The 57435-nt window shown below is 72.8% G+C and carries 49 protein-coding genes (2 of these 49 only partly in view); 21 read left to right on the forward strand and 28 right to left on the reverse strand.

Annotated elements, in window-relative coordinates; all coding sequences use genetic code 11:
- On the forward strand, nucleotides 1-686 hold the end of the coding sequence (locus IDM40_RS13290; RefSeq protein WP_193122304.1) for a hypothetical protein. The gene continues 1561 nt to the left of window position 1, outside the view; only the last 686 of its 2247 coding nucleotides appear in the window; the start codon falls outside the window, past its left edge; the stop codon is at nucleotides 684-686.
- A gap of 72 nt (nucleotides 687-758) precedes the next feature.
- Here IDM40_RS13290 and IDM40_RS13295 read toward each other — a convergent pair whose 3' ends face one another.
- Nucleotides 759-1937, reverse strand: coding sequence for an IS30 family transposase (locus tag IDM40_RS13295; RefSeq protein ID WP_193122397.1), 1179 nt, complete (start codon nucleotides 1935-1937; stop codon nucleotides 759-761).
- Between the two features lie 474 nt (nucleotides 1938-2411).
- On the opposite strand from IDM40_RS13295, the gene IDM40_RS13300 reads away from it, so the two are divergent.
- The gene (locus IDM40_RS13300; RefSeq protein ID WP_193122305.1) at nucleotides 2412-3161 is read left to right on the forward strand and encodes a DUF2470 domain-containing protein; all 750 of its coding nucleotides are present in this window, start codon (nucleotides 2412-2414) and stop codon (nucleotides 3159-3161) included.
- Between the two features lie 67 nt (nucleotides 3162-3228).
- Here the strand turns inward: IDM40_RS13300 and IDM40_RS13305 are convergent, their stop codons facing one another.
- Genes IDM40_RS13305 through IDM40_RS13340 form a run of 8 tightly spaced genes read right to left on the reverse strand, consistent with a single transcriptional unit; the run spans nucleotide 3229 to nucleotide 9846 of the window.
- The gene (locus IDM40_RS13305; protein WP_193122306.1) at nucleotides 3229-3594 is read right to left on the reverse strand and encodes a metal-sulfur cluster assembly factor; all 366 of its coding nucleotides are present in this window, start codon (nucleotides 3592-3594) and stop codon (nucleotides 3229-3231) included.
- Nucleotides 3594-4067, reverse strand: a complete 474-nt coding sequence (sufU, locus tag IDM40_RS13310) for a Fe-S cluster assembly sulfur transfer protein SufU (RefSeq protein ID WP_193122307.1) — start codon at nucleotides 4065-4067, stop codon at nucleotides 3594-3596. Before sufU ends, IDM40_RS13305 begins: the two co-directional genes overlap by 1 nt.
- A gap of 20 nt (nucleotides 4068-4087) precedes the next feature.
- Nucleotides 4088-5371, reverse strand: coding sequence for a cysteine desulfurase (locus IDM40_RS13315; protein WP_193122308.1), 1284 nt, complete (start codon nucleotides 5369-5371; stop codon nucleotides 4088-4090).
- Between the two features lie 3 nt (nucleotides 5372-5374).
- The gene (gene sufC, locus IDM40_RS13320) at nucleotides 5375-6136 is read right to left on the reverse strand and encodes a Fe-S cluster assembly ATPase SufC (protein WP_193122309.1); all 762 of its coding nucleotides are present in this window, start codon (nucleotides 6134-6136) and stop codon (nucleotides 5375-5377) included.
- 8 nt (nucleotides 6137-6144) lie between these two features.
- Nucleotides 6145-6480, reverse strand: a complete 336-nt coding sequence (locus tag IDM40_RS13325; RefSeq protein ID WP_193122310.1) for a non-heme iron oxygenase ferredoxin subunit — start codon at nucleotides 6478-6480, stop codon at nucleotides 6145-6147.
- A complete protein-coding gene (sufD, locus tag IDM40_RS13330; RefSeq protein WP_193122311.1) occupies nucleotides 6473-7633 on the reverse strand; it encodes a Fe-S cluster assembly protein SufD in 1161 nt (386 codons plus the stop codon). The genes IDM40_RS13325 and sufD overlap by 8 nt, the downstream gene beginning before the upstream one ends.
- Nucleotide 7634: 1 nt before the next feature.
- Nucleotides 7635-9047, reverse strand: coding sequence for a Fe-S cluster assembly protein SufB (sufB, locus tag IDM40_RS13335; RefSeq protein WP_193122312.1), 1413 nt, complete (start codon nucleotides 9045-9047; stop codon nucleotides 7635-7637).
- A 19-nt stretch (nucleotides 9048-9066) separates the two neighbouring features.
- Nucleotides 9067-9846 (reverse strand): helix-turn-helix transcriptional regulator, encoded by a 780-nt coding sequence (locus IDM40_RS13340; protein WP_193122313.1) that lies wholly within the window; start codon nucleotides 9844-9846, stop codon nucleotides 9067-9069.
- A gap of 324 nt (nucleotides 9847-10170) precedes the next feature.
- Between IDM40_RS13340 and IDM40_RS13345 the strand changes: the two genes are divergently transcribed.
- Nucleotides 10171-11109: an ABC transporter ATP-binding protein gene (locus tag IDM40_RS13345; RefSeq protein ID WP_193122314.1), complete on the forward strand. Its 939-nt coding sequence runs from the start codon at nucleotides 10171-10173 to the stop codon at nucleotides 11107-11109.
- The gene (locus IDM40_RS13350; RefSeq protein ID WP_193122315.1) at nucleotides 11109-11942 is read left to right on the forward strand and encodes an ABC transporter permease; all 834 of its coding nucleotides are present in this window, start codon (nucleotides 11109-11111) and stop codon (nucleotides 11940-11942) included. Before IDM40_RS13345 ends, IDM40_RS13350 begins: the two co-directional genes overlap by 1 nt.
- Before the next feature lie 41 nt (nucleotides 11943-11983).
- Here the strand turns inward: IDM40_RS13350 and IDM40_RS13355 are convergent, their stop codons facing one another.
- Nucleotides 11984-12775 (reverse strand): RICIN domain-containing protein, encoded by a 792-nt coding sequence (locus IDM40_RS13355; RefSeq protein ID WP_193122316.1) that lies wholly within the window; start codon nucleotides 12773-12775, stop codon nucleotides 11984-11986.
- A gap of 127 nt (nucleotides 12776-12902) precedes the next feature.
- Between IDM40_RS13355 and IDM40_RS13360 the strand changes: the two genes are divergently transcribed.
- The 4 genes from IDM40_RS13360 to IDM40_RS13375 all read left to right on the forward strand — a co-directional run bounded on the left by IDM40_RS13360 (nucleotide 12903) and on the right by IDM40_RS13375 (nucleotide 15378).
- Nucleotides 12903-13271, forward strand: coding sequence for a hypothetical protein (locus IDM40_RS13360; RefSeq protein ID WP_193122317.1), 369 nt, complete (start codon nucleotides 12903-12905; stop codon nucleotides 13269-13271).
- A gap of 6 nt (nucleotides 13272-13277) precedes the next feature.
- Nucleotides 13278-14225 carry an EamA family transporter gene (locus IDM40_RS13365; protein ID WP_193122318.1) on the forward strand — a complete coding sequence of 316 codons (948 nt, stop codon included), beginning with the start codon at nucleotides 13278-13280 and terminating at the stop codon, nucleotides 14223-14225.
- A gap of 134 nt (nucleotides 14226-14359) precedes the next feature.
- Complete coding sequence (locus tag IDM40_RS13370) at nucleotides 14360-14566, forward strand: hypothetical protein (RefSeq protein WP_193122319.1); 207 nt, start codon at nucleotides 14360-14362, stop codon at nucleotides 14564-14566.
- Nucleotides 14567-14766: 200 nt separating this feature from the next.
- Nucleotides 14767-15378 (forward strand): DUF4352 domain-containing protein, encoded by a 612-nt coding sequence (locus IDM40_RS13375; RefSeq protein WP_193122320.1) that lies wholly within the window; start codon nucleotides 14767-14769, stop codon nucleotides 15376-15378.
- Between the two features lie 24 nt (nucleotides 15379-15402).
- On the opposite strand, the gene IDM40_RS13380 is transcribed toward IDM40_RS13375, so the two are convergent.
- A complete protein-coding gene (locus IDM40_RS13380; protein ID WP_193122321.1) occupies nucleotides 15403-15879 on the reverse strand; it encodes a GNAT family N-acetyltransferase in 477 nt (158 codons plus the stop codon).
- Between the two features lie 68 nt (nucleotides 15880-15947).
- Here IDM40_RS13380 and IDM40_RS13385 point away from each other — a divergent pair, with 68 nt between their 5' ends.
- Complete coding sequence (locus tag IDM40_RS13385) at nucleotides 15948-16754, forward strand: metal-dependent hydrolase (protein ID WP_268959332.1); 807 nt, start codon at nucleotides 15948-15950, stop codon at nucleotides 16752-16754.
- A 138-nt stretch (nucleotides 16755-16892) separates the two neighbouring features.
- Nucleotides 16893-18008: a COX15/CtaA family protein gene (locus tag IDM40_RS13390; protein ID WP_193122322.1), complete on the forward strand. Its 1116-nt coding sequence runs from the start codon at nucleotides 16893-16895 to the stop codon at nucleotides 18006-18008.
- Here the strand turns inward: IDM40_RS13390 and IDM40_RS13395 are convergent.
- Nucleotides 17944-19230 (reverse strand): PrsW family intramembrane metalloprotease, encoded by a 1287-nt coding sequence (locus tag IDM40_RS13395; protein ID WP_193122323.1) that lies wholly within the window; start codon nucleotides 19228-19230, stop codon nucleotides 17944-17946. The two genes, IDM40_RS13390 and IDM40_RS13395, sit on opposite strands and share 65 nt — an antisense overlap.
- 124 nt (nucleotides 19231-19354) lie before the next feature.
- Between IDM40_RS13395 and IDM40_RS13400 the strand changes: the two genes are divergently transcribed.
- The 3 genes from IDM40_RS13400 (at nucleotide 19355) to IDM40_RS13410 (ending at nucleotide 23355) form a co-directional block, all read left to right on the forward strand.
- Nucleotides 19355-19753: a hypothetical protein gene (locus IDM40_RS13400; RefSeq protein WP_193122324.1), complete on the forward strand. Its 399-nt coding sequence runs from the start codon at nucleotides 19355-19357 to the stop codon at nucleotides 19751-19753.
- Nucleotides 19754-19878: 125 nt separating this feature from the next.
- Nucleotides 19879-21489 (forward strand): OmpA family protein, encoded by a 1611-nt coding sequence (locus IDM40_RS28820; RefSeq protein ID WP_193122325.1) that lies wholly within the window; start codon nucleotides 19879-19881, stop codon nucleotides 21487-21489.
- A gap of 156 nt (nucleotides 21490-21645) precedes the next feature.
- Nucleotides 21646-23355, forward strand: a complete 1710-nt coding sequence (locus IDM40_RS13410; RefSeq protein WP_328807015.1) for an OmpA family protein — start codon at nucleotides 21646-21648, stop codon at nucleotides 23353-23355.
- A 73-nt stretch (nucleotides 23356-23428) separates the two neighbouring features.
- Here IDM40_RS13410 and IDM40_RS13415 read toward each other — a convergent pair whose 3' ends face one another.
- Nucleotides 23429-24403 carry a heme o synthase gene (locus IDM40_RS13415; RefSeq protein ID WP_193122326.1) on the reverse strand — a complete coding sequence of 325 codons (975 nt, stop codon included), beginning with the start codon at nucleotides 24401-24403 and terminating at the stop codon, nucleotides 23429-23431.
- 654 nt (nucleotides 24404-25057) lie between these two features.
- Between IDM40_RS13415 and tkt the strand changes: the two genes are divergently transcribed.
- The 5 genes from tkt (at nucleotide 25058) to pgl (ending at nucleotide 31740) form a co-directional block, all read left to right on the forward strand.
- Nucleotides 25058-27151, forward strand: a complete 2094-nt coding sequence (gene tkt / locus IDM40_RS13420) for a transketolase (RefSeq protein ID WP_193122327.1) — start codon at nucleotides 25058-25060, stop codon at nucleotides 27149-27151.
- 103 nt (nucleotides 27152-27254) lie between these two features.
- Nucleotides 27255-28364 (forward strand): transaldolase, encoded by a 1110-nt coding sequence (tal, locus tag IDM40_RS13425; RefSeq protein WP_193122328.1) that lies wholly within the window; start codon nucleotides 27255-27257, stop codon nucleotides 28362-28364.
- A 130-nt stretch (nucleotides 28365-28494) separates the two neighbouring features.
- Nucleotides 28495-30042 (forward strand): glucose-6-phosphate dehydrogenase, encoded by a 1548-nt coding sequence (zwf, locus tag IDM40_RS13430; RefSeq protein WP_193122329.1) that lies wholly within the window; start codon nucleotides 28495-28497, stop codon nucleotides 30040-30042.
- Nucleotides 30043-30070: 28 nt separating this feature from the next.
- Complete coding sequence (locus tag IDM40_RS13435) at nucleotides 30071-30997, forward strand: glucose-6-phosphate dehydrogenase assembly protein OpcA (protein WP_193122330.1); 927 nt, start codon at nucleotides 30071-30073, stop codon at nucleotides 30995-30997.
- Entirely contained in the window at nucleotides 30994-31740 is a 747-nt protein-coding gene (gene pgl, locus IDM40_RS13440; protein WP_193122331.1) for a 6-phosphogluconolactonase, read from the forward strand. Before IDM40_RS13435 ends, pgl begins: the two co-directional genes overlap by 4 nt.
- Nucleotides 31741-31881: 141 nt before the next feature.
- On the opposite strand, the gene IDM40_RS13445 is transcribed toward pgl, so the two are convergent.
- From IDM40_RS13445 to IDM40_RS13455, 3 genes are all read right to left on the reverse strand, one after another.
- On the reverse strand, nucleotides 31882-33453 hold the full coding sequence (locus IDM40_RS13445; RefSeq protein ID WP_193122332.1) for an alpha/beta hydrolase: 1572 nt from the start codon (nucleotides 33451-33453) through the stop codon (nucleotides 31882-31884).
- A gap of 81 nt (nucleotides 33454-33534) precedes the next feature.
- The gene (locus tag IDM40_RS13450; RefSeq protein ID WP_193122333.1) at nucleotides 33535-35697 is read right to left on the reverse strand and encodes a PDDEXK family nuclease; all 2163 of its coding nucleotides are present in this window, start codon (nucleotides 35695-35697) and stop codon (nucleotides 33535-33537) included.
- Between the two features lie 97 nt (nucleotides 35698-35794).
- Nucleotides 35795-36154 carry a hypothetical protein gene (locus IDM40_RS13455; protein ID WP_193122334.1) on the reverse strand — a complete coding sequence of 120 codons (360 nt, stop codon included), beginning with the start codon at nucleotides 36152-36154 and terminating at the stop codon, nucleotides 35795-35797.
- A 353-nt stretch (nucleotides 36155-36507) separates the two neighbouring features.
- On the opposite strand from IDM40_RS13455, the gene IDM40_RS13460 reads away from it, so the two are divergent.
- Complete coding sequence (locus tag IDM40_RS13460; protein ID WP_193122335.1) at nucleotides 36508-37755, forward strand: hypothetical protein; 1248 nt, start codon at nucleotides 36508-36510, stop codon at nucleotides 37753-37755.
- A gap of 727 nt (nucleotides 37756-38482) precedes the next feature.
- On the opposite strand, the gene IDM40_RS13465 is transcribed toward IDM40_RS13460, so the two are convergent.
- The 7 genes from IDM40_RS13465 to cas6 all read right to left on the reverse strand — a co-directional run bounded on the left by IDM40_RS13465 (nucleotide 38483) and on the right by cas6 (nucleotide 49974).
- Nucleotides 38483-40726 (reverse strand): TIGR03986 family type III CRISPR-associated RAMP protein, encoded by a 2244-nt coding sequence (locus IDM40_RS13465; RefSeq protein ID WP_193122336.1) that lies wholly within the window; start codon nucleotides 40724-40726, stop codon nucleotides 38483-38485.
- Nucleotides 40726-41484 carry a hypothetical protein gene (locus IDM40_RS13470; RefSeq protein WP_193122337.1) on the reverse strand — a complete coding sequence of 253 codons (759 nt, stop codon included), beginning with the start codon at nucleotides 41482-41484 and terminating at the stop codon, nucleotides 40726-40728. The genes IDM40_RS13465 and IDM40_RS13470 overlap by 1 nt, the downstream gene beginning before the upstream one ends.
- On the reverse strand, nucleotides 41481-43265 hold the full coding sequence (locus IDM40_RS13475) for an RAMP superfamily CRISPR-associated protein (protein ID WP_193122338.1): 1785 nt from the start codon (nucleotides 43263-43265) through the stop codon (nucleotides 41481-41483). Before IDM40_RS13475 ends, IDM40_RS13470 begins: the two co-directional genes overlap by 4 nt.
- Complete coding sequence (locus tag IDM40_RS13480) at nucleotides 43262-45184, reverse strand: hypothetical protein (RefSeq protein ID WP_193122339.1); 1923 nt, start codon at nucleotides 45182-45184, stop codon at nucleotides 43262-43264. The genes IDM40_RS13475 and IDM40_RS13480 overlap by 4 nt, the downstream gene beginning before the upstream one ends.
- A complete protein-coding gene (locus IDM40_RS13485; protein WP_193122340.1) occupies nucleotides 45181-45879 on the reverse strand; it encodes a hypothetical protein in 699 nt (232 codons plus the stop codon). The genes IDM40_RS13480 and IDM40_RS13485 overlap by 4 nt, the downstream gene beginning before the upstream one ends.
- A 400-nt stretch (nucleotides 45880-46279) precedes the next feature.
- Nucleotides 46280-48115, reverse strand: a complete 1836-nt coding sequence (locus IDM40_RS13490) for a hypothetical protein (RefSeq protein ID WP_193122341.1) — start codon at nucleotides 48113-48115, stop codon at nucleotides 46280-46282.
- Between the two features lie 905 nt (nucleotides 48116-49020).
- Nucleotides 49021-49974 (reverse strand): CRISPR system precrRNA processing endoribonuclease RAMP protein Cas6, encoded by a 954-nt coding sequence (gene cas6, locus IDM40_RS13495; RefSeq protein ID WP_193122342.1) that lies wholly within the window; start codon nucleotides 49972-49974, stop codon nucleotides 49021-49023.
- A gap of 152 nt (nucleotides 49975-50126) precedes the next feature.
- On the opposite strand from cas6, the gene IDM40_RS13500 reads away from it, so the two are divergent.
- Nucleotides 50127-51149 (forward strand): hypothetical protein, encoded by a 1023-nt coding sequence (locus IDM40_RS13500; protein WP_193122343.1) that lies wholly within the window; start codon nucleotides 50127-50129, stop codon nucleotides 51147-51149.
- A 7-nt stretch (nucleotides 51150-51156) separates the two neighbouring features.
- Here IDM40_RS13500 and IDM40_RS13505 read toward each other — a convergent pair whose 3' ends face one another.
- Nucleotides 51157-52881 carry a solute symporter family protein gene (locus IDM40_RS13505; RefSeq protein WP_193122344.1) on the reverse strand — a complete coding sequence of 575 codons (1725 nt, stop codon included), beginning with the start codon at nucleotides 52879-52881 and terminating at the stop codon, nucleotides 51157-51159.
- Entirely contained in the window at nucleotides 52878-53300 is a 423-nt protein-coding gene (locus IDM40_RS13510) for a DUF485 domain-containing protein (RefSeq protein ID WP_193122345.1), read from the reverse strand. Before IDM40_RS13510 ends, IDM40_RS13505 begins: the two co-directional genes overlap by 4 nt.
- A gap of 462 nt (nucleotides 53301-53762) precedes the next feature.
- Between IDM40_RS13510 and IDM40_RS13515 the strand changes: the two genes are divergently transcribed.
- Nucleotides 53763-54044, forward strand: a complete 282-nt coding sequence (locus IDM40_RS13515; RefSeq protein WP_193122346.1) for an Lsr2 family protein — start codon at nucleotides 53763-53765, stop codon at nucleotides 54042-54044.
- Nucleotides 54045-54131: 87 nt separating this feature from the next.
- Here the strand turns inward: IDM40_RS13515 and IDM40_RS13520 are convergent, their stop codons facing one another.
- The 3 genes from IDM40_RS13520 to IDM40_RS13530 all read right to left on the reverse strand — a co-directional run.
- Entirely contained in the window at nucleotides 54132-55223 is a 1092-nt protein-coding gene (locus IDM40_RS13520) for a GNAT family N-acetyltransferase (protein WP_193122347.1), read from the reverse strand.
- A 159-nt stretch (nucleotides 55224-55382) separates the two neighbouring features.
- Entirely contained in the window at nucleotides 55383-56597 is a 1215-nt protein-coding gene (gene hutI / locus IDM40_RS13525) for an imidazolonepropionase (protein ID WP_193122348.1), read from the reverse strand.
- Nucleotides 56594-57435, reverse strand: the 3' portion of a protein-coding gene (locus tag IDM40_RS13530) for a formimidoylglutamate deiminase (protein WP_193122349.1). Its footprint extends 505 nt past the window's final position; only the last 842 of its 1347 coding nucleotides appear in the window; its start codon lies off the right edge, out of view; it ends in the stop codon at nucleotides 56594-56596. Before IDM40_RS13530 ends, hutI begins: the two co-directional genes overlap by 4 nt.

Below are 57435 nucleotides of genomic sequence, written 5' to 3' on the forward strand. Positions count from 1 at the left end.
TCCGCCGCCGCCCCGACGCGCAGGAACAGCCGCCACAGCCCGAGCCCCGACCGGCCCAGCACAGACCCGAGCCGGCGCCGCACCCCGTGGCCGCGGCGCCGCCGTCACCGCCACCGGCCGCACCCGAGCCCGTCAGGTTCACCGATGCCGCGGACCCCTCCACCGCGGCACGCTGCTTCCGCGCCCCGGACGGACGCTGGTGGCACCGTGTGGACATCACCGCCGACCACCTCAACGGCGCCCCCGTGGCGGTGCCCACGGGGTACGCCACCCACCTGGGGCTGCAGCCCGGACGCCTGCTGTGCCTGACCGCTCCCGGCGCCGACCTGCTGGTCCTGGTCTGGCGCGACCAGCCCGCCTTCGACTCGCTGCGCCCGCTGCTGCGCCGCCAGGCCGCCCAGCCCGGCGACCGCATGTTCATCACCGTCTCCGGCGACCGCCTGGACGCACGCAAGCTCCCGGCCATGGACATGAGCGGGTTCTCCCCGGCCGCCCGTGCCCTGCACCTGAGCGGCTACACCGCGCCCGCCTCGACCGAGGAGGCGCTGCAGATCCTGTCCCGGCGCATCACCGACTCCGATTCGGGCGCACCACCGGACCCGCAGTCGCTGCTGGAGCAGCTCTCGCGGCGCGGTGACGAGGACATCGCCCAGGAGCTGCACGCGGGCCTGTTCGCCACGCACTGACCCTGACCGACACACGTAGAAGGCCCCTGGAACCGGGGGCGGATTCAAGGGGTCCTCGCAACACCGAGTGGACTAAACGAGTTGTAGCAGACGCTCGGCTGGAGTTTTCCAGCCGAGCGTTTTGCGTGGACGCCGGTTGAGCTTGCCTGCGACGTGTTCCAGGTCCAGTGGCCCGTGCACCGACAGATCGGTGCCCTTGGGAAAGTACTGCCGCAGCAGCCCGTTGGTGTTCTCGTTCGACCCGCGCTGCCAAGGGCTGGCCGGGTCGCAGAAGAACACCGGCACCCCCGTGGCCACCGAGAACGCCTGATGGTGGGCCATCTCCGCCCCCTGGTCCCAGGTCAACGACCCGCGCAGGTGCTCGGGCAGCGTCTGGACCAGAGCACTCAGCACACCTGCCACCGCCTCGGCGGTGTGCTGCCCGGGCAGGTGCCCCAGCATCACGTACCGGGTCGAACGCTCCACCAGGGTGACGATCGCAGACTCGTTGTGCGCCCCCAGGATGAGGTCGCCTTCCCAGTGCCCGGGCACCGCCCGGTCCTCGACCTCGGGCGGGCGTTCACTGATCATCACCATCGCATCGCTGAAGCGGCTCCGCCTGCGCTCGGGCGAGCGGCGCGGTGTGCGCCGGATGCGGCCGGTGCGCAGCGCGGCGGCGACCTCGCGCTTGAGCCCGCCACGGGCCTGGACATACAAGGCCTGGTAGATCGTCTCGTGGCTCACCCGCATCGCCTCGTCGTCGGGGAAGTGCTCGACCAGCGCGTTGCTGATCTGTTCCGGGGACCACTGTTCCATGAGCCGGCCGGCGACCCAATCGCGCAGCCGGCCCGGCTGGGCGAGCTTGGCGTGTTTGGGGCGCGAGCGCTGTTGGGTGGCCCGGCGCTGGGCGGTATAGGCGCCGTAGGAGCCGTCGGTGCTGCGGTGGTGGTCGAGCTCGCGTTTGATGGTCGAGGCGGGCCGGTCCAGGTCGCGGCCGATCGCTCGCAGGCCCCAGCCCGCCCGGTCCAGGTCCGCGATCCGTTCCCTCTCGGCCAGGGTCAAAAAGCGTGGATGCACCGGTTTGTCGAGCGCGGCCACGGTCGGCTCAGCACTGGTGGTCATGGGCTCCATGGTGGTCTGTCCGGTGGAGTAGTCCACGCGGCGCCCGTCGGGGTAGAGCCTGGTGTTGTTGGACTTGCGTACCCCGTGGTCCCAGTCGCGGGCGGTGCGCTCGTTGATGCCGGCCCGCCGGGCGGCCTCGCGGCGGGGCATGCCGCTGCTGCGCAGGCGCTGGTACTCCTGCCGACCGGGGTGGGGTCGTTGTCGGCGGTGTGAGCGTAGTCCGGCTTTGCGTGCCCACCCGAACGCGGTGTTGCGGTTGATGCCGAGCTCTCGGGCTGTCTCGGTGACGTTGGCGGACTGGGCCATCAGCTCCAGGAACCGCTCCCTGAGGCGGTCCCGTTCTTCCTTGGACAACGACACGGTGGTCGCAACCTCCTGAAAGTCAGGGTGTTGCGACCACCGCTAGAACCCAAGCCGGTTCGCGGGGGCCTTCTACGTGTGCACAGCGATGCCTACCCAGGGCCTGCTTGGCGGACACCGCCCACACCGTCGCCCGCCACCACCCTCAACGGACGCCTTCGGCGCAGTATTCGTTGAAGCGACGGAAGGCGCCCACCAAACAGACCCTGGGGCTTCCGATGCGAGCAGAAAGGATATAGGTTAGCCTTACCTAAGAGAATTGAGGTGATCCTGCTGCTTCCGTCCACGAACCTCTCGGTCCCCTCCCCCGCCGAACGGGCGCGCTCGGTCCTGGCCCGGCCCAACCCGGCCACCGTGACCAGCTCCGACCGGTCGCTGCACCTGACCGGACCCGTCTGCCACACCACACCTCAGGGCGAGGTCACGCTGCTGGTTCCCGACCGGCACATGGTCCTGGCCGAGATCGGCGCGGGAACCCTCGAGGCCACCCTCGAGTTCACCGACACCGCCCCGGTCGACCTGCGCGACAGCACCCGTTCCCTGCTGTGGATCAACGGGACCCTGCGCGTCCCCCCGAGGTCCGAGGCCCGCAACCTGGCACTGGCCGTCTCCGACCAGGACCCCGACGAACGCCTGCTGGACCTGGGCCACGGCCGCACCATGGTGACCCTGGCACCCGACCTGGTCGTGCACTCCGACCACGACGGCTGCCACCTGATCACCCCCGCGGAGTTCGCCGGCGCCCCCGCCGACCCCTTCGGCCGCTGGGAGGGCCCCTGGCTGCGCCACCTCGAGGACAGCCACCCCGACGTGCTCTGGGGCCTGGTCGCGCACTGCCCCGAACCGCTCCCCCAGGGCCGTCCGCGCCCGCTGGGCGTGGACCGCCACGGGCTGCGCCTGCGCCTGGAGGGCCCCGAGGGCGACCACGACGTGCGCATCTGCTTCCGGCGTCCCGCACGCACCCCCGACGACGTCGCCCACGAGGTCCAACAGATGGCCGGCCTCCTGCACTGAGCCCCCCGGAACACACACGAACGGGCCGGGACCCGAAGGTCCCGGCCCGTCGCACGCCGTACTCACCTCAGACGTTGAAGCCCAGCATCCTCAGCTGGTCACGGCCGTCGTCGGTGATCTTGTCCGGACCCCACGGCGGCATCCAGACCCAGTTGATCTTGACCTCGCGCTCGAACTCGTCGAGCGCGCTGTTGGCCTGGTCCTCGATGACGTCGGTCAGCGGGCAGGCCGCGCTGGTCAGCGTCATGTCCAACGTGATGGCGGCGTCGTCGGCATTGACGCCGTAGAGCAGGCCCAGGTCGACGATGTTGATCCCCAGCTCGGGGTCGATCACGTCCTTGAGCGCCTCGGCGATCTCCTCGGCGAGCTGCTCCTGCTCGGGGGAGGCCGCCTCCGCGGGGGCCTCGGTGGTGGTCGTCTCGTTCTCGCTCATCAGACGCCTTCCTTGTCCAACGACTTCGACACCGCGTCCTTCCAGGCCATCCAGCCCAGGAGCGCGCACTTGATGCGGGCGGGGTACTGCGAGACCCCGGCGAAGGCCACCGCGTCCTCCAGGACGTCCTCGTCGGGCTCGCCCTGGCCCTTGGACTGCATCAGCTCGGTGAACGCGTCCAGGGTCTGCATCCCCTCGGCGACCGTCCGGCCGATCAGCAGATCGGTCAGGACCGAGGTGCTCGCCTGGCTGATGGAGCACCCCATGCTGTCGTAGGAGACATCGGTGACGGTGGCCTTCTCGTCGAGCTCACCGCCGGGGGCGGGGGTCAACGAGACCCGGAGCGTCACCTCGTCCCCGCACGTGGGGTTGATGTGGTGCGCCTCGCCGTCGTGCGGATCCCGCAGCCCCTTGTTGTGCGGGTTCCGGTAGTGGTCCAGGATGATCTCCTGGTACATCGCGTCCAACTGCATGGTCAGGCTGAATCCTTGTCCTAGGGCCGGGTCCCGAAGAACTTCTGGGCATCCCGGATGGCCTCCGCGAGCGCGTCCACGTCCTCGAACGAGTTGTAGAGGTAGAACGACGCACGCGTGGTGGCGACGATACCCAGCTTGCGGTGCATCGGCCAGGCGCAGTGGTGCCCGACCCGGACCTCGACGCCCCGGTCGTCCAGGACCTGGCCCAGGTCGTGCGGGTGGATGTCGTCCACGACGAACGACACCGCCCCACCGCGGTCCACCGTCTCGGTGGGACCCACGATGCGCACGCCCTCGATGGAACCGACCTTGTCGAGCGCGTACCCGGTGAGCTGGTGCTCGTGCTCGGCCACCCGGTCCATGCCGATGGAGCTCAGGTAGTCGCAGGCCGCGGCCAGCCCGACCGCCTGGGGCGCCATCGGCACCCCGGCCTCGAACCGCTGCGGGGGCTCGGCCCACGTGGAGTGGTCCATGTACACGACGCCGATCATGGAGCCGCCGGTGATGAAGGGCGGCATGGCCTCCAGCAGCTCACGGCGCGACCAGAGCACACCGATGCCGTTGGGACCGAGCATCTTGTGCCCGGAGAAGGCCAGGAAGTCCACGTCCAGCTCGCCCACGTCCACCGGCATGTGCGGCACGGACTGGCAGGCGTCCAGCACCACCAGGGCACCGACCTCGCGGGCCCGGGCGGTGATGGTGTGCACCGGGTTGACCGTGCCCAGCACGTTCGACTGGTGGGCGAAGGCCACCACCCGGGTGCGCTCGTTGACGATCTCACCGATGTCGGTCAGGTCCAGGCGCCCGTCCCCGGTCACCGGGAACCACCGAAGCGTCGCACCGGTGCGCTGGCACAGCTGCTGCCAGGGCACCAGGTTGGCGTGGTGCTCCATCTCGGTGACGACGATCTCGTCGCCCGGACCGACCTGGAAACGGCCCAGCGCCGACTCGGCGGTGGCCGCGTTGCTCATCGCGTAGGCCACCAGGTTGATGGCCTCGGTGGCGTTCTTGGTGAAGACGATCTCACCACTGCTGCCACCGATGAAGTTCGCGATGGTCTCACGGGCCGCCTCGTAGGCGTCGGTCGCCTCCTCCGCGAGCTGGTGCGCTCCCCGGTGCACCGCCGCGTTGTGGCGTTCGTAGAACTCCCGTTCGGCGTCCAGTACCTGTCGGGGCTTCTGCGAGGTCGCCCCGGAGTCGAGGTAGACCAGGCGGCGTCCGTCGCGGACGGTCCGGGAGAGGATCGCAAAATCCTTCCGGACCGCCTCGACGTCGAGCCGCTCCAGCTCGCGCATGCTCATCGGTTACGCGCCCGCCTTCACGAAACGCTCGTAGCCCTCGGACTCCAGGGTGTCGGCCAGGTCCGGACCGCCGGACTCGGCGATACGGCCACCGGCGAAGACGTGCACGAAGTCCGGCTTCACGTGGTTGAGGATCCGGGTGTAGTGGGTGATGAGCATGGTGCCCATCTGGTGGGTCTCCTTGGCGCGGTTGATGCCCTCGGAGACGATCTTGAGCGCGTCCACGTCCAGACCGGAGTCGGTCTCGTCGAGGATGGCCACCTTCGGCTTGAGCAGCTCCAGCTGAAGGATCTCGTGGCGCTTCTTCTCACCGCCGGAGAAGCCCTCGTTCACGCCGCGGGCCGCGAAGCCCGAGTCGATCGAGAGGTCCTTCATGGCGCCCTGCAGCTCCTTGGAGAACTGGCGGAGCTTGGGGGCCTCGCCGCGCACCGCGGTGACCGAGCTGCGCAGGAAGTTGGACATGGACACACCCGGGACCTCGACCGGGTACTGCATGGCCAGGAACACACCGGCACGGGCGCGCTCGTCGACCTCCATGTCGAGGATGTTCTCGCCGTCGATCAGCACCTCGCCCTCGGTGATCTCGTAGCGCGGGTGGCCGGCGATGGCGTAGGCCAGGGTGGACTTGCCGGAGCCGTTGGGGCCCATGATGGCGTGCGTCTCGCCGGAGTTGATCGTCAGGTCAACGCCCTTGAGGATCTCCTGGCGCTCGTCCTCGCCGATGAGGACGTCGGCGCGCAGGCCGCGGATTTCGAACTTCGTCATGTCAAGCCTCAGGAATTCTCTTCGTCGAGGGAGACGAGCACGTCGTCGCCGTCGATCTTCACGTCGTAGGTGGGGACCGGCTGGGTCGCGGGCGGGTTGATCGGGGATCCGGAGCGGAGGTCGAAGCAGGACCCGTGCAGCCAGCACTCGATGGTGCCGTCCTCGACCTCGCCCTCGGAGAGGGCGACCTCGGCGTGGGAGCACACGTCCCGCACCGCAAAAACCTCGCCCTCGGTGCGCACCAGCGCGATCGGGGTCTCGTCGTCGGTCTCGATGCCGAGAGCCCCCTCCTCGGGGATCTCGTCGAGCTCGGCGACCTTGACCCAGCGACCGGACTCACTCATGGGAGGCCAGCTTCTGCTCGACCTTCTCCATGATCTCGTCGCGCAGCTCCTCGATCGGGATGCGGTTGATCAGCTCGAGGAAGTAACCGCGGATGACCAGACGACGGGCCTCCGCCTCCGGGATCCCGCGCGAACGCAGGTAGAAGAGGTGGATGTCGTCCAGGCGCCCGCTCGCGGACGCGTGCCCGGCGCCCTCGACCTCACCGGTGAAGATCTCCAGGTTCGGCACCGAGTCCACGCGGGTGTCGTCGGTGAGCTGGAGGTTGCGGTTGAGCTCGTAGGAGTCGGTCCCGGTGGTGCCCTCGCCGATGATCACGTCACCGATCCACACCGCGTGGGCGTCCTTGCCGCTGAGCGCGCCCTTGTACTCCACGCGCGAGCGGGTGTTGGACAGGTTGTGGTCGATGAGCGAACGGTGCTCGTGGTGCTGTCCGTCGCCGGTGAAGTACAGGCCGTGGAGCTCGGCGTTGGCGCCGCGGTCCTTGTAGGCCACCTTCGGGGACAGGCGCACCAGGTTCCCGCCGAGCGTGACGACGATCGACTTGAACGTGCCGTCCTTCTCGACCTGGGCGTTGTGCTGGGTGACGTCGACGGCGTCGTGGTCCCAGTCCTGCACGCTGATCAGGGTCAGGCGGGCGCCCTCCCCCACGTGCAGGTCGAGGTTGCCCGCGCGCACACCGGTACCGGTCTGTTTGAGGACCACGACGGCCTCGGCCATCGGCTCGAGCTCGATGAGGTACTGGTCGAAGCGCGTGCCGCCCTGGGCCTGGCGGTCGATGGTGACCGGACGCTCGAGGGCGGTGCCCTTGGCGACGGTCAGGACCGTGGCCTCCTGGAAGGCGCTGTGGGCCTGGGCGGTCACTCGGTCCGCGGGCAGGCCGGCGGTGCGCAGGCGCTCGTCGTCACGACCGACCTTCTCGACGGTGACACCCTCGGGGGCGTCCACGTCGAGGCGGTCGACGCCGTCGGCCTCGCCCTTGAAGTCGTGCAGGCCCTTGAGGCGGCGCAGCGGCGTGAAGCGCCACTCCTCCTCGCGGCCGTTGGGCACGGGGAAGTCGTCCACGTCGAACGACCCGTGGGTCGCAAGCTTGGAGAACGGGATCTCCCCCAGCCCGTGGCTGTGGGCCTTGGGTTCGGTGCTCGGGCTGGTCAACTTAACCAACCGCTCCTTCCATCTGAAGCTCGATCAGTCGGTTCAGTTCCAGCGCGTACTCCATGGGCAGCTCACGCGCGATGGGCTCGACGAACCCGCGCACGATCATGCCCATGGCCTCTTCCTCTTCCATCCCGCGGCTCATCAGGTAGAAGAGCTGGTCCTCGCTGACCTTCGAGACGGTCGCCTCGTGCGCGAGCTCGGTGTCGTCCTCGCGCATGTCGTTGTACGGGTATGTGTCCGAACGGCTGATCGTGTCGATCAGCAGTGCGTCGCACTCCACCGAGGACTTGGCCAGGTGTGCGCCCTCCTGGACCTGGATGAGTCCCCGGTAGGAGGAGCGGCCACCGCCGCGGGCCACCGACTTGGAGACCACCTTGGAGGAGGTGTTGGGCGCGCAGTGCACCATCTTGGAGCCGGTGTCCTGGTGCTGGCCCTCACTGGCGAAAGCGATCGACAGGGTCTCGCCCTTGGCGTGCTCGCCCATGAGGTAGACGGCCGGGTACTTCATCGTCACCTGGGAACCGATGTTGCCGTCGATCCACTCCATGGTCGCGCCCTCTTCGGCGACGGCGCGCTTGGTGACCAGGTTGAAGACGTTGTTCGACCAGTTCTGGATGGTCGTGTAACGGCAACGGGCGTTCTTCTTGACGATGATCTCGACGACGGCCGAGTGCAGCGAGTCCGACTTGTAGATCGGCGCGGTGCAGCCCTCGACGTAGTGGACGTAGGCGCCCTCGTCGACGATGATCAGGGTCCGCTCGAACTGGCCCATGTTCTCGGTGTTGATCCGGAAGTAGGCCTGCAGCGGGATCTCCACGTGCACGTTCTTGGGAACGTAGATGAAGGACCCGCCGCTCCACACTGCGGTGTTGAGCGCGGAGAACTTGTTGTCACCCGGAGGAATGACGGAGCCGAAGTACTCCTCGAAGATCTCCGGGTGCTCCTTGAGCGCGGTGTCGGTGTCCAGGAAGAGGACGCCCTGCTCCTCCAGGTCCTCGCGGATCTGGTGGTACACGACCTCGGACTCGTACTGCGCGGCGACACCGGCGACCAGGCGCTGCTTCTCCGCCTCGGGGATCCCCAGCTTGTCGTAGGTGTTCTTGATGTCCTCGGGCAGGTCCTCCCAGGAGGTGGCCTGCTGCTCCGTGGACCGCACGAAGTACTTGATGTTGTCGAAGTCGATGTTGGACAGGTCCGCGCCCCAGTTGGGCATCGGCTTCTTGTCGAAGAGCCGGAGGGACTTGAGGCGGAGCTTGGTCATCCACTCCGGCTCGTCCTTCTTGCCGGAGATGTCGCGGACGACCTCTTCGTTCAGACCGCGACGGGCCGTGGCACCGGCCTCGTCGGAGTCGGCCCAGCCGTACTCGTAAGTTCCGAGCCCTTCGAGCTCGGGGTGCGCGATAGACGTCATGCGCGGACTCCTCCTGGACTCAGACGTCCTTGTGATAGGGCGATCCTCCGTCCGCCGGACGGCGGACGCTGTTGGTCGCGGGGCTGTGGCCCTCCCCGCTCGAGGCGTCATCCCGTGGGGTGACGTGCGTGGTGCACACACCGTCGCCGTGGGCGATGGTGGCCAACCTGCGCACCGGGGTGCCCAGGAGCCGCGCGAAGGCCTCGATCTCGGCCTCGCAGAGCTGCGGGAACTCCGCGGCCACGTGCGCGACTGGGCAATGGTGTTGGCAGAGCTGGTCGCCGCCGCCGGGTGCGGGCGCCCGGCCCGCGGTGGCGGCGTAACCGTCGTTGGACAGCGCCTGGGCCAGCAGGTGGACCCGCTCCTCGGGCGGGACCGAGTCCAGCATGGGCTCGTAGCGCTTCTCCAGGTCGGCGACCTGACTGCGGGCGAACTCGCCGACGGCCTCGGGGCCGGCGGTCTGCGCGAGGAAGCGCAGTGCACTGGAGGCGAGGTCGTCGTAGGCATGGACGAAGGCGTCGCGTCCGGCCTCGGTGATGGCGAACACGCGCGCGGGTCGTCCCCTGCGGCGGCGGCCGCCGTGGGGCCGGGCGTCGCGGCCCTCGACCATGCCTTCGCTGGTCAGGTTGTCGAGGTGGCGGCGGATGGCCGCCGGGGTGAGCCCGAGGCGCTCGCCGAGGTCGGCGGCGGTGATCGGGCCCTTCTCCATGACGATCCGTGCCACCCGCGCGCGCGTGCCGGTCTCGGCACCGCGCTCGGACCCGCTCAGGGGACCGGGCATACTGGACGCGTCCGGCATACGGCTCCCCCTTCTCACGTCGCACGGCTCGTCGGAGTGTGTGAATTGATTAGACAACATCAGTGTGGCGTAAATCGACCCGGCTAGGCAAACCTGCTCCCATGGGTTTGGTCACGAAGGGCAGCCTTGCCTAAGTGGGAATTCACGGGGCGAACACACCTGAAGTTGAAAGACCGCACGGCCCCGGAACATTCCCGGCGCTCACATTCTGGGACACCGGTGCCAGGATCCGGACACCGGGGGCGTACCGCCGGAGCCTCCCCGAAGCTCCCCGACACGGTCCCGGTGATCGCATCCCCCGAGCCGCACGTAGACTCGGGCCCCATGGAAACAGCCGCGGTCGAGGTCGTCGACCTGGTCAAGCGCTACGGCGCCACCACAGCAGTCACCGGCCTCACGTTCACCGCGCGGCGGGGGGCGGTGACCGCACTGCTGGGCCCCAACGGCGCGGGCAAGACCAGCACCATCGAGATCTGTGAGGGGTTCCGCCACTCCGACGGCGGACAGGTACGCGTCCTGGGCCTGGACCCGCAGGGCGACGCCGGCGCCCTCAAACCCCGCGTCGGCGTCATGCCCCAGTCCGGCGGCGTGCCCACCGGCGCCCGCGCCGGCGAGTGGCTGCGCCTGATGGCCTCCTTCCACGCCCGCCCCATCGACCCCGACCTGCTCCTGACGCGCCTGGGTCTGACGTCGGTGGCGGGCACCCCCTTCCGGCGCCTGTCCGGCGGACAGCAGCAGCGCCTGTCCCTGGCCTGCGCCGTCATCGGCCGACCCGAACTGGTCTTCCTCGACGAGCCCACCGCCGGGCTGGACCCCCAGGCCCGTATGGCCACCTGGGACCTGGTCTCCACCCTGCGCGAGGCCGGCGTCGCCGTCATCCTGACCACCCACCACATGGAGGAGGCAGAACGCCTCTCCGACCACGTGGTCATCATCGACCGCGGCTCCGTCGTGGCCGAGGGCACCCCCGACTCGCTCACCGGCGACCACCGCGAGGTCTGCTTCTCCACCCACGACCCCCTGGACACCGACGCCCTGCGCGAGGCCCTTCCCCCCGGCTCCACCGTGACCAGCACCGCCGCGGGCGACCGCCACCACCACGTGGTGCGCCCCGACGACCCCGACGGCGCCGGACCCGAGTTCCTGGCCACCGTCACCGCCTGGTGCGCCTCCTCCGGTGTCATGGCCGAGGACCTGCGCGTCAGGCGCCGTACCCTCGAAGACGTCTTCCTCGAACTCACCGGCCGGGAACTGCGGGACTGATGACCGAGCACACCTCCACCACCTCCACCGCCGACCGGGCCGGAACGACCGGCACCGACGACGCCGCGCTCTTCCGGCCCGATCCCCAGGCCGCACCCCTGTGGCGCATGGTGCTCGCCCAGGCCGGCATGGAACTGCGCATCATGCTGCGCCACGGCGAGCAGCTGCTGCTGACCATGGTCATCCCCGTGCTGCTGCTCGTCGGCTTCACCGTCACCCCCGTCCTGGACGTGGGCGAGGGCGCGCGCGTGGACGTGCTCACCCCCGGTGTGCTGGCGCTGGCGGTCATGTCGACCTCCTTCACCGGCCTGGCCATCGGAACCGGGTTCGAGCGCCGCTACGGGGTGCTCAAGCGGCTGGGTGCCACGCCCCTGTCCCGGTTCGGCCTGCTGGCCGCCAAGACCCTCGCGGTCCTGGCGATCCAGGCGATCCAGGCCGTGGTGCTGTGCGCGGTGGCACTGGCCCTGGGCTGGTCACCCGCGCTCACCCCCGCGGCCGTGGCGGGGGTCCTGGTGCTGGTGCTGCTGGCCACCGCCGCGTTCAGCTCGCTCGCGCTGCTCATGGCCGGGACCCTGCGCGCCGAGGCGACACTGGCCGGCGCGAACCTGGTCTACGTACTCATGCTGGGCCTGGGCGGGGTGCTGTTCCCGACCAGCACCTTCCCCGGGCCGTTGGAGCAGGCGGTCGCCGCTCTGCCGATCACCGCGCTCAGCTCCGGGCTGCGCACCGCCCTCATCGACGGGACGCTGCCCTCCCTGGGCGCGTTCGCGGTCCTGGCGGTGTGGGCGGCCGTGTGCGGGCTGCTCGCCGCGCGGCTCTTCCGGTGGGAGTAGTCAGGACCGCGGCGCGGGGGTAGCGCCGCGCCTTCGGGGCATCACCGCGGAGTGCGGGTCTCGTCCCCGTTTCCGCCGTCGTCCTCCCCGTTGCCGTCCGCTTCTTCGTCACCGCCGCCCTCGTCGGGGCCGTCCTCCGGCGGCGCGTCCAGGGGCAGCAGGCGCCACTGCTGGTGCGGTTGCCCGGCGTCGGCGGCCTCCACGACCAGTGACCGGTTCTCCGGGTCGCCGCCCTCGGCCTCCAGCGCGTTGCGGGTCTCCCGGTTGACCAGGCGCACCGCCCCGTCCTGCATCTGCACCACGATCCAGTGCTGGCGGGGTTCGCCGTCGCGTTCCTTCAACACCGCGCCGGGGTTGTCCTCGGCCTCGGCGATCTCCAGGAGCAGGCCGCTCTCGACCCCCTCGATCTCCACGTGGGTGTCGTCGACCGGGTGCAGGCGCCACTGCTGGTTCTCCTCGTCGTGGCGGTCCCACAGGTGGATGTGTGCGCCGGAGTCGGTGGAGCCGCCCGCCACGTCCATCACCCGGTCGCCGTGCACGTTCTGCAGCACCTGGGTCGCGCCGGGTTCGACACCCTCGGGCAGGGGCCCGGGTTCGGGCTCCTCCTCGGCCTCCTCATCCTCCTCCGGGCCTCCGGGCGGGTCGACGAGGATGCCGGAGGAGACCTCCAGTTCCTCCTCCTCGACCGCTTCCAGCTCGTTGACGGCGGCCCCTGCCGTGTATCCGGCCACGGTCACACCCAGCAGCAGGGCCAGCGCGCCGGCCACCATGGGCCAGCGCGGGACCCGGCCTTCTTCGGCGTCGTCGTCGGGACGGGGGCGGGATGAGGACATCGGTGGGGACTCCAGCGGGGAAACGGACCGGCTCGGGCGCGCCGAGACCATCTCACTGTAATTGCGCCCGTTCGCGGCTTTTGCCGTGATCCGGGTGGGCCGTGCGTGCTCGGTAGTCTCGGGCCCCATGGAAGCCATCGGAGTCCCCTGGTTCGTGCTGGTCCGCTACCTGGGTCCGCCCCTGTTCCTGCTCGCCGCGGGCGGGGCCCTGCTGCTGTGGCGTCCCCCGCGGCGCCGGGGCCTGGCCTGGGCAGCGCTGGCCACCAACCTGCTGGCGGCGGCGCTGCCGTTCCTGTGGATCGCAGTGCAGGTGGCCTCGGGCGCGGGCGACCTGACCGCGATCGGGCTGGTCATGACGTTCCTGCAGCCGGGTCTGGTGGTGCTGGCCTGGCTGGTGCTGCTGTGGGCGTTGGTGGACCCGCGCTCGGGCGGGCGGGGAGCGGCCGGCGAGGACACGGGGCAGGAGGAGGAACGGGTCGCCGAAAACGTAGGATGACTCGTGATGCGCTCCTCCACCGGAACACCCCTGAGCCTGCGTTCGGCCGCCGAGGCCGTCCCCGCGACGTGGCTCGTCCTGATCGGCATCATCTCCGTGCAGACCGGCGCCGGTGTCGCGAAGGGCCTGTTCGAGCAGCTCCCGCCCACCGCGGTCGTGTGGCTGCGCCTGCTCACCTCGGCGGTGATCCTGGTGATCCTGGTGCGCCCGGCCCTGCGGGCGCGCACGCGCGGGGACTGGGCGGTGGTGATCGGCTACGGAACCGCGCTGGCGCTGATGAACGTCTTCATCTACCAGGCCTTCGCCCGCATCCCCCTGGGCCTCGCGGTCACCATCGAGTACTTGGGACCGCTCATGATCGCGATCCTGGGCTCACGCCGACGGGTGGACCTGCTGTGGGCGGGCCTGGCCGGGGCCGGGGTGGCCGCACTGGGCCTGGAACGCGCCGACCTGGACCCGGTGGGTGTGCTCTTCGCCGTCCTGGCAGCAGCGGCCTGGGCCGGATACATCCTGCTCAGCGCAGCCACCGGACAGCGCTTCAGCGGCGCGTCCGGACTGGCCATCGGCAGTGTCGTGGGCGTGGTACTGCTGGGCCCGCCCGGGATCGCCGAGGGCGGTGCCGCCCTGCTCGACTGGCGCCTGGCGCTGATCGGGCTCGCCGTGGGTGTACTGTCCTCGGTCGTGCCCTACACCCTGGAGCTGACCGCCCTGCGCCGTATGCCGCCGCGGGTGTTCGGGATCCTGATGAGCCTCCAGCCGGCCGCGGCCGCCCTGGTGGGACTGGTACTCCTCGGCGAGATGCTGACGGTGTGGCAGTGGCTCGCGGTGGCGTGTGTGATCGCGGCCAGCGCCGGCTCGACCCGGACCTCGTCACGGAACGACGACCGGGAACGGAAGGGGTCGACCGAAACCCCGCCATCCGAGGACGGGTCACCCCCTCCCGGGCCGACATAACGGGGCGCGAACGCACAAACTCTGACCCCGCGGACCTGCATTTTCTCACTGAGGGTTTCGAACCGTAACCGAACGGTTATCTGCAGTGGTGGGCATCGAGCCCACAACGCTGTAGCCACCCAGAGAGGGATGACATGCGCAAGGCCGCCAAGTTCGCGATCACCGGTCTCTTCGCTGCGGGCCTCGTCGGCGCCGGTATCGGCACCGCCTCCGCCTCCGCCCAGGACATCGAGTGGGACACCGACGTGGTCCAGTCCTGTGTGCAGGAGCAGCAGAACATCGGCCTGATCAACCTCGACCTGGACCTGCTCAACCAGTGCATCAGCAACGCTGACGCCTAAGAGCGTTCCCGGGGGACGGCGGGTCTGCGGTTCGCCCCGCCGTCCCCCTTCATGTGCACGGCCCCCGTTCGGCGACCGTGCCCGCGCCCCGCCGAACCCCCGCGCCCTCCCCCAACCCCACAGGCACCGTCGTTACTCTCTGTGCATACCCGGCCGAAGACGGAGCGTCAGGGGCGCTCCGACCAGGAGGGCCCACCACCGTGCCGAAGCCGCCACGCCGCACCGCCGCCTCCCTGGGCCGCACACTGGGCCTGACCGCGTTCGCCGGCGCCGTCGTGCTCGGCGCGGCCTCCCTGGGTTCGATCGGCACGGGCTCCTGGCCCCCGCCCTTGCCCGGTTCCCTCCCCGCCACCGAGCCGGCCGAGAGCAGCATCGGCGAGGAGGCCGTGCCGTCCGAGGACCCCGACGCCCCCGTCGGGCTGACCGTTGCACCGGCCGAGTTCGTCCCCGCCACCCCGGACCACCGCCCCAGCCCCGGCTACACCACCGTGGCCACACCCGGGGCCGACCGGGAGGGCGCACACGGGACCGTCGGCGAACACACCGCCGTGCACGTGACCGTCGCCAACCGCACCGACGGCGAGCTCGAGGTGAGCCCCTCCCACTTCGCGCTCGTCGACGCCTCCGGGGCCAGGCACGACTCCGCCGACGGGGCGGGTGCCGCCGAGGACCAGATCAGCACCCTCACCCTGCTGCCCCGCCAGGCCACGTCGGGCACCGTCAGCGCACCCGGCTCGTTCACCCCCGCCTCCGTCGAGATGCTCGAGGCACCCCACGGCGACACCGTGCACGAGGCGCCCGTCCAGCACTGACGCCCGTCCGCGAGCCGGTACCGGTCAGCGCCGGCCGGACGCCGTCGACGGTTCCAGGCTCCGCGACCACGCCACTTCCCCGTCCAACCGCCCCGTGCTCCGGAACAGCCGCACCTGGTGCGTGCCCCGCAGGACACGGGCCAGTTCGCGGCGGTCGGCCTCGGCGAAGCCCAGGCCCTGCCAGAACGGGCCGGAGCGGCGGCTGAACAGCCACGCCGTGCGTGCTCCCTCCTCGGCCGCCCGGTCGAACGCGAAACGTGCAAGGGCAGCGCCGCGTCCGGCCGAGCGGCGTTCCGGATCGACCGCGACACTTCGGATCAGCGTGTGCCTGCGGTCGGCGCTCATCTCGTAACCGGTGCAGCCGCGGACCGCGCCCGTGCCGTCCCGCTGGATCCACAGGCGCACGTCCGGGGAGTCCAGGCCGCTCAGGGTCAGGTCGACCCGGGCCAGGAAGGCCGTCAGCGCTTCGGTGTCGTCGGGTGTGGCTCTCCTGGGTTCCATGGGCGGGAGCCTGACCACCGTTGTCCTGCGGGCCCGCTGACGCCTCCCGTTTTTGTGCCGGACCGTGTTTGCGGGAGAATCTCCGGGTCGCCCCGCCCCTGCGTCCCTTCCTGGAGAGTGCTGCCGAGATGATGGGCACCAGCCACGCCGCCACCGGCCTGCTCACCGGAGGGGTCACCGGGCTCCTGGTCACCTCCGACCCGGCGCACGGACTCGTGTGCGGTGCCGTCGGTGCGGGCGCGGCCCTGTTGCCCGACCTGGACACCCCGGGCAGCGCCGTGGGCCGGTCGCTGGGCGCGGTGACCGAGCGGACCGCGATGGGGGTGGAGGCCCTCTCACGCACCGTGTACCGGGCGACCTCCACGCCCACCGAGAAGCGACGGCCCCAGGACGGGGGTCACCGGTTCCTGACGCACACGCTCCCGGGCTGCGCGGCCTTCGGTGCCCTCGCCGCGCTGGTCGCCCTCGTGCCGTGGGGTGCCGCGCTCGTGGTCCTGGCGATGTCCGCGCTGGGCCTGGCGACGGTTCTGGGGTCGTGGACCTTCGTCGCAACGGTGCGTCGGCGCAAGCGGGTGGCGGTGGTGATCGCCTTCGTGCTGGCCGCGGCGACCCTGCTGTTCGCGGGCGGTTCCGGCCCCGTCTACTGGTTGGTGGGCGTCGTGGTGTTCGTAGGGGCGCTGACCCACGTGCTCGGCGACTGGCTCACCCCGTCGGGTGTGCCGCTGGCGTGGCCGCTCGCGGTGCGAGGCAAGCGCTGGTGGATGTTCCACGCCCCGTTGACGTTCCACACCGGCCGAAGCCGGGTGGAGACCGGCATCGCCTGGGCCTCGACCGCCGGGCTCCCGGTCGTGCTCGCCCTCGCGGTCACCGCCTGACGCAGCCCGGACGAACGGGCTTGCCGGAGCATGTCCTTTACGTTGTAGATCGCATGCGGGTTTCCCTGCGTCCGTGCAGGTGGCGACTGCGGCGGGGCCGCGTCACGGACGCGCACACGGTGTACTACAGTCTGTCGTATGTCTGATTCCCCGGCCGCCGCGACGGCCCAGAGCACCCTTCCCCCGGCAGCGGTGGACCTGGACGACATCGTCGTCCTGGGCCTCCCCCTGTGGGGCTGGCAGATCGCCCTGGCGGCCGCCGGGGTCATCGCCCTGATCTTCCTCGCCCGCACCATCTGGACCCCCACCACTCGGTCGTTGCGAGCCTGGGCGCTGGGCAACATCGCGGTCAACGCGGGGATCGCCGTCACCGGCGCCACCGTGCGCGTCACCGAGTCGGGGCTGGGTTGCTCCGAGTGGCCCCGGTGCACGCCGGACAGCTTCGTGCCGGTCAACACCGGGCACGCGGCCTTCAACGCCGCCGTGGAGTTCGGCAACCGCACGCTGACCTTCCTGGTCATGGCGGTCGGCGTCATCACCCTCATCGCGGTCCTGCGCTCGATCCCGCGCCGCCGCGACCTCACGCTCCTCGCCGCGATCATCCCCGCAGGCGTGCTCGGCCAGGCCGTGCTCGGCGGCATCACCGTCTGGACCGACCTGCACCCGGCCGCGGTCTCCTCACACTTCCTGCTCTCGATGGTGATGGTGTTCATCACCGTCGCCCTGTACGTGCGTATCCGGGAACCGGAGGGCAAGCCGCGGGTGACGGTGAACCCGCTCCTGCACGCGCTCTCCGTCGGCCTGGTCGTCGTCGGGTTCCTGCTACTCATCGCCGGAACCGTCGTCACCGGCACCGGCCCGCACGGCGGCGACGCGATGGCGCCCCGCTGGGACCTGAACCTGGAGATCATCACCCCCGTGCACTCCGGCCTGGCCTGGCTCACGCTGGTCGCCGCCGCGGTCGCCGCGGTCCTGGCCTTCCGCACCGGCGCCGCCCGCCCGGTGCGCGTGGCCTCGGTGTCCCTGGTCGGACTGGTGATCATGCAGGGCGTGATCGGCTACACCCAGTACGCCCTGGCCCTGCCGGAGTCCCTGGTGGTCCTGCACGTGCTCGGCTCGGCCCTGACCTGGATCGCGATCGCGCGCCTGTACTTCTCCACCACCCGGCTGGAAGCGCCTGACGAGGCGGTCACGGACCTCCCCGCGGAGCATGACGGGGCTCGTACCCCTGCTGGGCCCGCGCCTGGGCAATGACCTGCGCGAAGTCGGAGCGGCGCAGGAACCCGGAGTCCGTGGGGCTCTCCGCCCACCCGGGTGTGACCGGCTGGTGCATACGGCCCAGGAACGTGTCCCGCGAGACGTGCATGAGCGCCAGGTAGGAATCGCGCCGCACCTTCCAGTCCCCGCGGGGGCGCCCGGCGTCGATCTTCTGGTGCAGCAGGGCCAGCTCCGTCGCGGCGAGCTGGTACTCCTTCATCGCCGCGCGCCCCTTCGGCCCGGCGTTGCGCGAGGCCCACTCCCTGGCCTCACGCCGCTCGGGCATGGAACTGAGCATGGTGATGTCGGACGGCGTGACCAGCCCGGTCGACACGTACGGGGGCAGGTGGCGCCCGATCGCGGCGACCTGGGCGCGCCGGTCACGCGCCGACAGGCTCACGATCCCGAGCGCGGCCACGAACACCACCGCGTAGGCCAGTCCCAGGCCGGTCCACCCGGTCTGGGCGGCGCCGTTCCACATGCCGTGCAGCACCACGGCCACGACCCAGCCGGCGACCGGGGCCAGCGCACGCGCGCGCCCGGTGTGCATCGCGGCGTAGGCCACGCCGATCCCGATCATGGCGGTGTAGACGGGGTGGCCGAAGGGGGCGACGATCCCGCGCAGCACGAAGGTCGCGGCGAGGTTGCCCTCGAAGAACGCGCCGAGGAAGTACAGGATGTTCTCGGTGAAGGCGAACCCGGTGGCGACCATGCCGCCGTAGACCACGCCGTCGGTGTAGGTGTCGATCTCGTGGCGCCGCCGCCAGAGCAGGATCAGCAGCACCAGGCCCTTGGCGCTCTCCTCCACGATCGGGGCGACGACCGAGGTGGCGACCACGCCCCCGGTGTCGGGGCCGAAGAGCGGAACCGCGACGCTGCGCAGCCCCCAGGCGTTGAGCACGAGGGAGGCCACCACGGCCACACCGGCGCCCCAGGCGAAGGCGAAGAAGAGCACGGAGCGGGGTTCGGGTTCCAGGCGGTCCAGCAGCAGGATGAGCGGGATCAGCACACTGACGGGCACGACCGCCGCCAGGAGGCTGACGACGAACCCGGTGGCCCCGTCGATGCCGGCGGCCGCTCCCCCGGCCATGGCGAGCATCCACAGATAGACGAACATTCCGGCCATGCACACGACGCTGACGGTGGTGCCGACCAGGAGGGTGGTCGAGCGGCGGGAGTTGCGTCCCTGCAGGATGGCGCTGGTGTCGAGACGGGGCATGGGCACCGATCGTAGTAGGAAGACGCCCGGTGGCGGACCCGGCCCCCGCGGCCCCGTGGTGGCCCGGGGCACACCGCCCCTGCGGGACAATCGGACCCGCCCGCATCCGACCGGAAGGCAGACGATGGAGACCACCGCACCCGCGAAGACCCCGGCCGCCCTGACCCTGCTGCGGGTGGCCGTGCTCGCCCATCTGGCCATGATCCTGTGGGAGGGCGCGACCGCCGGGAACCTGGTCACGACCCCCATCAGCATGGAGGCGCTGTACCTGCACTACTACGGGGCCTTCGTGGTGCACGCGGCCGCCGCCGTGCAGCTGGGCGCGGCGGCGTGGCTGTGGTGGGGGCCGGGGCGTGCGCGCACGGGCGCGCGCGCACTGCTGGTGATCAGCGCGCTGGCGCTGCTGCTCGGGCTCGTACAGGCGGCGCTGGGAACGTTCGGGGTGCTGCAGGCGCACGTGCCGCTGGCCGTGGTGCTGACCGGCCTGGTGGCGTGGTCGGCCGCGCTCGCCTGGCGCCGCTAACGGGCGACCGGGGTCGGCACGAGCGGCCAACACCGTGTGTGAAACAGGAAACGAACACCGGAACCGATCCCGCGCGGGCTGCATCGTAGGGGGACGTGAAGCCGTCCCGACCCGGAGGAGCCCCCGTGCGAACCCCCCTGCGTCTGGCCGCCGCGGCCAGTGCCCTGACCCTGATCACCGGATGCGGACCCTTCGGTGACGACAACGACGACGGAGAAGCCGCCGGTTCCGCGGAGGAGGTCGAGCACGCCGACGGTCCCCTGGTGGTGGAGGGTGCGTTCGGCGGTGACAACGGCTTCCCGGCCCGAGTCTCCTTCGAGCACGTCGAACGCTGGGACGACCGGAGTGTCCTGCGCTTCACCGTCGAACCCCTGGGCGACGACGCCCACGACGAGGGCGACCGCATGATCAAGTCGGGGACCTTCGCCCACTACGACTCCGGGACGTGGGACTTCGCGCTCATCGACACCGTCGGCTCGACCCATTACAAGCCCCTTGCGGACTCCGACGGTTACAACCCGGGCAGCCCGATGCCCCAGACCTGGTTCGTGGGCGGGCAGTTCGAGATGGAGGCGCACTTCCCCCTCGTCCCGGACGACGTGGAGCGCCTGACCCTGCACGCGGCCGGCGACATCCCGCCGGTCAGCGGCGTTCCGGTGGTCGACGGGGAGCCCCCGGAGGACCCGCCCACCGGGGAGGAGGACGACGCCTTCGAGATGGAGGCGGGTGACACGCTCGCCCTGGAGACCCGCGGAACCGACGTCGAGGGCGAGCCGGAGGACTACGTCGACGAGCTCCACCCGATCGTCGAACACCCTTCCCGCACCCGCGCGGACGGCGGGGACGAGGCCACGGTCGGCCTGCACGCCGACGTGCTCTTCGAACTGGACGAGTCCGAGCTGACCGACGAAGCGGCCGACACCCTCACCGAGGTCGCCGAGCAGACCCGTGCCGAGGCCGACCCGTCACAACCGCCGATCAACGTGGTCGGCCACACCGACGGCCAGGGGTCGGACGACCACAATCAGAACCTGTCGGAGGAGCGCGCCAACGCCGTGCACGAGTTCCTGTCCGAGGAGCTCGGCGACGACTACGAGTACGAGACCGAGGGCCGGGCCGCGGATGAACCCGTCGCGGACGAGAGCGCCGACGACGAGGAACAGCGGGAGGACGCCCAGGCCACCAACCGCCGGGTCGAGATCTCCTACACGTTGCTGCCCGAGGCCGAACGGGAGGCCGGCGCCGACGACGGGGACGGTGGCGGAGGCCCGCTCGAGAGCGTGGTCGCGGAACCGGCACCCTTCCGTGAAGAGCTGGGCGAGCCGGTCGATTCCGGGGAGGCACAGATGCTGGAGGGCAGCCCGTCGGAGGTTCGGCTGGACGTGTACCCCTTCTACCGCGACGGCGCCTACCTGGTGGGTGTCTTCGGGTTGGAGACGCCGGAAGACGGTTCGGCCCCGCTCGACCGACTGGAGGGCACCTACACCGGCGGCCACCTGACCGCGTTCGGTGTCCGTGGCCCGGATGAGGGCGAGGTCCTGCGCACCGCGCGCGTGGGGGCCGTGCCTTCCGGTGAGACCAACGGGGACTACCTCGCCCACCGGCAACACTCGATCTTCATGGAGGAAGGCGAGTCGCGCGTGGGCTTCGCCTACTTCCCGGCCCCGCCCGAGGAGGTCGACGAGGTGACGCTGGACGCCGACCGCTTCGGCGAGTTCACGGTTCCGGTCGAGTAGCCACACGAACACGAACGGCCGCCCCGCGGGAGCCGGACCCCGGGGCGGCCGCAGCGGCCAACACTGTGTGTGAAACAGGCAACGGACACCGGAACCGATCCCGCGCGGGCTGCAACGTAGGGGGACGTGAAGCAGTCCCGACCCGGAGGAGCCCCCGTGCGAACCCCCCTGCGTCTGGCCGCCGCGGCCAGTGCCCTGACCCTGATCACCGGATGCGGACTCTTCGGTGACGACAACGACGACGAAGAAGCCACCGACGCCGCGGAGGAGGTCGACGAGGGCGACTACGGCGAAGGCCCCTTCGTCAAGGAAGGCCTCTTCGGCGGCCTGGAGTTCGAGGCCAGAGTGGCGGTGCACCACGTGGAGCGCTGGGAGGACCGCAGTGTCCTCCGGTTCACCGTCAACGCCCTTGAGGAGACCGACGAGTCCTACGTGCTCGGACTGGACGCGTTCAACCGGAGCCTGGCCGGCAGCAACTACGCGTTCGAGCTGATCGACCCGGTCGGCGGCATGCACTACGCGCCCATGCAGAACTCCGATGAGCAGAGCATCGGCAGCATCATGCCCGACGCGTGGGTGCCCGAGGCCGACTACGAGATCGAGCTCCACTACCCGCCGGTGCCCGAGGACGTCGACCGGGTCTCACTGCACACCTCGAGCACGGCCGGCGAGTTCACCGGCATCCCCGTCATCGACGCCGAGCCCCCGGAGCAGCCGCCCTCGCACGACGGGAAACACGGCGACATCGAGCCCGGCGACACGGTGGAGCTGCAACTCAGGGACCACCAGCCCGCGGCCGACCCCGAGGAGTGGGCCAACGAGCTGCACGCGATCACCGAGGAGAGCGACCGCACCCGCACCGACGGGACCGGGCAGCGGACCGTGGGCCTGCACGCCGACGTGCTCTTCGAGTTCGACGAGGCCGAGCTGACGGGCGAGGCCGCGGACGTGCTGACCGAGATCGCCGACGAGACCCGGGCCGACGCGGACCCGGACGAACCCCCGATCGCCATCGTCGGCCACACCGACGGCCAGGGGTCGGACGACTACAACCAGGCCCTGTCCGAGGAGCGCGCCGAGGCGGTGCACGAGTTCCTGTCCGAGGAGCGCGCCGAGGCGGTGCACGAGTTCCTGTCCGAGGAGCGCGCCGAGGCGGTGCACGAGTGCCTGTCCGAGGAGCTCGGCGACGACTACGAGTACGAGACCGAGGGCCGGGGCGCCGACGAACCCGTCGCCGACGAGAGCGGGGACGAGGAGAACGACGTGGAGGAGGCGCAGGCCGCCAACCGCCGGGTGGAGATCTCCTACCGGCTCCTGGCCGAAGCCGAACGCGGCGAGGCCGACACCGGCGGGGACGACGACGGGGATGGCGGCGGTGGGTCCGCGGCTGGGGCCGACGTGGCGCCTCCGGCCCCGTTCCGCGAGGACGACGGCGAGGTGGTCGACAGCGGTTCCGGCACGTTCCTGAACGGCAACGCCGCCTACAACGTGCACGTCCACCCGATGTACCGCGACGGCGCCTACCTCGTGGGCGTCTTCGAGTTCGAGCACGGCGGGGGTTCCGGTGCGGTCCCGCCCATCTCGAACGTGATGGCGGGGGAGTACGGGGGCGGCCAGTTCACCCGCTTCTCCGTCTCGGCGGAGGGCACCGACGAAGTGCTGCGTGCGGTCCGGATCGGTGACCTGGAACAGGACGGCGACACGGATGCCGGCACCTACCTGTCCTCCCGGTACTTCAACACCCTGCCGAAATCGGACGAGGACCCCAAGCGCATGTTCGCCTACTTCCCCGCGCCGACCGGGGACGTGGACGAAGTGACACTGGACGCCGACCCGTTCGGGGAGTTCACCGTCCCCATCGAGTGAGCACCCCCGTACACACGTGTGGCCGCCGCCGGGAGATCCCGGACGGCGGCCACACGCGCGAGCGCGGAAGGGCTCAGGTGATCAGACCCGCGATGATCGGGTCGACGGTCACCGCCACGAACAGCAGCGCCAGGTAGGCGTTGGTCAGGTGGAAGAAGCCCATCGTCTTGAGCTTGGCACCGGTCACGCCCGCCCGGGAGCGGTTGTACATGCGGTGCGCCTGGACCAACAGCAGCACACCGAGCGCCAGGGCGACGCCGCCGTAGACGACGGTCGTGCCGGCCACCGGCCAGAAGATGAGGGAGACCGCCACGGTCGCCCAGCTGTAGAGCACGCACTCCAACAGCACCCGGCGGTCGGTGGCCACCACGGGCAGCATGGGCACGTTGGCGGCGGCGTAGTCCTCGCGGTAGCGCATGGCCAGCGCCCAGGTGTGGGGCGGGGTCCAGAAGAACACCACGAGGAAGAGCACGAAGGGCGCCCACGCCAGGCTGCCGGTCACGGCCACCCACCCGATGAGCACGGGCATGCACCCGGCGATGCCGCCCCACACGACGTTCTGGGCCGTGCGCCGCTTGAGCAGCATCGTGTACACGAAGATGTAGAACAGGATCGCGAAGGCCGACAGGGCCGCCGCGAGCCAGTTGACCAGGAGGGCGAACCCGACCGTGGAGCCGATCGACAGCACCAGGCCGTAGACGAGGGCCCCGCGGGGGGTGACCAGCTGCATCGCACCGGGACGCTGCCGGGTGCGGCGCATCTCACGGTCGATGTCGCGGTCGATGTAACAGTTCATCGCGTTCGCGCTGGCCGCCGACATCGTCCCGAACAGGAGGGTGGCGACCGCGGTCCACAGCGGCGGCACTCCCCCGGCCGCGACGAACATCACCGGGATGGTGGTGATGAGCAGCAGCTCGATGACGCGGGGTTTGGACAGGGCCACGTAGGCACGTACGTACTCGCCCAGGGAGGCCTTGCGGGAAGCCTCGGGGCTCGTGTCGTCGGTGCCGGCGGGGCCCGTCTGCTGGGCTCGGTCTGCGAGGGCCATCTACCGTGTCCTCACGGCCGGACGGCTACGCCGCAGTCGGGGCCCCACGGGGGGTACCGGCTCGGTTTCAGACACGCGGATACCTCGACAACTCTAGGGATTCTCGACACTGCTCGCCACGCGGGGTCGAACGGCCGCCCGGTGCCCGGACCGGCGGAAAACCCCGTCAACGACATACTGTAGTACTACTTCTCGCGGGCCGAGGACCAGCCCCCCGACAACCAAAGACCCTGGTCCGGCGGCCCGGAGTGTACAGCAGGGTCGCACAGGCCCCGAACGGCTGCCAGCGTGCCACGCGCCGCGCACGGGCGCCCCCGTCAGGGGCGTGCGGGCGGGCACACCACATTACTGGCTGGTAGTGCAAGGTGTCGGGCAACGACATCACCGACCACGAACGATAGGCTCACAGTTGGCCGAACCCGTCGTGGTTTCGCCGACCTCGGCGGCCGTCGCACACGGCGGCGTCGTCCGACGGGGCTCCTGAGCGGCGCTCGGCGGAACGGGCGCCCCACCCTCCTCGACGACACCCCTCTCGTCACCCGCGGCCCGCCTTCCGGGTCCGGTCCCGACGGCGCGGCGACGGCCCCGACACGCACGCACACGACCCACCCCGCCCACCGGGCGAACGGGTGCCCGAGAAGGAGACGACAGTCCGTGAACGCCCACACCCCGCAAGAACTGGAGTGGTCGGACCTCGACCTCCGCGCGGTCAACACCGTCCGCGCCCTGGCCATGGACGCGGTAGAGAAGTCGGGTAACGGACACCCCGGCACCGCCATGAGCCTCGCCCCCGCCGCCTACCTCCTCTTCCAGAAGGTCATGCGCCACGACCCGGCCGCGCCCGACTGGGTCGGACGGGACCGCTTCGTGCTGTCGGTCGGCCACTCCAGCCTGACCCTCTACATCCAGCTCTACCTCGCCGGTTACGGCGTGGGCCTGGACGACCTCAAGGAACTGCGCCAGTGGGGAAGCATCACCCCCGGCCACCCCGAGGTCGGCCACACCCCCGGCGTGGAGACCACCACCGGTCCCCTCGGCCAGGGCGTGGGCAACGCCGTCGGCATGGCCATGGCCGCCCGCCGCGAGCGCGGGCTGTTCAACCCCGAGGCCGGCCCCGGCGCCAGCCCCTTCGACCACCACATCTTCGCGTTCTGCTCCGACGGCGACGTCCAGGAGGGTGTCAGCCACGAGGCCAGCGCCCTGGCCGGCACGCAGAACCTGGGCAACCTCATCATGATCTGGGACGACAACCAGATCTCCATCGAGGACGACACCCGCATCGCCCACACCGAGAACGTGGTCGAGCGCTACAGCGCCTACGGCTGGCACGTCGAGGAGGTCGACTGGACCGCCACGGGCGAGTACGCCGAGGACATCGACGCCCTCTACCAGGCGATCCTGCGCGGCAAGGCCGAGACCGGGCGTCCCACGTTCATCCGCCTGCGCACCGTCATCGGCTGGCCGGCGCCGAACAAGCAGAACACCGGCGCGATCCACGGTGCGGCCATCGGCACCGACGAGATCTCCGCCACCAAGGAGATCCTCGGCCTGACCGACGAGGCCTTCCACGTGGAGGACGCGGTCATCGAGCACACCCGCAAGGCGCTGGACCGGGGCCGCCAGGCACGCAGCGAGTGGGAGAACGCCTTCCAGGCCTGGCGCCGCGGCGCGGGCGAGCACGGCGAGCTCTTCGACCGCCTGCAGTCGGGCAAGCTCCCCGAGGGCTGGACCGAGAAGCTGCCGTCCTTCGAGGCCGACGCCAAGGGCATGGCCACCCGCAAGGCCGGCGGCGAGGTGCTCAGCGCCCTGGCCCCGGAACTGCCGGAGCTGTGGGGCGGTTCGGCCGACCTGGCAGGGTCCAACAACACCACCCCCAAGGGTGAGCCCTCCTTCCTGCCCTTCGACCGGGCCAGCACGATGTTCCCGGGCAACCCGCACGGCCGTGTGCTGCACTTCGGTGTGCGCGAGCACGGCATGGGTTCGATCCTCAACGGCATCGCCCTGCACGGTCCCACGCGCCCCTACGGCGGCACGTTCCTGGTCTTCAGCGACTACATGCGTCCGGCCGTGCGTCTGGCCGCGCTCATGCAGCTGCCGGTGACCTACGTGTGGACGCACGACTCCATCGGCCTGGGTGAGGACGGCCCCACCCACCAGCCGATCGAGCACCTCTGGGCGCTGCGGGCGATCCCGGGCCTGGACGTGATCCGCCCGGCCGACGCGAACGAGACCGCCGTGGTCTGGCGCAAGGTCCTGGAGACCTCCGACCGCCCCTCCGCGCTGGCTCTGACCCGTCAGAACCTGCCCGTCCTCGACCGCGGCGAGTACGCCCCGGCCGAGGAGGCGGCCAAGGGCGGTTACGTGCTGGCCGAGGCCTCCGGGGGCTCCCCCGAGGCGATCGTGATCGCCACCGGCAGCGAGGTGCCGATCGCGCTCGAGGCCCGCAAGGAGCTCGAGGAGGCCGGCACGCCCACCCGTGTGGTCTCCATGCCGTCCGTGGAGTGGTTCGAGGCCCAGGGCGAGGACTACCGCGAGCAGGTCCTGCCGTCCTCGGTGCGCACCCGCGTGTCCGTGGAGGCCGGTGTGGCCCTGGGTTGGCGCGAGTACGTCGGCGACTCCGGCGTGTCGGTCAGCCTGGAACACTTCGGTGCCTCCGCCCCGTACGAGACCCTGTACGAGAAGTTCGGGATCACCTCCGCGGCGGTCGTCGCGGCGGTCCGCGACAGCGCCGCCAAGGCCGCCCGCTGACCGGACACCGGCCCGTAACGGGCCCCGCCCGGGTGGGGTCATCCGGCGGGGCCCGCCCCTGTCACCAGGGCGGACACCGCCCGTTGAGGAAGGCGCGAGAAAGATGAGCAACGAGGCACTGGAGTCCCTGAGCCGGGCAGGCGTGTCCGTCTGGCTGGACGACCTCAGCCGCGAGCGTCTGCGCTCGGGCAACCTGGCCGAGCTGATGTCGACCCACAGCGTGGTCGGCGTGACCTCCAACCCGACGATCTTCGACAAGGCGCTGTCGGAGGGCCACGCCTACGACGAGCAGGTCCAGGACCTGGTCGCGCGCGGGGTCTCGGTCGACGAGGCCGTGCGCATGCTGACCGGTTACGACATCCGGTGGGCCGCGGACCTCATGCGTCCGGTCTACGACTCCACCGACCGCGTCGACGGCCGGGTGTCCCTGGAGGTCGACCCGCGTCTGGCGCGAGACACCGAGCGCACGGTCGCCGAGGCCAAGGCCCTGTGGTGGCTCGTGGACCGCCCGAACGTGATGATCAAGATCCCCGCCACGGTGGAGGGTCTGCCCGCGATCACGCAGGTGCTGGGCCACGGCATCAGCGTGAACGTGACCCTGATCTTCTCCCTGGACCGGTACCGCCAGGTCATGGACGCCTTCATGGAGGGTATGGAGCTGGCCCGCGCCAACGGCCACGACCTGTCCCGCATCCAGTCGGTGGCGTCGTTCTTCGTCAGCCGGGTCGACACCGAGATCGACAAGCGCCTGGACACCATCGGCACCGACGAGGCGCTCGCCCTCAAGGGCAAGGCGGCCATCGCCAACGCCCGCCTGGCGTACGAGGCCCACGAGCAGGCCTTCGACACCAAGGAGTGGCGCGCCCTGGCCGAGCTGGGCGCCCAGCCGCAGCGCCCGCTGTGGGCCTCCACCGGTGTGAAGGACCCGGACCTGGACGACACGCTCTACGTCACGCAGTTGGTGGCGCGCGACACCGTCAACACGATGCCGCAGGCCACGCTGGACGCGGTGGCCGACCACGGCGTGATCGAGGGCAACACGGTCCTGGGCACCTACCAGTCGGCGAGGGAGGACTTCGCCGCTCTGGAGGGCGCCGGGATCAACCTCACCGACGTGTTCGGGGTCCTGGAGGACGAGGGCGTGCAGAAGTTCGTCGACTCCTGGGACAGCCTGCTCAAGGGTGTCTCGAACAAGCTCGACAGCCTGTCCTGACCCTCTCGGCGACCGGCTCCCGTACCCGCCCCGTGCCCGTGTCCCGCCTCCGGGGCGCGGGCACGGGGTCCGATCACCGTCCACCGGCCACTCTCGACAGGAAGCGTGAGTCAGCTTGAAAGAACCGGTGATGCCGGGAGCGGTACCGAACCCGCTCCGAGGCGCCCTGGACCGCCGACTGCCGCGTATCGCGGGCCCCAGCGTGCTGGTGCTCTTCGGCGTCACGGGGGACCTGGCCCGCAAGAAACTGCTGCCCGCCATCTACGACCTGGCCAACCGTGGGCTGCTGCCGCCGGGGTTCGGCCTGGTGGGGTTCGCGCGACGCGACTGGGAGGACCAGGACTTCGCGCACGAGGCACACGAGGCGGTGCGCAAGTACGCGCGCACCCCGTTCCGTGAGGACGTGTGGCGCCAGTTGAGCGAGGGTGTGCGGTTCGTCCAGGGCGAGCTGGACGACGAGGAGGCCTTCGACAGGCTGGCCTCGACGGTGCACGAGCTCGACGCCGAGCGGGGCACGGGCGGCAACTACGCGTTCTACCTGTCGTTGCCGCCGAAGTTGTTCCCGACCGTGGTCACCCAGCTCAAGCGTTCCGGGCTGGCCGAGCCCGAGCCCGGAGGGACCGCAGGGACGACACCGTGGCGCCGGGTGGTGATCGAGAAGCCGTTCGGGCACGACCTGGCCAGCGCCCAGGACCTCAACGCGGTCGTGGACGAGGTGTTCCCGCCCTCGTCGGTCTTCCGCATCGACCACTACCTGGGCAAGGAGACGGTCCAGAACATCCTGGCGCTGCGGTTCGCCAACACCCTGTTCGAGCCGCTGTGGAGCCGCAACTACGTCGACCACGTGCAGATCACCATGGCCGAGGACATCGGCGTGGGGGGACGCGCGGGGTACTACGACGGCATCGGTGCGGCCCGCGACGTGATCCAGAACCACCTGTTGCAGCTGCTGGCGCTGGTGGCGATGGAGGAGCCGCTCTCCTACAGCGCTGACGCGATCCGGGCCGAGAAGGAGAAGGTGCTCTCGGCGGTCTCCCTGCCCGAGGACCTGTCGACCGGGACCGCGCGCGGCCAGTACGCGGCCGGGTGGCAGGGCGGCTCGAAGGTGCCCGGTTACCTCGAGGAGGAGGGCATCCCCTCCGACTCCATCACCGAGACCTACGCGGCGCTGAAGCTGGGCGTGGACACCCGCCGGTGGTCCGGGGTGCCGTTCTACCTGCGCACCGGGAAGCGGTTGGGGCGCCGGGTCACCGAGGTGGCGCTGGTCTTCCAGGCCGCGCCCCAGCAGATGTTCCCGCGTTCGGACGTCAGCGAGCTGGGCCAGAACGCGCTCGTGCTCCGTATCCAGCCCGACGAGGGTGTGACGCTGCGTTTCGGGTCGAAGGTGCCCGGGGCGAGCATGGAGGTGCGGGACGTGAGCATGGACTTCACCTACGGGCAGTCCTTCACCGAGGCCAGCCCGGAGGCCTACGAGCGGCTGCTCCTGGACGTGCTCATCGGCGACCCGCCGCTGTTCCCGCGCCAGGAGGAGGTCGAGCTGTCATGGCAGATCCTGGACCCGGTCGAGGAACACTGGGCACGCTCGGGACAGCCCGACCAGTACGGCGCGGGGACCTGGGGCCCGGAGTCGGGGCAGGCCCTGCTCGCGCGGGACGGTCGCCACTGGCGGCGCCCGTGACCAGCCACGACCACGCCCGGAGGGTTCGATGACGCTCTACCTGCCGCGTACCACCACCTCGCAGATCACCGACGCGCTGATGTCGGAGCGCCTGAGTGTGGGCGGCGGTGCGATGAACATGGTCCTGACCCTGGTCATCGTCACCGACGAGGCCGACCACTACGACGCGGTGCGTGCGGCCACGGAGGCCGGGCGCGAGCACCCCTCGCGGGTGATCGCGCTGATCCGCCGCGACCCGGAGGCCGAGCCGGCCATCGACGCCGAGATCCGCCGACCGGGCACGTCCGGCCCGGGTGAGGCGGTGCTGCTGCGGTTGTACGGGCCGTTGGGTGAGCACCCGGACTCGGTGGTCACGCCCCTGCTGGTGCCGGACGCGCCGGTGGTGGTGTGGTGGCCGGGCGTGGGTCCGGCCGACCCGGCGTCCGACCCGGTGGGGCGCCTGGCCCAGCGGCGCATCACCGACGCGTTGCGTGCCGAGGACCCGTTGCACGACCTGCGAGAACGGGTAGCTCACTACCGTCCGGGCGACACGGACCTGACCTGGACCAGGCTGACGCCGTGGCGCTCGTTGCTGGCGAGCGTGATGGACCAGCCCAGCGGGTGGGTGACCTCGGCGCGGGTGACGGCCGAGCCGCGCTACCCGAGCGCCGAGCTGTTGGCGTCGTGGTTGTCCGAACGCCTGGCGGTCCCGGTGGAGCGCAGCACCTCGGACGGGCCCGGCCTGACCGAGGCGCGGTTGTCCACCGATCGGGGGGACGTGGTGATCTCCCGGACCGACGGCCGGACGGCGACCCTGTCGCGGTCCGGGCAGCCGGACCAGACGGTGGCGCTGGCCCGCCGCGGCGCGGCCCTGGCCCTGGCCGAGGAGCTGCGCCGACTGGATGCAGACGAGACCTACGCGAGCGCGGCCCGGCACCTGGGGGACGTGGCCGCTGGAAGCGGAGCAGGCAAGTGAGTGAACCGGAAGTGGTCCGCCACCCCGACGACGAGGCGCTGGCCTCGGCCGTGGCCGACGAGCTGGCACGGCAGATCCAGAGCGCGGTGGCCGAGCGGGGCGTGGCGCACGTGGTGCTGACCGGCGGGGGCATCGGCATCAAGTCGTTGATCAAGCTGAGGGAGGTCTCCGACCGCATCGGGTTGGACTGGTCGGCGGTGCACCTGTGGTGGGGGGACGAGCGGTTCCTGCCCGACCGGGACCGCGACCGCAACGAGACGCAGGCGTGCGAGGCGCTGATCGACCACGTCGGTGTGCCCTCGCACCAGGTGCACCCGATGCCCTCCTCCGACGGGGCCGACGGTGACCAGGTCGACCACGCCGGGACTCGGTACTCGCAGGAGCTGGCGGTGGCCGCGCGCGGTGCGGGCCCGGTCCCGGCCTTCGACGTGTGCCTGTTGGGCGTGGGTCCGGACGCGCACGTGGCGTCGCTGTTCCCGGGTCTGCCGCAGGTGCACGACGACGAGGCCGCGGCGGTGGGGGTGCACGACTCCCCCAAGCCGCCGCCGCAACGGGTGACGCTGACGCTGCCGTCGATCCGGGCGGCGCGCCAGGTCTGGCTGCTCGCGGCCGGGCAGAGCAAGGCCGATGCGGTGCGTCTGGGGCTGGCCGGCGGTTCGGTGGACGAGGCCCCGGTGGCAGGTGCCCGCGGGAGCGAGCGCACGGTGTTCTGGCTGGACGAGGACGCCGCCTCACGGATCTGAGGGTCCGGTGACGGACGACAGGCCCCGTTCCCCTTGGTGGGGAGCGGGGCCTTCGCCGTGTGCCCTGCCGTCGGGGATCTTGCTACCAGAGCCGATGTCAGCGCTGAAGTCTGCTCCGGTAGCAAGATCCCCGGGTGTCTCCTAGTGATCCGGGTGGCAGGTCAGGGCGTCCCGGGGCGGGCGGTCCTGCAGCAGGTAGGCGTCGACGGCATCGTCCACGCAGGCGTTGCGGCCCTCCCCGTAGAGGGTGTGGCCTGCCCCGTTATAGGTGATCAGGTCGGATCCGGGCATGGCGCGGTGCAGGTCCTCGGCCCAGGAGTAAGGGGTGACCGGGTCGCCGACGGTGCCCACGACGACCGCGGGCGGCGCACCGTCGAAGTCGGCGTCGTCGGGGATCTCCTCGGTGTCGGGCCAGTGGGCGCAGGGCAGTTGGTCCCAGACGGGGTCGGGGCCGAGCAGGGGTGCGACGTCGTCGGCCACCCGTGCGGCGTCGCGGTACTCCCACACGTCGGTGGGGTCCCGGCGGTCGGCGCAGCTGATGGCGGTGAGCGCGGCCTGGGCGTCGACGTGCTCGGCGCCGGGCTCGGGGGGTGCGGGGTCGCGGTCGCGGTACGTGCCGAAGGCGCCCTCGTAGAGCTCGGCGATCCCGTCCTCCACGGCGGGCCCGTCGTCCTGGGCCAGGGCGGTGAACAGGGCGGAGAGGTCGTCCCACTGCTCGTCACGCGGCAGGGCGAGGGTGAGCAGCAGGGAGAACATGTCGCCGTTGACCCCGACGCCGTCGACGAGCACGGGCTCGTACTGCAGCTCGGCGGCGGCCTCCTCGGTGAACTCGGTGGCGGTGCCCGGGTCGGTCAGCGGGCAGTCCGGTTCGGCCTCCGTGCAGTACTCGGTGAACATGCCCCAGGTGTCGCGGAAGGCGTTGGCGCGGCCGAGGGCGGTGTCGAGGCCGGAGCCGTCGAGCAGGACGGGGCTGTCCAGGACCATCGATCCGGTGCGGTCGGGGAAGGTATCGGCGTAGAGGGCGCCGATACGGGTCCCGTAGGAGTATCCGACGTAGTCGAGGGTCTCCTCGCCGAGGGCGTCGCGCAGCAGGTCGAGGTCGCCGACCACCCCGACGGTGCCGATGTGGGCGAGGAAGTCGTCCCCGACGACGTCCCGGCAGCTCTCGGCGTAGTCGCGGGCGGCGTTTTCGAGCGTGCGCAGCTGCTCGGCGCCGGTGGACAGGGGGTCGGAGGCGCCTGCGCTGCGGCGCGCGTGGTCGAGCGCGTACCAGTCCCCGCAGGCGAACCCCTCGCTGGCGCCGACGCCGCGGGGGTCGAAGGAGACCAGGTCGTAGGCGTCGCGGACGTCCTGGCTGAAGCGCGGGGTGTCCAGGCCCGCCAGGCCGGAGACACCGGGACCGCCGTAGTTGACCACGAGGGAACCCTGTTTCCGGCCGGCGCCGCCCTCGGCGGGGTGGCGGGCCACGGCCAGGTCGAGGGTGCGGCCTCCGGGGTCGTCGTGGTCGAGGGGGACGGTGAGGGTGCCGCACTCGAGGGCGGCGAGCCAGTCCCGGTCACCGCCGAGTTCGGTGAAGAGGGTGAGGTCCTCCTCGCTGTGGCAGGGCGCCCAGGCCACGTCCTGTCCGCGGAACCCCTCGTCGTCGGCGCCGGGCGCGCAGCCCGCGATCAGGACGGCGGTCAGAGCGATGGCGGCCGCTCCCCCGTGGCGCATGTGTGACCTCCCCGTGTGTGACCCGGCCCCCATCTTGTCGTTCCGGGCGTGCGGGGCCGTGGAGGCCGACGGCGGGTCGGGTCACAGGGACGCGAGGTCGGTGTGCAGGGGCGGGGGCGGGTCGTCGGGGTCGGCGGCCAGGACGAGCGGGTGCAGCGGATCGTCGAAGGTGATGCGGGGTTCGGGGGCGCCTGTGCCGGGCGGGGTGTGGGTGATCCAGTCGACGAGTTCGCGGGCGCGGCCGACGTCCCCGCCGGGCCGGGTCAGGGCGAGGACGGTTCCGGCGACGTCGCAGCGCAGGTTGAGGTGGAGGGTGGCGGCGTGCACGCTCTGTGCCCAGGCCCCGGGGCTGACGCGGCGGGTGCGGCGGTCGTGGGGTCGGCGCAGGCGCCAGGCGGGCGCGGCCAGGCCGAGGGCGCGGTCCCCGCAGGTGAGCACGAGGCTGGGGCGTTCGCGGGCGGTGTGGGCCCGGTCGGGGTCTGGGTCGGCCAAGGTGGTGTCGACCCAGGTCTCGACGGGGGCGTCGGTGGCCCGGGTGAGGGCGGTGCGGGCGGCCTCGAGCAGGGGCGCGTCGACGTGGAGGGGGTCGGCGGTCAGGGGTCCGTGCAGGGGTGTGTGGCCGGTCAGGACGAGCGACCAGTCGACGGCGGCGCGCGCGGGCAGGGGCAGTCGGCCGTGGGTGAGGCAGACCAGGGTGCGTTCGCGGGCGAGCTGGTAGGTGGCGCAGGCCCCGGAGTGACGTGCGGCCAGGGCGAGGCCGAGGCTCATGGCCTTGGTGCCGGTGGTCAGATCGACGACGGCGGGGCGGCCGTCCTGCCCGGTGATCCAGGCGTGGGCGCCGGCGGCGACGGCGTGGACGTCGGACCCGTCGACGGGGTCGGCGCCGAACCGGACGCGGTCGCGGTACCCGTGTTCCTTCAGGTGGGCGGCGTCGGCGGGCGGGGCGTCGGGGTGCTCGGCGCGGTGGAGGGTGCGTGCGGCGGCCTCCCGGACGTGTTCGCGCATGCCCTGGTGCGAGGACAGGATCAGGGCGCGGGCGGGCCGGTGGGCGTGCACGGCGGTGAGGGTGCCCAGGCGGCTGCCGCCCAGCGCGGTGACCAGGGCGGGTGCGGTCTCGGGGCCGGGGTGGTGCTCGGGCGGGTCCGGGCAGGCGGGCAGCGGGGGCCGGCCGGAGGGCTGCAGCGGCGCGGGGTCCAGGCCGGGGAAGAAGGCCGAGCGCAGGTCGTCGAAGGAGGTCAGTCGTCCCAGGAGGTCGTCGAGGGCCCACACGTGGGTGTTGCGTGCGTTGAGCGCGGGGTTGTGTTCGAGCATGGCCGCACGCAGGCGGGGGCGGGCGGGACCGGAGTGTACGAACAGGACGGAGACGGCGTTGCCGAAGACCCGGCGGGCCTTGGCGACGGTCCACCCGGCGCGGGCCTCGACGTCGCCGGGGCGGGTCTTGGCCTCCACGCACAGCACACGGTGGCGGTGGCGGACCACGGCGTCGAAGTCGGCCACGGAGTCCCCGGGGCGGGCGGGGTCGGCGACCCGGCGGGGACCGAGGACCTCGGTGTCGGGTGCGCGGCGCAGGTGGCGCCGCAGGTGGGCGAGCACGCGGGCCTCGGCGACGATCCCGCGGCGGGCGGCCGGGCCGAGCCGGGGGTGGCGGGCGTCCAGGGCCTGGGTGCCGCCCTGCAGGACCAGGCGCACGGGTTCGGGGTCGCGGTCCTCGATCCAGTGGGAACCGTGCACCCCGGCGAGGGCGGCCAGGTCCACGTACGCGGTGTCGACGGGCAGGCCGGGGTGGTCGGGGTCGGCGGTGCGCAGCAGGTCGCGGCGGGGATCCAGGTACAGGCGCCAGCCCGGGGCGCGGGGGTGGCGGGCCTCGGGCAGTGCCTGTTCGTGCAGGAGCGCGGCGGCCACGCTCATGATCTTGGTTCCGCCGGTGTAGTCGAGGTACCAGGGCCGGCCCTCGCGCAGGCCCTCCAGGGTGCGCAGGCGGTCGCGGACGCTCTTGGGGTCGTGGGGGTCGGGGCCGACGCTGGCCACGTGCACGGACGCGGGGGCCGTGCGTGCGCGCACGGCGTCGGCGACCCGGTGGGCGGCGGGGAGGGTGTCGTCGCTGCCGAGGAGGACGAGGTGGTCGTGGGGCAGGGTGAGCGCGGACAACAACGCGGGGGTGGGGTTGCGTCCCACGAGGACGACGGAGGTTCGGGGGGTGTCCACGTTGGCCTTCTCGCGCGTTCGTTCACCGTGTGGCGCCATGGTAACGGTTCGCGCGGGAGGTGTTCGGATTCCCGGTTCCCACCTGCAAAAACACCGGGCATCCGCGGGAACGAAAGCGGCATTCGTAACACGGAACTCACGGGCGCACTTTTTTCTCCGGCGACCCGCTGATCACAAAAGAACGGCAGGCGGTCACGGCCCCTTTTCCGTCTCTGACCAGGTCGGAGGGGACGAGCAGGTCACGGCGCTCGGGATGGGCCGACCCCACGACCGAGGAGACGATGAACCAGGTGCCCTCGCGGGGTTCGGGCAGATCGGCGCGCCCGCGTTCCTCCGCCAACAGGGGCACCCCCTCGGGCACACCCGCCGCCCGGTCGATCCGCACCCGCACCGCCGAGACCCGTGCCGGACTGTCGGCGCGGGGCCAGCTCTGGATCACACGCGAGCGCTCGTCGACGACCGTCACCATGTGCGGGGTCAGGTTGACCACCGGCATCCGAGGCCTCCGTTCTGTGCTGCGCGCGGCCGTCCGGGCCGTGATCGCGGCGCCCGCGCCCTGCTCTCACCGCAAGTCTCTCGGACACCGCCGGGGCGCCCCAGCAGGCACGTCGGAGGAGGTGGGGGCGGGCGCGTTCGGGACGAGGGGCCTTTTCCGGCCGCTGTGGCGGGCGTTGTCCGTCCACATTCCGCACACCCGACAATTGACAGCGGCAACGCGCCGGGCCTAATTTGTTGTCAGACCTCCCGTTGACGCGGGGGTGTCGGAAATGGCCTCACGTCTCTTCACACACGCTTTTCCGCGGGGCTGGGAAAGCGACCCGGCCCGGGTCCACCCGGGGAGAAGAGTTCGTGAGCACGCACCACTGTTCCGCATGGGAACTGTTCCGTTCGACCACGTTCCTGCGCGTCTTCACACGCGTGGTGGGCTGCGGCCCGTGTTCGGGAGACGGAACCGCACAGAGCTGCCCGGGCCACGCCGAGCAGTTCTACAACTATGTCAACCTGTGCGCCGAGCACTGCCCGTGCCCGGTGCACCGCGGTGACGCCGACAGTGTGATCGCCGTGCGCATGCGCCGCGCCGCACCGGCCCGCACCGAGGGTTCCGGTGCCACCGCCGTGCGCGGGCGCGAGCACGTCGACCGCAGCGCCGCGCACCGGCTGCGCGATGCGCTCGACGACGTGCGCCGCGACCGTTCCTACAAGAACCTGCGGCGCGTCTATCCCCAGCGCAGCGCGCGAGGCGCGGTGCGCTGTGCGTTCTCCGAGCGTCCCCGGCGTTGGGCGCAGCGCCGCGACGTCTCCCGGGTGGCCTCCGACGTGGTCGACCAGGAGGCGCTGGCGATGCTGGTGCTCACGGCCGGGTGGGGCAACCCCGCCGCCGACCTGCCCGAGGACATCGGTCCGGGCGAGCACGTGTCCTTCACCGAGGACGGGAGTGCGGTGCCGGTGGCCGACCTGCACGGGCGGTCCGTCAGCGAGCTGCGCGAACCCCCGCTGGTCTCCACCGCCACCGGCGACTACCTGCTGCGCAAGCTCGCCGAGCTGGCGTCCGGGCGCGACGCCGACCCGGGGCGCACGCCCGACCAGCGCCGGCGGCTGGTGCTGCGCCGGCTGCTGCCCGAGCTGAGCGGCGAGGACCTGGCCCGGCGGCTGACCGGCGTGCTGGGGCGGATGGCGGTGGACATGCCCGCCCACTTCCGGATGGTGCAGCGTGCCCGCGGACGGGCCCGCAGCGCCCCGTACGCCCCGGTCCCCGACACCGAGGAGGCCCCGGACGCGGGCGATCCGCCGCGGCGCGAGGTGCTGAGCCGGAACGAGCGTGCGTGGTTGGGCCGGACCGCCGCGCGCCTGGCCGAGGACGCCCAGCGCGACCGGGCCGCCTTCGACGCCGACCCGCAGGGGGCGCTGGATGCCCTGGTCTGCGCGGTGTCGGCGGGTGACGACGGGGTCCCGGAGCGGTGGCGGTCGGCGTCGGAGGACCCCGACGTGCGCGCCGACCTGTTGGAGGCGCTCGCCGAGGCCGCGGAGTCCTCGGCGGGTTCCGCGGGCCGCACCGGTTCCGAGGCCCCGGTGGCCTGTGTGGACTCCGCACCCTGACCGGGACGGCCGCGCCCCCTCCCCCTTGCCGCGCGGCCCCCGCCGACGGTGTGCGGGCCCCGGACCTTCGGGTCCGGGGCATTTCTGTGTCCGCGCCCTGTCGGGAACCGGTTCCCCGGTCGCAGTGCGGGCCCTTCGTGCCGAGCGCGCTGCCGTCTGCCCCATGCGTGCCCCGGTCGCGGCCGAAGGGGGGTCGGCCGGTGCGCCCGTGGCGAGAAGCACCGTCGCCGCGCGCGTCGCCGGATGGTCCCATCCAGGACTCCCGTGTCGGTGTGCTGGACATCCGCAGCTCCGGTGGGCACGCACCTGGGCCGGGGACCCGCTGTGCCGGCGCCCGGTCCAGCGGCACGCGAAACACTCCGCACGGGACACCCGCGCCTGCGCCCTGCGCACGCCGGCTTCCACGGCTCGGGCCGGTATACCCCGTCCGGGGGCTCGGCGTACCGGCGCGCACCGGCGCCCGGTCCACCGACGCGCGAGACGCGCCGTTCCCACGCGCCTCGTCCGCGGGTCCCACCCGGAACACCCGTGTCGGCGTGCTGGACATCCGCAGCTCCGGTGGGGACACACCCCGTCCTGGGACCCGGCATACCGGCCCGCACCGGCGCCCGGTCCGGGACACCCGCGCCTGCGTGCTGCGCACACAGGTATCCGCGGCCCCGCTCGGCGCCCCCTGGGCCGGGGGTAGGGGCGTTGTGGTGCCCGGAGGGCAGGTGACGGGTCCGGGTCACGGGGGCGGGCCGCGGCCGGAGAACCGCCGGGTGAGCGGCGGCAGGACCGGGTACTCCGCGAACTCGCGCAGGCTCATCACGGCCGTCTCCTCCAGGGGGAGCCGGTGGCGCCAGCGGGCGGCCAGGCACACGTCGCGGGCCTGGTCGACCCCGCGCCAGTGCGCGGCGCCGGGGTCGTGGGGGGCGCCGGTCCCGTGCGCTGGGCCGGGGGTGTGAGCTGGTCCGGGCCGTCGGCGGGCGGTCAGAGCACTGTCGAACGCGTCGAGGAAACGTCGCACCTCCGGAGCACCGGCGCGGCGCACCCCGGCCCCCGGGTCCAGGGACAGTGCACGGGCGCGGCGGTCCACCAGGTGGAGCTCCGGCCCCAGGTGCACGCTCCCGAGCCCGAGCGCTTTGCCCATCCCGATCTTGTGCGCGTACTCGGGGTCGCGGGGGTCCCCTCCGTCGACGGGGTTGTCCAGGACCAGCGCCCGCAGCAGCGCCCCGAGCTCGGCGCCGGTGAGGTTGGTGAAGGTGATGCGGGAACGGAACGCGAGCCCGTCACGTAACGGGAGCACGTCGCGCTGGGTCTCCCGCGGCGGCCCGTCGGCGGTGGAGGGCACCTCGAACCCCAGCGCCTCCTGCGCCGCGCGGTCGTACCGCACCGGGGATCCGAGCCCCTCGGGGTGGCGGTGCAGGTAGACCTTGTACCCGCCCAGACGCACCCGCCCCTCGTGCGACCAGGTCACCAGGTCGGGGCGTTCCCCGAACTCGGTCTCGGGCCCCTGAAGCAGGTAGTTGGCGAAGCATCCGCGTTGTGGGGACAGCAGGCGCACGCGCAGGGGCCCGCCGGGCAGGTCGGCGTCGGTACTCTCGCACACCGCGTCCCCGACCTGGATCCGGCCCCGGGTGGCCCCGCCGGGCCCGGCGAAGGTGTCCAGGTCGCCGAAGAGCGCGCGGGGCACGTCGACGGGGCGTCCCGCACGGTCGCCGCGTTCGGGGTCGCCGCCGGCCGGATCGCCCCGTTGTGGCCCGAGCACGCCCGGGGGCACGGCACGCCGGATCGGGTTGTCGTCGCTGACGGCGATGCGGTACCCGCCGGAGCGGCCGAAGGAGACCACCGCGCCGGACAGGTCCTGGTCGAACCAGACCGGTTCCACCCCTGACCTGGGCAGTCCCCCTCCCCCACCCCCGGCCACGGGCGCGCGTTCGGGGTCGCCGGGCACGGTTCCGAGGTGGTCGGGGAAGGCCAGGCGCTGGTAGTCGGTGATCTGCTCGGCGGACTCGAAGAGCTCCACGAGCACGTCGGGCACGGGCAGGCGTCCGCTGCGCAGGTCGTGCGGGCGGGCGAAGAGATAGGCGTTGCGCCGTTCGGCGGAGGCGGGCCCGGTGAGTACGACCAGGCCCGGGACGACGGTTCCCTCCCCGCCGGTGTGCGTGTGCAGGTGTGCCAGGGCGTCGTCGCGGGTGGGCGCGACCGCGGCGATCCCCTTGGTCCCGGGGATGTGGAGGGCGTGCACCCACCGGTGCTGGAGCGCGCCGTGCTGGGGGTGGAGTGTCGGCACGTACCCGGTGCCCCGCGGAGGGTCGGGGAAGGTGTCGATGCCGAAGTCCCAGGTGGCCAGGCTCCGGCGCAGCACGTCGAAGGGGAGTTTGAGGGCCTGGCCGGGTTCGGCGGACCAGGGGGTGGGCGGGACCTCGACGACGTACCACCGGTCCTCGTCCGTGGCGTGGTGCAGGAACCCCTGGCGGGTGCGCAGCCCCGCGCGGCGTTTGCGGTAGTGGGCGTGGCGGTGGGCCATGACCTGCCGGGTGCGGGCGGGCAGGGTGCTGTCCCCGCTGTCGGGGTCGATGCGCACGGGCGCCCGGAAGTACAGCATCGGGGTGTTGACCGGGCCGGTCTCGCCCCCGGTGAGCATGCGAACGGTGTTGCGCAGGAGCCCGCGAAGGCTGGCCCCGGGCAGGACCGGCAGCCCGGGGCCGCCGGGAACGGGCAGGCGCAGGGAACGGCCGACGTGGCCGCGGTCCGGGCTGCGGCCGACGTAGGTGGGGGTCAGGGTGGTGACGGTGAGGTCGATCCAGCCGGTGTGGGTGCCGGGCACGGTGCGGTCGTGCGAGCGCAGCAGGTCGGCGGTGCTGAACCCGTCGTGCAGGTCGGCGGCGGGCAGGGGCGCGTCGGCGAGCGGCACGAGGCCGTAGGGGGCGGTCGCCGTGTAGCGGGGCTGCCGGGGGCCGGGATGGGGGCCGGGATCGTCGTCCATCACGCCCCCCGGGCCGGGTCCCCGGTTCCGGGGTCGGGCGCGGGTCCGGTGGGGTCGGGGCCGGTCCGGAACCCGGTGAGGCGGTGGAAGGCCACCCCCACGGCCCCGGTCTCCGGGTCCTCGGCCCAGTACTCGCGCACGGTCAGCCAGGTCCCCGCGCTGTGGGCGAGGGTGCGTCCGCCGTCCAGCGGCCGGGTGGCGGCGGTGGCGTCGACCGGGTCCAGGGGGAGGACGGCGCGCGTGCCGTCGGGTTCGGAGGTGACGGTGAGCGCAGGGGTGTCGTGGGACGCGGCCCGGAGGGGTCGGCGGTGCTCGCCGCCGTGGCGGCCGCGCAGCAGGAGCGCGCGGTCCCGGGGTCGCAGCGGCGCGGGCAGCGGGCCGGGGGCGTCGGCGCTGATCCACCCGCGTTCGGCCCCCTCCCCCAGCCGGATCTGGGCGTGCGGCGTGAAGACCAGCACCTCCAGGATCCGCCACCGGTCGGCGTTTCCGGGCGCGGGCGCGGAGAGGTCCGGGGCGTCTGTGTCGGACCGGTGCCAGGTCCGGGAGAGGCAGGAACCGGTGATGCGCCCGTCCCCGAGCTCGGCCAGGAGCCACTGGGGTGCGGCGGGACCGGTGGGCGCGGGCGGCCCGATCGGGGGCCGGTCGAGCAGGCCGCAGCGCACACCCCGGTCGAAGACCTCGTCCAGGACCGTGTCGATCTGGGCGGGGGTGAGTTCGTGCAGGAGCAGTCCGGACGGCGGGGGCGGGTCGGGGTTCACCGTTGCGCCTCCCCCACGGGCCGGGGGGCCAGACGGGCGTGCCAGCGCGAGACCCACCCGCGGGCGAGGCGGGCGTCGGTGCTGTCGGGGGCGTGCACGGCGGTCAGCAGGTCGACGGTCCGGGCCGGGCCGCCGTCGGCCGTGCGGACGGTGAGGGTGGCGGCGGTGGCGGTGAGGCGGCCGTGTCCGCTGCCTGCCCCCGACCCGAGCGTGTCGGCGGGCACCGTCGCCAGGTCGCGGACCAGGAGGGTGAGGAGTCCGCGCACGGAGTCGTCGGGTTCGTGCACGTCCAGGACGGCCTCGGCGGTGCCCCCGCAGTGCACGTCGCTGGTGCTCAGGTGCCCGTCGACGGCGTCGCCGAAGAGGGAGTCCACGGTCAGGCGGGTGGTGGTCAGGGGTGCTCCGCCGGTGAGCACGGGCGTGCGGCGCAGGCGCACGCGCGAGGGGCGGGGCAGCGCGGTGGCCGGGTCGGTGTCGCCGCCCCACCAGTGGGCGTGCCAGTGGCGCCACAGGTCGTCGTGGCCACCGAGGGCCTCGCAGGCGTCGCGGCTCAGGCGGGCGGAGAGGCGTTTGAGGAGGGAGTGGAGGGCGGTGTCGCCCAGGACCGGGACGGGTTCCGGTGCCCCTTCGACGGGCCGGTGGCGGTGGGCGCGGTCGACGGCGCCGGCACGGCCGGGCGGGGGCGGGTCGGCGATCATGAGCAACCCCGGGCGGACGCGGGTGGGCACCACGGGGTCGTCCGGTTCGCCGACGGCCAGGGTGAGGCGGAGTTCGTCGCGGGGGCGGCGGTCGGGGGTCTCGCGCGGGAGGCCGTCGGCGAGGTCGGGGCGGTCGGCCGTGCGCAGGGTGCGGGAGAGCGCGTCGGCGAGGGTGAGTGACCCGTCGGGGAGTCCGCTCTCGCCGTCCGCGCGGCGCTGCGCCCAGGTGCGGGTGTGGTGGGCGAACCACCCTTCGGCGGTGGTGAGGTCGTGGCGGCGGGCGGCCCAGGAGGTCGCGGCGATCGCTCCGTGGCCGCGGCCGGTGCGCGCGCCGACGTGGAGCCCGGGGCCGCTGCCGTTGGACTCGTCGGGGCCGGAGGCTTCGGGGCCTTCCGCCCCCTGATGCACGCGCGAGACGTCGGGGCACGTGGGGGCCCGCTGCAGGCCACGGCACTCGCCGTCGGAGCCGGAGGAACCGGGGCTGCCGGCCCCCGGGACGGAGCCCGCTCCGTCGTGCCCGGCGGGACCTCGGTCGTGGTCGGGGCCGTCCGGCTCTTCGCGGCCACGATGCAGGCCGGCCACGCACCCGGTGAGCAGGCCGAGCAAACTCGCCTCACTCCGGGGGTCTGTCACGTGCAGGCGCAGGTGGAGGGTGAACACGGTCCCGGCGGGCAGGATCTCGCGCCGCCACAGGTGTCCGGGCAGGGCCGTCCCGGAAGCGGGGTCCACCCGGTTCCCCGCCCGGGACGTGATCGCCGTGGGGACGTCCCCCTCGGCGTCGTCCAGGTCCAGCGCCCCGGGGGTCCCGGATCCGTCCGGGTCGTCGGCCGCGGAGGTACCGAACAGGGCCCCGGCGGACGCGGTGTCCCCGGTGCGGGCGATCAGGTCGTGGCGCAGGATCCCCGCCAGGGTGGTGGCGCGCAGGCGCGGGAGCCCTGTGTCCGGGGCGCGGTCCACGGGCAGGTCGGCCCCGGGTTCGTCGGCGCGCCGGTGCGCGGGGTCGGCCGGTCCGACGTGGGTGTCGGAGAGCAGGACCAGGCGCGCGGCGATCTCCCAGAGCACGGACGGCGGTTCCTCATTCACGGCCGCACACCCCCGCGGGCGCGCAGCAGCCGGGCGGCCTCGGTCAGCCAGGCCAGCAGGTGCGCGCGGCACAGGCGTGCGGCGGCGCGGTGTTCCCATGCCCGGGCGCGCGCGGACAGCTCCCCCGGCCCGGGCGGGTGCCCATCGGCGAGGTCGAGGTCGACGGCGGCCAGCGCCGCGGCGTAGTCGGGGTCATTGCCGGGCCGGGGCCGGTGGTCGGCCCACCACGCGAACAGACCGTCCGGATCGGAGGGCAGCGTCAGCCAGGCGCGGGCGGTCACGGGTCCGGTCCGGGGCTCGCCGGTCGGGCGGGCGCGGTCGAGGGTGCGCAGAGCCTTGGCCGACAGGGCCCGGTCGGCCCCGGACACGGTGCGCGCGAGGTCGGCCAGCGCGCTGAGCGGGGTGCGGTCCGGGCGGGTGAGCGTGGCGCGCAGGTGTTCCAGGAGACCCGGCGTCAGGGGGGCAAGCCGGTGTGCGCACGCGCGGGCGCAGGCGCGGGCGTGGGTGTGCACGACCGGGCGCGCGGCGTCCCACAGGAGGGTGTCGTGCAGTGTGCGGAGCGCGGGCCCCCAGTCGGGACCGGGTTCCGGGGCGGGTGTGGCCACGGTCGTCGCTTCCTCGGCGGTCGCTTGCGCGGCCACCCCCGTGGCACACGTTCCGCTGACGGGGATTCCCGTGGTTCCCGGGTCGGGTGTCCTTGCGTCGGCGGCCGCCGCGGGCATCCCGGCGCGGGACGTAGGGCCGGCGGAGGGGTCCGTGCCGCCCGGGACCGCCCCCGCGACGGGCGCGGCGACCGGTGGCAGGGGTGCGGGTTCCTCCGGGGGTGGTGGGAGCAGCATGAACTGTCCGTATCCGTCGACGGCGCGTTCGCCCAGGTGGTGGGCTTCCAGTGCCCGGACCTGAGAGGTGGACAGGCCCCCGCGGGTGCACAGTCGCACCACCGACCCGGGGGCGGCGGCCCAGCGTTGGGCCATGGGGCCGTGGTACCCGCGGTGGTAGGCGCCCACGAGCTCCGGTTCGACGTGGGAGGTGACGGGCTCGACCCCGGCGTCGGGCAGGGTGCGCCTGCACAGGTCCACGGCCTCGGAGACCAGGGAACGCGGCGAGGGACCGCCGTGTGCGCCCACGACCAGAGCCGGGGAGAGCAGGAGGAGGTCGACGGTGCCGCCGGCGGGCACGGAACGGTCCGGCCACGGGCAGCGGGCGCGGTCGGGGGAGAGAGGACGCGCGGGGTCGGCCGGTTCCACGCGGACCCCGCCATGCGCGCGGGTCCCGCCGGAGCCCAGCGTGAGGGTCCCGTCGGCGCGGGCGAGGGTGTCGAGCACGTCGTGGGCGAGGGACTCCACGGCGCCCTCGTCCGGCCCGCGCAGATGCCAGCGGGCCTCGAAGACCTGGCCGGCGTCGAGGGCGGTGGTGTGGAACGGGCCGCCGGGCGTCTGCGTTCCGGGGCGGGCCAGGAAGCGTTCGGCGGTGGTGCGCACGCGGGCGCGCAGGAGGCGGTCGGGGGTGAGGGGGTCGCGGACCGCCTTGTAGGGCACGGACGGATCGGTGGGGCCGAAGACGTCGACGAGGGTCGTGCCGTCCTTGCCCGGGGTGTAGAGGTTGGCCGGCGCCGGGTGGGCCACGCGCACGGTGCCGGTGTCGGGGTGGGGTGTGCCGTCCTCGGTCTCCCCCGGCTCCAGTCGCGGGTGGGCGGGCGCGAAGCGGAGCCGGTCCCCGCGGGCGACCAACGTGTGGAGCGCGTCGTGGCGGCCGGCGTTCTGCAGGGCGGCGGCGAGCATGCCGCGCTGGGCCCGCCCGGGCAGGGCCGGGTCGGTGTCCACGTGGAGCGGGTCCCGGCGGGTGCGTACGGCCACGGTGTCGGTGAGCACGTACCTGAGGGGGAGGTAGGCGCTCACCGGGGGTTCGGAGGGTCTCACGTGTACACCTGTTCCCCGTCGGGGCCGGTTCCTCTCCCGGGGCCTTCCTCCTTCCCCGGTGGCGAGGCGAGGGCGAGGGTGGTCGCGTCGGCGTCGGGGGTGTCCGGTCCGGCCAGGCGGACCTCGACCCGGCCGCGTCCCCGCCGGGTGCGGGCGCCGATGCGGTCGGTGGCGAGACAGGCGCGGGCGAGGAGGAGCCAGTGCTCCGGGGACGGTGTGCGTGCCCAGGTGAGCGGGGCGGTCAGGGTCGTGCCGGGCAGGAGGGCGCGGTGGTTGCGCAGGCGTCCGGGTTCGGGGGCGCCGTCCGTGCCGACGGCGGTACCGGCCTCGACGACGGTGCGGGCCCGGGTCAGGGCGCGGCGCAGGGTGGCACGTTCCGGTGCGGCCCGGCCGGCGAGAGCCCGCGCCACGACCTCGCGTGTCTGCGGGTCGGCGCCGGCGTGGCCCAGGCGCAGGATGCGGTCGGGGCCGTGGGATCCGGGTCGGCCGAAGAGCTCGTCGACCGCCCACGCCAGGTCGGGGGTGAGCACGAGCGCGGCCTGCGCACCCTCGCGCAGGCACGCGGCGAGGCGGTGCCTGGGTAGGTGGGGCAGGCCGTGCTCGTCGGTGGCGACGCCGGGGTCGCTGCCCCCGTCGGCCCCGGGGAACAGGGCCGGGGAGGCGAGGCGGACGACGACGCGGTCCGGTGCGTTCACCCGCGGCCTTCCCGGACGCACGCGCGCAACACATGAGCTCGACCGCCCCGCAAGCGCCCGTGCGCGGGCGCGCGGGACGCGCACAGCACGTGAAACGTGCGGGGTACACCTCCCGGCGCGCGGAACCCGCCGCGAACGCAGGGGACGTGGCGGTTGGGCACGCCGACCCGGCCGACCGTCAGGGAAACCTCCGTCGGCACGTGGAACACACAAAGCGCGTGAGGCACCCGACGCACGCGAGCGGGCACGCGCCGACGGTGCCCCTGCACACACAACGCACGGAGCACGCGGGACGCCCGGGCCACGCCGAGCGTGGGAGACACGTCAGGCGCGCTCGGCGCACGTGCGGGCCGCCGCTGCCCCGTGGGGAGGCCCCGGCGGGCTCCGTGTGGACGTGGCGTCACGGTGCTGGACCTCCGGACGTCGGGGTCGGGCAAGCAGGACCACCGGCCCCTGTCCGCCCCAGTGGTTGGGGCCGGTGGGGATCGAGGGCCGCGGCGAGACCGGGGTCCAGATGGAGGTCCATGACCTCCACGGCGTCGAGCAGGCCGCCGGGGGTCCAGCCCCGGGGCAGGTCGACGGCGCGTCCGGTCGCGCGCTCGCGGCGCAGGAGTTCGGGTTCCGGATCGGCACCCGATTCCAGGAGAGGTACGAGGGTCGAGTGCAGCCATCCCCGCTCGCGCGGGGCGCCGCCGGGCAGGAGGGAACCGGGGGCGTGCGCGCCGAGGTGGCTGTCGAGGAAGACGCGCAGCTCGTGTCCGGTCAGGGGCAGGGTGCCACGCCGGTCGAGCCGTTCCAGGGCGCGTTCGACCCCGTCGCTTCGGGTGGCCCAGGCGACCACGTGGTCGTCGCTCTCCCCCTCCGGACGCGCGACCCGCCGGGCCTTGGCACGGGAACACAGGGCCTCGCACACGTCGTAACCGAGGGAGAGCGGCGCGCCCACGGGTTGGATCGCCAGGCCCACCCCGACGGTCGGGACGCACGTCGTGTTCGCACCGTGCACGGAACGGCGGGGGCCGCGGCCGTCGTGGTCCAGCGCCCGGTGCAGCGCGACACGTGGGTCGGCGGGGTCGGCGATGCGCTCGGGGTCGGCGTCCAGCCAGTCCAACGCGTACCGAACCAGGGGCAACGCCAGACGCGCGTCGCACACGAGGGTGAGGTCGTCGCCGGCCACCACGATCGGCCGGAGGGGAAGGCTCACCGTTCCGTGGAGATCACGGTCGGGGTGGTCGGTGCTCCGGTCGGCACCCGGGGCCAACGTGACCGCACCACCCGGGCCGACCCCGGGCACCACGGCGTGGGAACCGGGTTCGGTGCGCACGGTCGCCGCAACCGCCCGCACCAGGGCGCGGGCCAACCCTTCCGTGAGCCCGGCGATCCGGCGCGACAGTTCGCGTTGGGCCAGCGCACCGGAACCGGGCACCTGCGGGTCGGCCACACGCTCGCGGTACTCCCCCAGCAGCACACCGAGCCCGTTGACGTCGATGTGCGCCACGGCGATCCGGCTCAGCTCCCCGTGTTCTCTGCCGAGGCGGTCGGTCTCCTTGGGCAGTGCAAGGCGGGGTCCGGAACGCGGCGCGTGGGGCTCCGGGTCCAGCCAGGCGCGTTCCTGCTGCCGGTGCCAGCGCCGCCCCACCCCGCGGGCGCGGGCGACGTCGGCGGAGACCCGTTCGGGAACCTTGTCGCCGCCCCCGCCGGCCCCGGCACTCCGGCTGGCGTCGACGACCTCGGCGGGCGCACCGCTGACCGCGCACTCGGCGGTGATGCCGTACCCGTGGGCCGGAACGTGCAGCGTGGACATGTGGCCCCGGGCCTCGCGCAACCGTTGCGGCAGCAGGGCCAGCGCCTCGTCCACGGTCTCGCCCGGACCGTAGGGCACGTGCGCCACGATCGGCGTCAGCCCGCCGGCACGGTCCCGCAGGTGGCGGGTGTAGCGGGCGGTGAAGAGCCGCGCCGCCCCGCGATCGGCGAAGACCCCGGTGAACGCACCCCCCGCGTCGCGCAGCACCAGGCAGTCGTCGGGGACCAGGTCGGCGATCCCGTGCTCGGCGTCGCCGGAGTCGGTGAGTTCGGCGACGAGCGCGGCCCGCCCCACGGCGTCGAGGATGCGGCGCCCGCCGAACACGAACGCCTGGATCCCGCGCAGGTCCACACCGACGACCACACCGGAGACCGGCGGAACGGAAGGGGGACCGTCCGCGCCGGGGCAGGGCCGGTGCTGCTGGAGGGGGGTCACCGGTGGCGGCCTCCTCGTCGGCGGGGTCAGGGCGGGGACGCGACGGCCGGCGCCCGTGGCGGACGGTCCCGGTGTCCTCTCTCGGACAGCCGTTTCCCTCTCTCGGACAGTCGCACGGTCCGACGGGTCGCACGACCGGACGGAGGTCGCGTCGCGGGCCACGGTAACCAAGCGCCCGGTCGCCGGGTGCGGGCGCCCACCCGTGTTCCGAGCGCGAAGCGTCCGGCTCGCAGGCGGACGCCGGGGGACCCCGACCCGCTCTCCCGGACTCTCTGCCCCACCCCGGCGCCTCCTGCCCGCCCCGAGCGAACCCGCCCCGGAAGAGGAAACCGGGAACGCGGGGGGGTGGACGCCGCACGGCTCACGCCATGCTCCCCCGCTCCCGCGCACCGCAGCCCGGGGTCCTTCACCCGCCGGGGCAGCTGTCCGAGAGAGCTCGGTACACGGCCCCCGGTAGGAAGGCTCACGCATGCCCACCTCGCGCCCCGGAACCCCCGGCCCCCCGGGCTCTCCCGGCCCTCCGGCCCCTTCCGGACGCCCTGCCTCGGCCCAGGCCCCGCCCTCCGCCCCGCCCTCCGCCGCGTCCTCCGCCGCGTCCTCGGCGTCCGCACCGAAACCCCCGCCGCCCCGTCCACCGCTCCGGCCGCACGACCTGGCACCGCATCTGCGCGGCCTGGCCCGGTCGCTGCGGTCGCGTTCCGGCTCTGCCCCGTCCGCACGGCCCGTGGCGCCTCCCCCGTGACCACCTGCCGCGCACACGCGGACCGGCCGACCTTCCGGGCCCGTGCCCAGAGGTCGACCGGCCGCGCCCCGGTCCCCGCCCGCCGTCCTCGAGCGGCGCCCGGTGGTCGTCCGGGCTCCAGCGCCTCCAGCGGCCCCGAAGGCCCCGGAAGCCCGGTGGCCGTTCAGTCGAAGAGCGCCCCCTCGAACTCGCCGGTCTCGGCCACGGAGGGCCGACGGGGTTCGTGCATCCGCGGGGCGGAACGCCGGGACGTGCGCCTCCCCTCGCGCCGGGAGCGCCGTGCCGCGGGCCGGTCACCCTGGCGCGGTTCGGTGACGGTGTCCACACGTACCGCCCCGAACCCCTGCGCCGTGTACTTGCCGACGCCGGTCAGCTCCACCAGTTCCAGGAGCGCAGCGAAGGCGCGGGCGTGCCGCGGGTCGCCGCCGAGGAGCTCGAGCCGCATCCCGCCCTGCCACCCGAGCACGGAACGGTTGTCGGCGTGGTGGTGTTCGCCGAGCCGGATCTCCTCTCCCGGCAGGGGGCTGCGCCGCAGTTGCGCCATACCGCCGAGCACCAGGTCGAGCCAGGGGTCGGCCAGCTCGTGCGGGGCGAAGCGGGCGACCGCGCCGACCGCGCCGCTCCCGCCGACGATGCCGCCCCCGGAACGGTGCACGGCTCCGAAGAGCCGCCGCGGGTTGGGCCACACGTGCGGGATCCGGTCGCCGGTCGCGTCGCGGGTGGTGGTGACGACGGGGGTGTGGCTGCGCAGGTCGGCCGCGCGCAGGGCGTGCAGGGGGCCTTCGTCGGAGAGCAGGGTGGCGTAGTCGGTGTCGAAGGTGCGGGTGACCGACAGCGGTTCCATGACGTGGTCGCCGATGCGCTGGCCGGTGCCGATGAGTTCGCACGGGTCCAGCGGTGGGGGCGCGTCGTCCAGCCAGGTGAGGGTCCAGTGGTGGAGGCGGTCGCCGAGGGGGACGGGCCAGCCGTGCATCGCCCATTTCTTGGCGCCGGAGTGTTCGTCGGGGGGTTGGGGCCACCAGGTGTTGAGCAGGCCGTGGCAGTCCTCGGGCCGGACGGGCCGGGCGGTGTCGGCCCGGTCGCACAGGATCAGGGTCCACCGTCGTGGCACGGTCACCACTTCCTCGTCGCGCGATCGTGGCGGCGGGGTCTCCGCCGTCCTCGGTTCACCGAGGATTCCTCTCGGACACTCGCACATCCCGCGTCTCGTTACTGTGGGGGCGGCGGTGCACCTGCCGCCGCGTCCGGAACCGAACGACCGGAGGGCCCATGCCCCGCCTGAGCCACACCTTCGACATCACCCCCGTGGACCGCGCGGTTCTGGGCGAGACCGTGGCCGCGTTGCACGGCGTCGCCCGTGCGTGCCGGTTCGACGGGCGGGGCTGGCTGGCTCTCCCCGATGAGCACACACGGTCCGGGCTCCGCGCCGAGGCCGAGGAGCTGGGCCTGCTCGACGGCGACCAGACCCGCCGCCTGCACGAGGAGCAGGACGAGGCGGCGGAGCGCAGCGCCCGCGCCTGGGCCGAGGGCGACACCGAGACCGCCGAGGAGGAGGCCGTGGCCGCATCGCAGTTGGCGTTGCAGCTGCGCAACGGCCGCCACCTCGCCCCGCGCTCGCACTACCTCCTGGCCGAGCTCTCCCCCGCTGGTGTGCCCACGGAACCGGCCGCCGAGGACAAGGGGTGGAGCGGCACGGGCCTGACCGTGACCTCCTGGGACGAGCACGGAACCTCGTCGGTCGCCTACGCCATGCCCGATACCTCGGGCGGCGAGACCGCGGTGACCTGGGGCGGCGTGGAGCACGACGCGTCGGCCGAGCACCTGAACGCCACCACCGAGGTGCAGATCCCGGGCCGCGGGGCCTGGCTCCGGTACGCGCGCGCCGACCTGTCCTTCGACACCGGTGCCTGGTACGAGGCGGCCGGCGGTGGTTCGGCCGGGGGCCCTCCGGCCCTGGTGGTGGCCGAGCACCGGTTGGTGCGGGTCCGCGCGTGGTTGCAGCCCTCCCCCGGCGCGGACGGCCGCTGGTCGGTGGAGGCCGTGCTCGACGTGCGCGGGCGCGGGGTGTTCCGCCCCATGGCCGCGCTCATGTTCTGGGCGGTCCTGCGTTCCACCCGCCGGGAGGACCATGCCAAGGCCAAGCGCGGGGAGCTCACCCTGGGCGAGCAGTTGGCCGAGGACGCCGTGCGCTACGACCGCATCGCCCGCAACGCCCCGCGCATCCCGGGGTTCCTGCACCGGGTGCGCGACGCGTTGGCCGGGGCCCGCGACGCCCCGTCCGAAGCTCCGTGATCCCCGGTCAGGGGGCCTCCCGGTCGGCGGCCCACCCGGTGAGCGAACGCACCCGCAGTTCCGTGTAGCGCCCGGAGTTGCGTTCGCGCGAGAGCAGGCTGCCGACGATCGCGAACAGGAACCCGAGGGGCACGGCCACCAGCGCCGGGTTCTCCAGCGGCACGAACTGGATGTCGACGGAGGCCGGCAGCACCGACAGGTTCTCGCCGGTCACCGGGTCGGTCTTGCCCGACATCACCGGCGAGAACAGCACGAGCAGCATGGTCGACGCGAGCCCGCCGTAGATCCCCCACTCGACGCCGCGGGTGTTGAAGCGCCGCCAGAACAGGGTCAGCACGATCACGGGCAGGTTGGCGGCCGCGGCCATGGAGAACGCGAGCCCGACGATCGCGGCGACGTTCTGTTCCTGGGCCTGGATCGCCAGCACGATCGACACCCCGCCGACCAGGCACGCCGAGAACCGGGCGACGGCCACCTCCTGCGACTCGCGCGGGCGCCCCCACATGAGCACGTGTCCGAACAGGTCGTGGGCGATGGAGGAGGACGAGGCCAGGGTCAGGCTGGCCACGACGGCGAGGATCGTGGCCAGGGCGACGGCGGAGACCAGTGCGAGCAGGACCGCGGCCCCGGCCGGTCCGGCGGTGAGGCGGCCCAGTTCCTCCGCGAGCAGGGGCACGGCGGTGTTCCCGGAGGGGTCCATGGCCACGATGCGTTCGGACCCGACGAGCGCGGCGGCACCGAACCCGAGCGCGAGGGTCATGAGGTAGAACGCGCCGACCATGACGACCATGCGGTTGACCGAGGAGCGCGCCGCCCGCCCGTCGCGCACGGTGTAGAAGCGGATGAGGATGTGCGGCAGGGCGACGGTTCCCAGCACGAGCGCCAGGCCCAGGCTGATGAGGTCGAGCTTGTTGTACAGGGTCGCGGCGGCGTCGCCGGGCACGTCCTGCCCCAGACCGAGCCCGGGTTCGAGGAAGGCCGACCCGTGCCCGCTCGCCTCGGCGGCACCGTCGAGCAGGGCGCGGGGGTCGAAGGAGAACGCGGCCAGCACGAGCACGGTGAGCAGCCCGGTCGCGCCCAGCAGCGCGACGGCCTTGATGATCTGCAGCCAGGTGGCGGCCTTCATCCCGCCGTACATGACGTAGACGATCATGAGCACGCCCACGAGCACGATGGCCCCGGTACGGGCCTGGCTGTCGGTGAGCCCGAGGAAGGTCCCGCCGTCGTGCAGCCCCAGCAGCACGGCGAAGAGCGCGCCGGCGCCGACCATCTGGGCGACGAGGTAGAACACGCTCACCGTGACGGTCGAGACGGTGCAGGCCAGGCGTACGCGCATGCGCCGCATCCGGAAGGCGGGCAGGTCGGCCATGGTGAAGCGGCCGGTGTTACGCATGAGCTGGGCCATGGGCAGCACGAGCAGCCACGCCACGAGGAACCCGATGGAGTACAGGAACCCGTCGTAACCCTGCAGCGCGATCATCCCGGCGATGCCGAGGAAGGAGGCGGCCGACAGGTAGTCCCCGGTGAGGGCGAGGCCGTTCTGGGTCCCGGAGAACTCGCGTCCGCCGGCGTAGAAGTCGACGGCGCCGTGGGTGGTGCGTCGGGCCCGGACGGTGATGCCCAGGGTGACCAGGACGAAGAGCGCGCACAGGCCGACGGTCCACAGGTGGGCGGCGCCCAGCTGGCCGGTGAGGGCGTCGGCGAGGTGCCGGGGCGCGTCGGGGGCGGTCATCGTGCGGCCTCCCCGGGACGGTGCTCGGTCTCCATGCGGGTGCGCACACGTGCGGCGAGCGGGTCGATCCACCGGCGGGCGGCGCTGGAGAAGGCCCAGGCGAGGAAGAACACGAGCAGGAACTGGCCGAGGCCGGAGACCAACGCGACATTGACCGGATCGGCGAGGCGAATGCTCATGAAATCGCGGGCGTAGGCGCTCAACAACAGATGGGTGAGGTAACCGCTCAGGAAGAGGGTGACAAGAAGGCCGCACAACAGGGCGTACCTGCGCCGCAACCGGACAAAATCGCGGTCCCCCCACAGGCGTTCGCACGCGTGGGCGATCTCGGCCTCCTCGGCCCTGCGTTCCCGGCGGCTCTGCGGCCCCGCGGGCTCGCCGGTGCGGCCGCCGGGGGCCGCCTCCATGTACTCGACCATGACCCTCCCCCTGAGGCACCTGCGTGGATGCGTGTCGTGGGGCGCGGCGAACCCGCTGACGGCCGGTCCCCTCGTGCTCCGGCCGTCTCCCTCGGCAGGTGCGCGCCCGCGGGACGGATTCGTCCCGGTTGGGGATTCACCCTAGCCAGGGGGGACCGGGCCTGGTGGCCGAATTCCGAAATCCGCCCGGAGCGAGAGTCCGCAGAATTCCGAAAAAGGGACGAATGATTCATGAGGGCGATTTCCGCACGGTTCGCGCGGCGCGGCCCGCGTGCCCGGGAACACGTACGGGAACCCCGCAACGGGCGCGGACGTGGACACGGTGACCTCCGGTCTTCGCTAGGCTTCCAGGCGACCCCGGATCCGTTACGGCTGCTCCTGAGGCGATCCTCCTCGGCGTTCGTACACGTGTATGATTACGGGGTCCGCCCGTTCACGCGATACCGAAGGGAAATCCCCGCCGTGGTCACCGAGGTCTTCACGCTCAAGTACTGCGATCCCCACGCCGTCCGCGAGGAGAAGGTCGAGGCGAGCGAGGTCATCCAGTTCGCCTGGGAGGGCACGGTCCGCGAGGTCGACGCCTGCGCCGAGTGCTTCGAAGAGCACCAGGCCCGTTTCGAGCCGCTCGTCGACTACTCCCGCCCGGTGAAGAAGCGCCGCAAGAAGGCCGCCGCCCAGACCTCCACCGCGCAGTCGGACAGCGAGCAGACGGACGCCGAGCAGCCCGCGACGGCGGACGCCTGAGCCGAACGGCCGTGATCGTGCGGGGCCTGTCGCCTTCCGGGGCGGCGGGCCCCGCACGTGTTTCACCCGCCGCTCACCACCCGCCGTTCAGGATCCGCCCATGAGGCGGGCCACGCGTCCACTGCTGCGGTCGGTGCCCATCCCCGCCCGGACGGTCTCGGCGACCGGCAGGCGGGCGTGCACGTGGGTTCCGCCCTGGCCCTGCACCGAGGCCCCGAAGCGGCGCATGGTGCGCAGCATCGCGGTGTTGGAGAGGGTGGTCTCGGCGCGCACCTCGGCCAGGCCCCAGTCGGCGGCGGCCACGGTCAGGGCGCGGGTGAGCGCGGTTCCCACACCCTTGCCCTGCCAGGCGTCCTCGACCAGGAACGCGATCTCGCCGACCCCCGGATCGGGTGTGTACATGAGGTGGCCCAGCGCGACGGGGACCTCCCCGCCCTGGGGCCGCACGGCGAGTGTGAGGCCGCGGTCGGGGTCGGAGAAGATCCGCAGCATCCAGGGGGCGAGGTCGCGCACCCCGGCGAAGTAACGCCCGCGCAGGGTGGCGGGTGAACAGCGGCGGTGCAGGGCCTGGAGTTCATCGGCGTCGTCCTCGTGGACCTGCCGCAGCGAGAGCCCCTGGCCGGAGACGGTGCGCACGATGCGTTCGGTGGGCACCGGCCCCGCGGCGGGCATGACCAGGCGGACCAGGGCGTCGGCCCGGCTGCTCTCGGTCCAGGTGAAGGGGTGGGAGGGCCGTCGCAGGAGCACCCCGCGCAGCGGTCCGACCGGCACGAGCATGCACGTGGCCGGGTCGAGGCCCTCCTCCTCGTCGGCCCGGGTCAGGTTGGTCCAGGTGGCCTCGTCGGCCCGCAGGAGCTCGGCCAGGGCCTCCGGGAGGCGGTTGGGGTGGGCGCGCAGGCGGCCCGCCAGGAGCAGGGCGCGGGTGAGATCGTCGCCGACCTCGCGCCGGTGGGCGGGCACGGCCGACACCGCGCCCGAGGGGGTGTGCCGCGACAGTGCGTTCACGGCACCGGTGTGGTCACCGGGCAGGTCGACCACGAACTCGTCGACCGCCCCGGTGACATCGGTGTGGATGGTCAGTTGAACGATGTCCGCGTCGTGGCCGGCCAGGAGGTCCACGACCCCGGCGAGCCCGCCGGGCCGGTCCTCGACCGCCGTTCTGATCCGCCACAGGCCCACAGCGCCTCCTCGTGGTGTTTCCACCGCCGCGCCACCGCGCTGTGGCGCGGCGGTGGAACGCGCACCGACGTGGAACCACCCTCAGGGATGCACGTTTCGTCCCGGTTAGCCCCGCGTTGAGTTCAGGAGGCATCCATCCGGCCCGTGGGAGCCCGGTGCCTACGGCTGTCCGCTGACCAGGGCGCCGTCCTTCCACACCGCCGCGACCTGCGGGACCCCGGGCCGGTAGGCCAGGTACAGGTGGTTGGGCGCGTCCAGCATCGCCAGGTCGGCGCGGGCACCCGGCGCGAGGTGGCCCACGTCGTCGCGGCGCAGGGCGAGGGCCCCTCCGGCGGTGGCCGCCCACAGGGCCTCGTCCGGGGTCAGGCCCATGTCCCGCACGGCCACGGCGATGCAGAAGGCCAGGCTCGAGGTGAAACAGGAACCCGGGTTGCAGTCGCTCGCCAGCGCGACGAGCGCACCCGCGTCCACCAGTCGGCGTGCGTCCGGGTAGGTCTGGCGGGTGGAGAAGTCCACGCCCGGGAGCAGGGTGGCCACGGTCGGCTCGGGGCGTTTCGCGGCCTGGGCCAGCGCGTCCACGTCGCCGCCGGACAAGTACGTGCAGTGGTCGACCGAGGCGGCCCCCACCTCGACGGCCAGGGACACCCCGGGCCCCTCCCCCAACTGGTTGCCGTGCACGCGGGGCAGCAGCCCGCGGTCCATGCCCGCGGTGAGGATCCGGCGCGAGGCGTCCTCGTCGAAGGCGCCGCGCTCGCAGAAGACGTCCACCCACCGGGCCAGCGGCGCACACGCGTCGAGCATGGGTCCGGTGACCAGGTCGAGGTAGCCCTCCGGGTCGTCGGCGTACTCGGGGGCCACCACGTGCGCGCCCATGAAGGTGACCTCGTCGGTGATCCTCCCGGCCACGGACAGCGCTCGGGCCTCGTCCTCGACGGTGAGCCCGTAACCGGACTTGACCTCCAGGGTCGTGGTGCCCTGGGCCCGGGCCTCACGCTCGAGCGTCCGGGCGTTGGCCAGGAGTTCGGCGTCGGAGGCCTCCCGGGTCGCGGCGACGGTGGTGCGGATCCCGCCGGCCGAGTACGGGGTCCCGCTCATGCGGGCGGCGAACTCGCGGCTGCGGTCTCCGGCGAAGACGATGTGGGAGTGGCTGTCGACGAACCCCGGGATGACGCAGCGCCCGGCGGCGCCCACCCGTGCGTCGGCGGCCGGCGCCTGGGTTCGCGGACCGGCCCAGGCCACACGGCCGTCCTCCAGGACGAGGGCGGCGTCGGGGATCTCGCCGACGGGGCCGCGTCCTAGGGTCGGATCGTTGGTGACGAGGGTGCCGATGTCGTCGACGAGGATCGTCCGGGGTGTCTCGGGGGTGTGGTTCATACGTAGAGCTCCTTGATCACCGTGTCGAGGTCCTCCGCGGCGTCGGGCAGGTGCAGGTGGGTTCCGGCGCGCACGACCCACCGTCCGTCGGCCATCACGTGGCGCACGTCGGCGGCGGAGGCGGCGAAGACGACGGCGTCCGCGGCCCGCTCGGGCGGAGAACCGGCCAGGCCGATGCCGTCCAGGGGCACGTTGACCAGGTCGGCGCGGGCCCCCACCCGCAGCGCTCCGGCGTCGTCCCAGCCCAGGGACGCGTGGTGGGTGGCGGCGCGCAGCAGGGCCCCGGTGTCGAGGTTGCCGCGGCGATGGGTGCGCAGCCTCTCGTGCAGTTCCACACCGCGCGCCTCGGCGAACAGGTCGGTACGCGCGTGCTGGTCCGATCCCAGGCTCAGCGGCGCCGGGTCCAGGTCACCGGTGCGCGGCAGCCCGTCGGCCAGGTCGCGTTCGGTGGTCGGGCACAGGCAGACGGTGGAACCGCTGCCCCGCACGAGCCCGACGTCGGTGTCGGTCAGGTGGGTGGCGTGCACCAGCGTGGTGCCCGGCCCCAGCGCCCCGGCGCCGTCCAGCACCTCGACGGGGGTGCGGCCGTGAGCGGCGAGGCTGGCGGTGTTCTCGTCGGGCTGTTCGGAGACGTGGACGTGCAGGGGCAGACCGCGGTCCCGTGCCGTGGCGGCGACCACGGCCAGGTCCTCGGGCGTCAGGGCACGCACCGAGTGCGCGGCCGCGCCCGCCCTGGCGTGTTCCCCGTCGAGGTCGAGCAGGTCCAGGCGGTCGGCCCAGCGGTGCACGTCGCCGTCGCCGAAGCGCAGTTGCGGCCCGGAGAGCGGATGCCGGGTCC

It is taken from the genome of Nocardiopsis coralli, from assembly GCF_014892575.1.
GTDB classification, from domain to species: Bacteria; Actinomycetota; Actinomycetes; order Streptosporangiales; family Streptosporangiaceae; genus Nocardiopsis; species Nocardiopsis coralli.

Bases quoted from the DNA above. Each gene is read 5' to 3' on its own strand.
- IDM40_RS13295 (WP_193122397.1), bottom strand. From the start codon at position 1,937: ATGCCCCGCCGCGAGGCCGCCCGGCGGGCCGGCATCAACGAGCGCACC.
- IDM40_RS13305 (WP_193122306.1), bottom strand. From the start codon at position 3,594: ATGAGCGAGAACGAGACGACCACCACCGAGGCCCCCGCGGAGGCGGCC.
- sufU (WP_193122307.1), bottom strand. From the start codon at position 4,067: ATGCAGTTGGACGCGATGTACCAGGAGATCATCCTGGACCACTACCGG.
- IDM40_RS13315 (WP_193122308.1), bottom strand. From the start codon at position 5,371: ATGAGCATGCGCGAGCTGGAGCGGCTCGACGTCGAGGCGGTCCGGAAG.
- sufC (WP_193122309.1), bottom strand. From the start codon at position 6,136: ATGACGAAGTTCGAAATCCGCGGCCTGCGCGCCGACGTCCTCATCGGC.
- IDM40_RS13325 (WP_193122310.1), bottom strand. From the start codon at position 6,480: ATGAGTGAGTCCGGTCGCTGGGTCAAGGTCGCCGAGCTCGACGAGATC.
- sufB (WP_193122312.1), bottom strand. From the start codon at position 9,047: ATGACGTCTATCGCGCACCCCGAGCTCGAAGGGCTCGGAACTTACGAG.
- IDM40_RS13340 (WP_193122313.1), bottom strand. From the start codon at position 9,846: ATGCCGGACGCGTCCAGTATGCCCGGTCCCCTGAGCGGGTCCGAGCGC.
- IDM40_RS13345 (WP_193122314.1), top strand. From the start codon at position 10,171: ATGGAAACAGCCGCGGTCGAGGTCGTCGACCTGGTCAAGCGCTACGGC.
- IDM40_RS13350 (WP_193122315.1), top strand. From the start codon at position 11,109: ATGACCGAGCACACCTCCACCACCTCCACCGCCGACCGGGCCGGAACG.
- IDM40_RS13355 (WP_193122316.1), bottom strand. From the start codon at position 12,775: ATGTCCTCATCCCGCCCCCGTCCCGACGACGACGCCGAAGAAGGCCGG.
- IDM40_RS13360 (WP_193122317.1), top strand. From the start codon at position 12,903: ATGGAAGCCATCGGAGTCCCCTGGTTCGTGCTGGTCCGCTACCTGGGT.
- IDM40_RS13365 (WP_193122318.1), top strand. From the start codon at position 13,278: ATGCGCTCCTCCACCGGAACACCCCTGAGCCTGCGTTCGGCCGCCGAG.
- IDM40_RS13370 (WP_193122319.1), top strand. From the start codon at position 14,360: ATGCGCAAGGCCGCCAAGTTCGCGATCACCGGTCTCTTCGCTGCGGGC.
- IDM40_RS13380 (WP_193122321.1), bottom strand. From the start codon at position 15,879: ATGGAACCCAGGAGAGCCACACCCGACGACACCGAAGCGCTGACGGCC.
- IDM40_RS13390 (WP_193122322.1), top strand. From the start codon at position 16,893: ATGTCTGATTCCCCGGCCGCCGCGACGGCCCAGAGCACCCTTCCCCCG.
- IDM40_RS13395 (WP_193122323.1), bottom strand. From the start codon at position 19,230: ATGCCCCGTCTCGACACCAGCGCCATCCTGCAGGGACGCAACTCCCGC.
- IDM40_RS13400 (WP_193122324.1), top strand. From the start codon at position 19,355: ATGGAGACCACCGCACCCGCGAAGACCCCGGCCGCCCTGACCCTGCTG.
- IDM40_RS13415 (WP_193122326.1), bottom strand. From the start codon at position 24,403: ATGGCCCTCGCAGACCGAGCCCAGCAGACGGGCCCCGCCGGCACCGAC.
- tal (WP_193122328.1), top strand. From the start codon at position 27,255: ATGAGCAACGAGGCACTGGAGTCCCTGAGCCGGGCAGGCGTGTCCGTC.
- zwf (WP_193122329.1), top strand. From the start codon at position 28,495: ATGCCGGGAGCGGTACCGAACCCGCTCCGAGGCGCCCTGGACCGCCGA.
- IDM40_RS13435 (WP_193122330.1), top strand. From the start codon at position 30,071: ATGACGCTCTACCTGCCGCGTACCACCACCTCGCAGATCACCGACGCG.
- IDM40_RS13445 (WP_193122332.1), bottom strand. From the start codon at position 33,453: ATGCGCCACGGGGGAGCGGCCGCCATCGCTCTGACCGCCGTCCTGATC.
- IDM40_RS13450 (WP_193122333.1), bottom strand. From the start codon at position 35,697: ATGGCGCCACACGGTGAACGAACGCGCGAGAAGGCCAACGTGGACACC.
- IDM40_RS13455 (WP_193122334.1), bottom strand. From the start codon at position 36,154: ATGCCGGTGGTCAACCTGACCCCGCACATGGTGACGGTCGTCGACGAG.
- IDM40_RS13465 (WP_193122336.1), bottom strand. From the start codon at position 40,726: ATGGACGACGATCCCGGCCCCCATCCCGGCCCCCGGCAGCCCCGCTAC.
- IDM40_RS13500 (WP_193122343.1), top strand. From the start codon at position 50,127: ATGCCCCGCCTGAGCCACACCTTCGACATCACCCCCGTGGACCGCGCG.
- IDM40_RS13505 (WP_193122344.1), bottom strand. From the start codon at position 52,881: ATGACCGCCCCCGACGCGCCCCGGCACCTCGCCGACGCCCTCACCGGC.
- IDM40_RS13510 (WP_193122345.1), bottom strand. From the start codon at position 53,300: ATGGTCGAGTACATGGAGGCGGCCCCCGGCGGCCGCACCGGCGAGCCC.
- hutI (WP_193122348.1), bottom strand. From the start codon at position 56,597: ATGAACCACACCCCCGAGACACCCCGGACGATCCTCGTCGACGACATC.